Source organism: Vibrio sp. sp1 (genome assembly GCF_016920955.1).
Lineage (GTDB): Bacteria > Pseudomonadota > Gammaproteobacteria > Enterobacterales > Vibrionaceae > Vibrio > Vibrio alginolyticus.
This window is the reverse complement of sequence record NZ_CP060590.1, coordinates 1,324,524-1,382,194: the sequence shown is the minus strand read 5'-3', so window position 1 is coordinate 1,382,194 and position 57,671 is coordinate 1,324,524. Positions and strand designations below refer to the sequence as shown.

Annotated in this window: 50 protein-coding genes and 2 pseudogenes (1 of these 52 only partly in view); 25 read left to right on the top strand and 27 right to left on the bottom strand. The window is 43.9% G+C overall.

The window, feature by feature from the left end; genetic code table 11:
* Positions 1-46 precede the first annotated feature (46 nt).
* Positions 47-511, top strand: coding sequence for an ABZJ_00895 family protein (locus H9L11_RS21610; RefSeq protein ID WP_042520755.1), 465 nt, complete (start codon positions 47-49; stop codon positions 509-511).
* A 234-nt stretch (positions 512-745) separates the two neighbouring features.
* Positions 746-1,252, top strand: a complete 507-nt coding sequence (gene def / locus H9L11_RS21605; RefSeq protein WP_017635324.1) for a peptide deformylase — start codon at positions 746-748, stop codon at positions 1,250-1,252.
* 72 nt (positions 1,253-1,324) lie between these two features.
* Here def and H9L11_RS21600 read toward each other — a convergent pair whose 3' ends face one another.
* Positions 1,325-1,732: a helix-turn-helix domain-containing protein gene (locus H9L11_RS21600; protein WP_165439075.1), complete on the bottom strand. Its 408-nt coding sequence runs from the start codon at positions 1,730-1,732 to the stop codon at positions 1,325-1,327.
* An 84-nt stretch (positions 1,733-1,816) separates the two neighbouring features.
* On the opposite strand from H9L11_RS21600, the gene H9L11_RS21595 reads away from it, so the two are divergent.
* The 4 genes from H9L11_RS21595 (at position 1,817) to H9L11_RS21580 (ending at position 5,460) form a co-directional block, all read left to right on the top strand.
* Complete coding sequence (locus H9L11_RS21595) at positions 1,817-2,320, top strand: DUF2938 domain-containing protein (protein ID WP_033906514.1); 504 nt, start codon at positions 1,817-1,819, stop codon at positions 2,318-2,320.
* Positions 2,321-2,546: 226 nt separating this feature from the next.
* A complete protein-coding gene (locus H9L11_RS21590; protein ID WP_005376466.1) occupies positions 2,547-3,575 on the top strand; it encodes a phospholipase A in 1,029 nt (342 codons plus the stop codon).
* Between the two features lie 93 nt (positions 3,576-3,668).
* The gene (locus H9L11_RS21585) at positions 3,669-4,127 is read left to right on the top strand and encodes a hypothetical protein (protein ID WP_033906515.1); all 459 of its coding nucleotides are present in this window, start codon (positions 3,669-3,671) and stop codon (positions 4,125-4,127) included.
* Between the two features lie 328 nt (positions 4,128-4,455).
* Positions 4,456-5,460, top strand: coding sequence for a metal-dependent hydrolase (locus H9L11_RS21580; protein WP_033906516.1), 1,005 nt, complete (start codon positions 4,456-4,458; stop codon positions 5,458-5,460).
* 40 nt (positions 5,461-5,500) lie between these two features.
* On the opposite strand, the gene H9L11_RS21575 is transcribed toward H9L11_RS21580, so the two are convergent.
* The 4 genes from H9L11_RS21575 to H9L11_RS21560 form a co-directional block, all read right to left on the bottom strand.
* On the bottom strand, positions 5,501-5,893 hold the full coding sequence (locus tag H9L11_RS21575) for a hypothetical protein (protein WP_005376463.1): 393 nt from the start codon (positions 5,891-5,893) through the stop codon (positions 5,501-5,503).
* Positions 5,894-6,382: 489 nt separating this feature from the next.
* Entirely contained in the window at positions 6,383-8,143 is a 1,761-nt protein-coding gene (locus H9L11_RS21570) for an ABC transporter ATP-binding protein/permease (protein WP_033906517.1), read from the bottom strand.
* 117 nt (positions 8,144-8,260) lie between these two features.
* Positions 8,261-8,788 (bottom strand): carboxypeptidase-like regulatory domain-containing protein, encoded by a 528-nt coding sequence (locus H9L11_RS21565; RefSeq protein ID WP_033906518.1) that lies wholly within the window; start codon positions 8,786-8,788, stop codon positions 8,261-8,263.
* A 252-nt stretch (positions 8,789-9,040) separates the two neighbouring features.
* On the bottom strand, positions 9,041-9,655 hold the full coding sequence (locus H9L11_RS21560; RefSeq protein WP_005376459.1) for a 3'-5' exonuclease: 615 nt from the start codon (positions 9,653-9,655) through the stop codon (positions 9,041-9,043).
* 356 nt (positions 9,656-10,011) lie between these two features.
* Here H9L11_RS21560 and H9L11_RS21555 point away from each other — a divergent pair, with 356 nt between their 5' ends.
* The 5 genes from H9L11_RS21555 to H9L11_RS21535 all read left to right on the top strand — a co-directional run bounded on the left by H9L11_RS21555 (position 10,012) and on the right by H9L11_RS21535 (position 13,662).
* The gene (locus tag H9L11_RS21555) at positions 10,012-10,872 is read left to right on the top strand and encodes an immunity 49 family protein (RefSeq protein ID WP_033906519.1); all 861 of its coding nucleotides are present in this window, start codon (positions 10,012-10,014) and stop codon (positions 10,870-10,872) included.
* 137 nt (positions 10,873-11,009) lie between these two features.
* Positions 11,010-12,086: a beta-eliminating lyase-related protein gene (locus tag H9L11_RS21550; RefSeq protein ID WP_033906520.1), complete on the top strand. Its 1,077-nt coding sequence runs from the start codon at positions 11,010-11,012 to the stop codon at positions 12,084-12,086.
* Between the two features lie 82 nt (positions 12,087-12,168).
* Entirely contained in the window at positions 12,169-12,429 is a 261-nt protein-coding gene (locus tag H9L11_RS21545; protein WP_005376453.1) for a DUF5062 family protein, read from the top strand.
* Positions 12,430-12,652: 223 nt separating this feature from the next.
* Positions 12,653-13,147, top strand: coding sequence for a YcxB family protein (locus tag H9L11_RS21540; protein WP_033906521.1), 495 nt, complete (start codon positions 12,653-12,655; stop codon positions 13,145-13,147).
* Positions 13,148-13,491: 344 nt separating this feature from the next.
* Positions 13,492-13,662: a hypothetical protein gene (locus H9L11_RS21535; protein ID WP_162564176.1), complete on the top strand. Its 171-nt coding sequence runs from the start codon at positions 13,492-13,494 to the stop codon at positions 13,660-13,662.
* A gap of 310 nt (positions 13,663-13,972) precedes the next feature.
* On the opposite strand, the gene H9L11_RS21530 is transcribed toward H9L11_RS21535, so the two are convergent.
* Both H9L11_RS21530 and H9L11_RS21525 read right to left on the bottom strand, forming a co-directional pair.
* Positions 13,973-15,169 carry a lipase family protein gene (locus H9L11_RS21530; RefSeq protein WP_033906522.1) on the bottom strand — a complete coding sequence of 399 codons (1,197 nt, stop codon included), beginning with the start codon at positions 15,167-15,169 and terminating at the stop codon, positions 13,973-13,975.
* Positions 15,169-15,717: a DUF6795 domain-containing protein gene (locus H9L11_RS21525; protein WP_033906564.1), complete on the bottom strand. Its 549-nt coding sequence runs from the start codon at positions 15,715-15,717 to the stop codon at positions 15,169-15,171. Before H9L11_RS21525 ends, H9L11_RS21530 begins: the two co-directional genes overlap by 1 nt.
* 784 nt (positions 15,718-16,501) lie before the next feature.
* On the opposite strand from H9L11_RS21525, the pseudogene H9L11_RS21515 reads away from it, so the two are divergent.
* Positions 16,502-16,654, top strand: a pseudogene (locus H9L11_RS21515) (YcxB family protein); the annotation flags it as partial.
* A gap of 119 nt (positions 16,655-16,773) precedes the next feature.
* Here the strand turns inward: H9L11_RS21515 and H9L11_RS21510 are convergent.
* The 3 genes from H9L11_RS21510 to H9L11_RS21500 all read right to left on the bottom strand — a co-directional run bounded on the left by H9L11_RS21510 (position 16,774) and on the right by H9L11_RS21500 (position 19,189).
* Positions 16,774-17,514 carry a helix-turn-helix domain-containing protein gene (locus H9L11_RS21510; RefSeq protein WP_172563782.1) on the bottom strand — a complete coding sequence of 247 codons (741 nt, stop codon included), beginning with the start codon at positions 17,512-17,514 and terminating at the stop codon, positions 16,774-16,776.
* A gap of 104 nt (positions 17,515-17,618) precedes the next feature.
* Entirely contained in the window at positions 17,619-18,080 is a 462-nt protein-coding gene (locus H9L11_RS21505) for a carboxymuconolactone decarboxylase family protein (RefSeq protein ID WP_205391189.1), read from the bottom strand.
* Between the two features lie 197 nt (positions 18,081-18,277).
* Positions 18,278-19,189 carry an EamA family transporter gene (locus H9L11_RS21500; RefSeq protein WP_205391188.1) on the bottom strand — a complete coding sequence of 304 codons (912 nt, stop codon included), beginning with the start codon at positions 19,187-19,189 and terminating at the stop codon, positions 18,278-18,280.
* A 93-nt stretch (positions 19,190-19,282) separates the two neighbouring features.
* On the opposite strand from H9L11_RS21500, the gene H9L11_RS21495 reads away from it, so the two are divergent.
* The 3 genes from H9L11_RS21495 to H9L11_RS21485 all read left to right on the top strand — a co-directional run bounded on the left by H9L11_RS21495 (position 19,283) and on the right by H9L11_RS21485 (position 21,934).
* Positions 19,283-20,188: a LysR family transcriptional regulator gene (locus tag H9L11_RS21495; protein ID WP_054730378.1), complete on the top strand. Its 906-nt coding sequence runs from the start codon at positions 19,283-19,285 to the stop codon at positions 20,186-20,188.
* 266 nt (positions 20,189-20,454) lie between these two features.
* Positions 20,455-21,282 (top strand): MBL fold metallo-hydrolase, encoded by an 828-nt coding sequence (locus tag H9L11_RS21490; protein WP_225455282.1) that lies wholly within the window; start codon positions 20,455-20,457, stop codon positions 21,280-21,282.
* Between the two features lie 250 nt (positions 21,283-21,532).
* Positions 21,533-21,934, top strand: a complete 402-nt coding sequence (locus tag H9L11_RS21485) for a VOC family protein (RefSeq protein WP_005388788.1) — start codon at positions 21,533-21,535, stop codon at positions 21,932-21,934.
* 241 nt (positions 21,935-22,175) lie between these two features.
* Here the strand turns inward: H9L11_RS21485 and gcvP are convergent, their stop codons facing one another.
* The 3 genes from gcvP to H9L11_RS21470 all read right to left on the bottom strand — a co-directional run bounded on the left by gcvP (position 22,176) and on the right by H9L11_RS21470 (position 26,896).
* Positions 22,176-25,040 carry an aminomethyl-transferring glycine dehydrogenase gene (gcvP, locus tag H9L11_RS21480; protein ID WP_205391187.1) on the bottom strand — a complete coding sequence of 955 codons (2,865 nt, stop codon included), beginning with the start codon at positions 25,038-25,040 and terminating at the stop codon, positions 22,176-22,178.
* Between the two features lie 126 nt (positions 25,041-25,166).
* A complete protein-coding gene (gene gcvH, locus H9L11_RS21475) occupies positions 25,167-25,547 on the bottom strand; it encodes a glycine cleavage system protein GcvH (RefSeq protein ID WP_005376432.1) in 381 nt (126 codons plus the stop codon).
* A gap of 53 nt (positions 25,548-25,600) precedes the next feature.
* Complete coding sequence (locus H9L11_RS21470) at positions 25,601-26,896, bottom strand: serine hydroxymethyltransferase (RefSeq protein WP_005376430.1); 1,296 nt, start codon at positions 26,894-26,896, stop codon at positions 25,601-25,603.
* 379 nt (positions 26,897-27,275) lie between these two features.
* On the opposite strand from H9L11_RS21470, the gene H9L11_RS21465 reads away from it, so the two are divergent.
* Positions 27,276-27,899: an XRE family transcriptional regulator gene (locus H9L11_RS21465; RefSeq protein ID WP_005376429.1), complete on the top strand. Its 624-nt coding sequence runs from the start codon at positions 27,276-27,278 to the stop codon at positions 27,897-27,899.
* A 260-nt stretch (positions 27,900-28,159) separates the two neighbouring features.
* Positions 28,160-29,278 (top strand): glycine cleavage system aminomethyltransferase GcvT, encoded by a 1,119-nt coding sequence (gene gcvT / locus H9L11_RS21460; protein ID WP_064377089.1) that lies wholly within the window; start codon positions 28,160-28,162, stop codon positions 29,276-29,278.
* Positions 29,279-29,349: 71 nt separating this feature from the next.
* On the opposite strand, the gene vdeR is transcribed toward gcvT, so the two are convergent.
* Positions 29,350-30,078, bottom strand: coding sequence for an efflux transporter transcriptional repressor VdeR (vdeR, locus tag H9L11_RS21455; RefSeq protein WP_005376423.1), 729 nt, complete (start codon positions 30,076-30,078; stop codon positions 29,350-29,352).
* Positions 30,079-30,238: 160 nt separating this feature from the next.
* Between vdeR and vmeT the strand changes: the two genes are divergently transcribed.
* The 4 genes from vmeT to H9L11_RS21435 all read left to right on the top strand — a co-directional run bounded on the left by vmeT (position 30,239) and on the right by H9L11_RS21435 (position 36,318).
* On the top strand, positions 30,239-31,312 hold the full coding sequence (gene vmeT, locus H9L11_RS21450) for a multidrug efflux RND transporter periplasmic adaptor subunit VmeT (protein WP_205391186.1): 1,074 nt from the start codon (positions 30,239-30,241) through the stop codon (positions 31,310-31,312).
* A complete protein-coding gene (locus H9L11_RS21445; protein ID WP_062730998.1) occupies positions 31,312-32,373 on the top strand; it encodes an efflux RND transporter periplasmic adaptor subunit in 1,062 nt (353 codons plus the stop codon). The genes vmeT and H9L11_RS21445 overlap by 1 nt, the downstream gene beginning before the upstream one ends.
* The gene (locus tag H9L11_RS21440) at positions 32,373-35,432 is read left to right on the top strand and encodes an efflux RND transporter permease subunit (RefSeq protein WP_053349132.1); all 3,060 of its coding nucleotides are present in this window, start codon (positions 32,373-32,375) and stop codon (positions 35,430-35,432) included. Before H9L11_RS21445 ends, H9L11_RS21440 begins: the two co-directional genes overlap by 1 nt.
* A gap of 175 nt (positions 35,433-35,607) precedes the next feature.
* Positions 35,608-36,318, top strand: a complete 711-nt coding sequence (locus H9L11_RS21435; RefSeq protein ID WP_064377087.1) for a hypothetical protein — start codon at positions 35,608-35,610, stop codon at positions 36,316-36,318.
* An 82-nt stretch (positions 36,319-36,400) separates the two neighbouring features.
* Here H9L11_RS21435 and fruA read toward each other — a convergent pair whose 3' ends face one another.
* From fruA to fruB, 3 genes are read right to left on the bottom strand one after another with little or no spacing between them, the layout of a single operon-like run.
* Positions 36,401-38,140 carry a PTS fructose transporter subunit IIBC gene (gene fruA, locus H9L11_RS21430; RefSeq protein ID WP_064377086.1) on the bottom strand — a complete coding sequence of 580 codons (1,740 nt, stop codon included), beginning with the start codon at positions 38,138-38,140 and terminating at the stop codon, positions 36,401-36,403.
* A gap of 18 nt (positions 38,141-38,158) precedes the next feature.
* Positions 38,159-39,130, bottom strand: coding sequence for a 1-phosphofructokinase (gene pfkB, locus H9L11_RS21425; protein WP_064377085.1), 972 nt, complete (start codon positions 39,128-39,130; stop codon positions 38,159-38,161).
* A gap of 9 nt (positions 39,131-39,139) precedes the next feature.
* Positions 39,140-40,273: a fused PTS fructose transporter subunit IIA/HPr protein gene (fruB, locus tag H9L11_RS21420; RefSeq protein WP_205391185.1), complete on the bottom strand. Its 1,134-nt coding sequence runs from the start codon at positions 40,271-40,273 to the stop codon at positions 39,140-39,142.
* Positions 40,274-40,646: 373 nt separating this feature from the next.
* Here fruB and cra point away from each other — a divergent pair, with 373 nt between their 5' ends.
* On the top strand, positions 40,647-41,627 hold the full coding sequence (cra, locus tag H9L11_RS21415) for a catabolite repressor/activator (protein ID WP_062730994.1): 981 nt from the start codon (positions 40,647-40,649) through the stop codon (positions 41,625-41,627).
* Between the two features lie 17 nt (positions 41,628-41,644).
* On the opposite strand, the gene H9L11_RS21410 is transcribed toward cra, so the two are convergent.
* Positions 41,645-42,598, bottom strand: a complete 954-nt coding sequence (locus H9L11_RS21410) for an endonuclease/exonuclease/phosphatase family protein (protein ID WP_033906531.1) — start codon at positions 42,596-42,598, stop codon at positions 41,645-41,647.
* Between the two features lie 226 nt (positions 42,599-42,824).
* On the opposite strand from H9L11_RS21410, the gene H9L11_RS21405 reads away from it, so the two are divergent.
* On the top strand, positions 42,825-43,358 hold the full coding sequence (locus tag H9L11_RS21405; RefSeq protein ID WP_005376400.1) for an RNA-binding S4 domain-containing protein: 534 nt from the start codon (positions 42,825-42,827) through the stop codon (positions 43,356-43,358).
* Positions 43,359-43,471: 113 nt separating this feature from the next.
* On the opposite strand, the pseudogene H9L11_RS21400 reads toward H9L11_RS21405, so the two are convergent.
* From H9L11_RS21400 to H9L11_RS21370, 7 genes and pseudogenes are all read right to left on the bottom strand, one after another.
* Positions 43,472-44,290 (bottom strand): annotated as a pseudogene (locus H9L11_RS21400) (EAL domain-containing protein).
* A gap of 92 nt (positions 44,291-44,382) precedes the next feature.
* Complete coding sequence (locus H9L11_RS21395) at positions 44,383-45,303, bottom strand: amino acid ABC transporter permease (protein WP_033906533.1); 921 nt, start codon at positions 45,301-45,303, stop codon at positions 44,383-44,385.
* Positions 45,304-45,384: 81 nt separating this feature from the next.
* Positions 45,385-46,203 carry a transporter substrate-binding domain-containing protein gene (locus H9L11_RS21390; RefSeq protein ID WP_033906534.1) on the bottom strand — a complete coding sequence of 273 codons (819 nt, stop codon included), beginning with the start codon at positions 46,201-46,203 and terminating at the stop codon, positions 45,385-45,387.
* Between the two features lie 9 nt (positions 46,204-46,212).
* Positions 46,213-47,010, bottom strand: a complete 798-nt coding sequence (locus tag H9L11_RS21385) for an amino acid ABC transporter permease (RefSeq protein ID WP_033906535.1) — start codon at positions 47,008-47,010, stop codon at positions 46,213-46,215.
* Positions 47,010-47,744, bottom strand: a complete 735-nt coding sequence (locus H9L11_RS21380) for an amino acid ABC transporter ATP-binding protein (RefSeq protein ID WP_033906536.1) — start codon at positions 47,742-47,744, stop codon at positions 47,010-47,012. Before H9L11_RS21380 ends, H9L11_RS21385 begins: the two co-directional genes overlap by 1 nt.
* 162 nt (positions 47,745-47,906) lie before the next feature.
* Complete coding sequence (locus H9L11_RS21375) at positions 47,907-48,563, bottom strand: lysoplasmalogenase (protein WP_005376394.1); 657 nt, start codon at positions 48,561-48,563, stop codon at positions 47,907-47,909.
* Positions 48,564-48,857: 294 nt separating this feature from the next.
* Positions 48,858-50,006 (bottom strand): iron-containing alcohol dehydrogenase, encoded by a 1,149-nt coding sequence (locus H9L11_RS21370; protein WP_033906537.1) that lies wholly within the window; start codon positions 50,004-50,006, stop codon positions 48,858-48,860.
* 206 nt (positions 50,007-50,212) lie between these two features.
* On the opposite strand from H9L11_RS21370, the gene H9L11_RS21365 reads away from it, so the two are divergent.
* Positions 50,213-51,094: an AraC family transcriptional regulator gene (locus H9L11_RS21365; protein ID WP_033906538.1), complete on the top strand. Its 882-nt coding sequence runs from the start codon at positions 50,213-50,215 to the stop codon at positions 51,092-51,094.
* A gap of 277 nt (positions 51,095-51,371) precedes the next feature.
* The gene (locus tag H9L11_RS21360; protein ID WP_033906539.1) at positions 51,372-54,533 is read left to right on the top strand and encodes a glycosyl hydrolase family 18 protein; all 3,162 of its coding nucleotides are present in this window, start codon (positions 51,372-51,374) and stop codon (positions 54,531-54,533) included.
* A gap of 97 nt (positions 54,534-54,630) precedes the next feature.
* Here the strand turns inward: H9L11_RS21360 and glgC are convergent, their stop codons facing one another.
* Together glgC and H9L11_RS21350 are read right to left on the bottom strand one after the other, a co-directional pair.
* Positions 54,631-55,848 (bottom strand): glucose-1-phosphate adenylyltransferase, encoded by a 1,218-nt coding sequence (gene glgC / locus H9L11_RS21355; protein ID WP_033906540.1) that lies wholly within the window; start codon positions 55,846-55,848, stop codon positions 54,631-54,633.
* Between the two features lie 537 nt (positions 55,849-56,385).
* Positions 56,386-57,671, bottom strand: the 3' portion of a protein-coding gene (locus H9L11_RS21350) for a formate--tetrahydrofolate ligase (RefSeq protein ID WP_033906542.1). 463 nt of this gene lie beyond the right edge of the window; only the last 1,286 of its 1,749 coding nucleotides appear in the window; its start codon lies beyond the right edge, outside the window; it ends in the stop codon at positions 56,386-56,388.

Here is a 57,671-nt window from a genome sequence, read left to right as displayed (position 1 = left end):
GAAGCATGATCTAAAACGCTTATTTTATTCAAATAAATGGAAGGAAATGAAAGTGGAATTAAAAAATAACTATTCAGAATCAGAAATAAACCAGCCACCATCGGTACTTCTTGTTGCGTCTCTGTTGTGTCTGGCGTCCGTTTGTTGGGCTGCATTGCTGTTGGCCATTGAATATATTGTTGGGATAGAAATGAGTGGTACAGGCTTTCTTAGCACGTTAATCCCAGCCATGAGTGTTGGTTATTACTTCGGCTACAAGACTGGAGATGTAATGCCATCAAAAACAAGATGGTATGCTGTTTTACTGTGGACTTTAGCAAGTTTGGTAGTGTTCTCTCTTATCTTAATGTCGTTAGATATTTCTCCGTTTTATTTATTATCTGAGCTCGGTGGGGTAAGTATTTTTATTGCTATCATAATGCTAATAACGATTGGCATCGCCTACTTAATTTTAAAAAGTGGTGAGAAAATGGCGATTAGAGTATTACTCAAAGCCAAGGAAAGTCAGTAGATAAAATACAACAAACGATTCAATTAGGATCATGACAAGACGTCAGCCATAATGTGCTGGCGTTTTAGTTTCCTGTTTGTAGGATTTTTTGTCTAAAAGGCAAACCCATTTATTGTGTTGTCGTTTGAGTTAATGGTTTATGCCTTGTGCGCAAGATAGCTTAGCAGGTTTATGTATCGAGAAACGTGTGTATAATTCGCCACGAATTACGATTTATAGATATGAAAGGTAAGTATGGCAGTCCTCGAAATTCTCTCCATTCCAGACCCAAGGCTTAAAGTAAAAGCAGAAAAAGTCACTGATGTATCGACAGTACAAACGCTGATAGACGATATGCTAGAAACACTTTACGCAACGGGCAATGGTATCGGTTTAGCTTCAACCCAAGTAGGCAGAAAAGAGGCGGTTGTTGTCATCGATATCTCTGACGAACGCAATGATCCTTTAATCTTGGTTAACCCAGAAGTGGTGAGCGGAGAAAACAAAGCACTTGGTCAAGAGGGATGTCTCTCTGTTCCTGAGTACTACGCAGATGTAGAGCGTTACACGTCAGTTGTTGTGTCTGCACTAGACCGTGATGGCAACCCGATTACAATCGAGAGCGATGAGTTCTTGGCGATTGTGATGCAGCACGAAATTGACCACCTATCGGGTAACTTGTTCATTGATTACCTCTCACCGTTAAAGCAAAAAATGGCGATGAAAAAAGTGAAGAAGTACGTAAAAGCGAAAGCTAAGTAATATGAGAGGAAGTAACCCTCCATGTCGAGTTACTTCCTTTTAAATCAAGAATAGGAAGGTAGGGAGAGCGGTTCATCTCTGCTTTTGGGGGACATAACGCTTTACGACTTTCATAAGCCTTTGAAATGAAGAGCAGTCCATATGCGATTCATGAGGGCAGGAGGCGACATGGTTTAGGCTGTCTCGCACCGCTTTCAAACGTTTTATTTGCTCATCAATCTCAAGTGCCTTTTTCGTTAGTAAGTCACGATCGATATATGGCTTTGAAACTTCTGATTGATTCAACATTTCTGCCATTTCGTTAAGCGATATTCCAGCGATACGCCCCAAACTAATTAAATTGAGTGTATTGAGTACCTCTGGTGAATATTGGCGTCTCAATCCATTCCTTCCTATCGAGCGAATTAACCCCAGCTGTTCGTAATACCTGAGCGTTGAAGTCGGCAATCCTGATTTTCTAACCACTTCTGCAATATCCATATTATTCCCCATTGACTTCAAGTTGGCTTTAAGTTGTAGCATGCAACTAAGACCTTAACAAATCAAAAACTTGAGGAGAGAAAAATGCTGCTTTTAATGGGATTGCAAGCGGTGCTAATAGGGATTGGTGCCACTTTGATAATGGATTTATGGGCATGGTTACAAAGGAGAGTGTTTGGTATTCCTTCATTAAACTATGCGTTGGTTGCGCGCTGGGTTTTGTACATGCCCCAAGGAAAGTTTATGCATGCGCCAATTATGGCGTCAGAGGCGATGCCGGGAGAAAAGTCACTTGGCTGGTTTTTGCATTATGCCATCGGCGTTACTTTCGCTTTGGCTCACGTTACTGTTTTTGGTCATCATTGGTTGGTAGAGCCCAGTCTAATGCCCAGCTTAATTACAGGCGTGGTAACGTTGATCTTCCCATTTTTGGTCATTCAACCTTGTCTAGGATTTGGTTTTGCTGCGAGTAAAACCCCAACACCTTGGAAAGCCCGTTTTCTTAGCACATTGGCGCATTTGGGTTTTGGTTTGGGTTTATTCATAGCCGGGTTTGCAATCAAAGTTACGAGCCAGTATTTTGCATAGAGAACATGAGCATCATGCAAACGAGTGGTTTTTATCTATGATGCTCAACTCTTGGTTGTTTTTTGCGCTTTGATCATAGTTGACCGATATGTCTAAAGTCTGTTGCATTTATCCAAGACGTAAAGTCGGCGGACATTTAACATTGCCTTAACGTCAGAATGGCAAGCGGTTTACCAAGAAAAACTAAAATTATCTGGTTTGACATAAAGAATATTAAGGGTTTCAGATGGCTTCAAAAGTGGCAGGGATATCAATACTGAGTTTATTGGCAGCGCCAGTTGCGATGGGAGAAACAGCCAGTGCTTATGATTTATGTTTGCTAGACAAAATAAAGCAAAGCAAAGGTGAAGAAACCATAAAGAGCATTCGCGCGCAGTGTGAGCTTGACACAGTAACCAGCACAGTGCCCGCTGATCCAGAAATTGAAGAGCCTGAAGAACTTCAGGAAAGTTTGGTCGACAAGCGTTTGGAATCAGAACGAGAAAACGCGTTCGAACCGTTTAGTCTGGTCGCGCATCGCGTTAACTATATTCTTCCGTTTACATACAGTGATCGTGTAAATAAACGCGCGTATGCCGACACCAAATACGGCGATGAACTGCGTAAGGAAGAGGCGGAGTTCCAAATCAGTTTTAAAGTACCAATGAACTATGATGACTTGTTGTTTGATGGCGATGGTCTGTTTTTTGGAATGACTCTTAAATCATTTTGGCAGGTATATACGGGTGCAGCATCTCGTCCATTCCGTGAAACCAATTATCGTCCAGAGCTTTTTTACTACACCCCAACTGACTGGAAACCACTTGATGGTTCGACTTGGTTAGGTTTTGGTATTGAACATGAGTCTAACGGTCAGAGACAGGAGCTATCGCGCAGTTGGAACCGTGTCTATGCCAACGTAACCTTTGCAAAAGACAATTTTGCGGTTTCTATCCAGCCTTGGTGGCGTATACCTGAAGATGAAAAGACATCGCCTAATGATCCCAAAGGTGATGATAACCCGGATATCGAAGACTATATGGGACACTTTGAGCTATCGAGTGCTTACAAGTGGAATGGTTACGAGTTTACCTTTTTAGGTCGCCAGAACTTTCAAACACATAAGGGTTTTGCAGAACTGGGAGTGTCATTTCCGATTTGGGGCAAAGTTCAGGGGTACGCACAATACTCAGCGGGTTATGGTAAGAGCTTGATCGACTATGATCATAATCAGCAGCGGATTGGTGTTGGTATTGCAATCAACGGTGTTTTGTAGTTTTTCGTAGATGGATAGAAATTAACACTGGCAATTGAAATTTCAATATTTAGAATGCGAGGCTGAAATTGATTTCTAACCTAGAGTGATTTTATGCTTCGTGATTACACCTTCGATTGTCTTGTAACTATGCCTCGCCATGAGCTGGAAGAGTTTAGTGCTCGTATGATCAGTAAAATGGTGCCAGAAGACGTGATGAATGATCTGTTCACCTTTGATCAAGAAGAAGTGGATAGTGAAGACCGCATGTTGTCTGCACGTCTTGATGCAATGCTACGCATGACAGCAATCGCACTGAGTGAAATTCAACAAGCGTTTGATGACTCAGACAACGCAAAGCAAAATAGCGAGCGAATGACGCGATTGGTGCTTTGGCATTTCTACGCGATCTCATTCCGTTTGGAAGAGGCCATCACGCTAGAAACACACTGTGCTCTAGTGGAAAAACTAATCGAAAATGCACCTTCGGATGTTTTTGCGTGGGTAAAAACATTGACGGATCTGCTGCACACTTACGCTGAAATCAACGCGAAAGAGAATCCTCAAGACTAAACACCTGTCGTTTATCGTTCAGTAAATTAGAAACAAGGCGAGCCATTTGGATCGCCTTGTTTTTTCGCGTCAGATAAACATTCGGGTTTGAAATACCAAACAAGCCTAGACTCAGATTTGTTCGTTCACTAGCGAACGGCGTGATTCCTTCTTACACTAAATCAAGGTGTTTGTTGCTAAACAAGCAAATGCATGACTAAGTCGTGTATTGTTTTCCACTTAAATGCGGATAATTTATGTCGAAGAACCTTCTGGTTTTTAAATTGGAACCGACTATTGAGCGTGTACGCTTTCCAGCTGAGCTTCATCTATCTAAAGGAAGTGAACGATGGATCCGTTAACGCAAGGTTTATTGGGTGCAGCTTTGCCACTGGCCGTGAGCAACAAGCGAAACCTTGCAGTTGTTGGCGTGTTGGGCGTGGTCTCTGGGATGGCTCCGGATTTAGATGTGCTCATCCGTTCTTCAACTGATCCTTTGCTGTATTTGGAATACCATCGCCAATTTACTCACTCGCTCTTGTTTATCCCGTTTGGTAGTTTCATTTGTGCTTTGTTGTTGTATCCGTTGTTCGTAAAGAAGCGAGGACTATGCTTCCGGCAGAGTTGGTTTTACTGCGCGCTTGGTTATAGTACCCATGCGTTATTAGACGCATGCACCAGTTATGGAACACAGCTTCTATGGCCGATAAGCAACACGCGTTATGCTTGGAACACTATTTCGGTAATCGACCCCGCGTTCACACTCCCTATTTTAATATTGCTTTTGTTTGTTGCACTGAAGCGAAGCCCAAACTATGCCCGCATTGCATTTTTATGGTGCCTGGCTTACCTAAGTCTTGGAACGATACAACGAGATAGAGCAGAAGTAGCTGGTTGGGAAATCGTCAAAGAGCGACAACACAACGCTATACAATTAAAAGCCAAACCAAGTTTCAGCAATCTTTTGGTTTGGAAACTAATTTATGAAACGGAAGAGAGCTACTATGTAGATGCCGTAAGGGTGGGGCGTTCAATAAAAATTTACCCTGGCGAATCAACTCCAAAGTTAAATATAAAAGAGCAATTTCCGTGGCTAAACCCGCAATCGCAACAAGCAAAAGACATCGAACGTTTCCGTTGGTTTTCAAACGGTTTTGTAGCGACGGATCCGAATAATGAAATGCGAATTGTTGATATGCGTTATTCCATCGTACCAAACCAAATTAATGCGTTATGGGGCATCAATCTATCCCCAAAAGCCAGTGCAGACGCGCACGTTGAATACACTGCTCATCGAGGAAGTACTGCAGAAGATCGCCAAGTTTTTTTCAACATGCTTACGGATTTTGAGTGATGGTTTTACTTTGGATGTCGATGCGGTTTCGTAATAACTATTACGCAGACTGAAAGTCCTTTACTAGGGTCGGCTTGCTAGCGAAGAAAATCTTGCCAAACAGGGACTTGTACTTCCAGCCAAGAGACAAAAGCCGTTTAGCTAAGTTCTTGTTTTCAATGATTGCAACCTCAACACCTTGGTAGTGGTAAGGATTGCTTTTGATGTAGTCGATAAATGCAGTAAGCACGCCTTGCCCGCGAACGGAGGGTGCAAAGTTGACTGCTACAATAGAAAAGCGTTGGCTACCTGCTGGGCAACGGACTAAACAGTGCCCAAGAGGATGAGTAATAGTCTCAGAAAATTCAGGAAAAGGGCGAGACTCAAGCTCTTGAGAAAGCGCATCGTATCGCTGACATAGATAAGAAAATAGTTGTTTCGCTTCGCTGTTCATATCGGTGCCGCTTTTGTGTTGCTTGGTTTAAAGGCATTGATGTCTCGAATATTGTAACCATAGATAGCAACACAAAACGCGGTAAACTTTTTCAGTAATGATTTCCTATTTTTGAAACCTGAATTGTTACAAATGAAGTTGATTGGGTTTTATATGGTGGTTGTGAACGAGTGTTTCTAGTTGAAGGGAGAATACGCTGGTTACTGGAATTCCTTTGTTAAAAGGCGAGCTGCTTGGTTTAATGCCGCTCGTTTAACTGCGAGTGGCATCTTTTGTATTTCGTCACCTTGTACAGCGACGATGGGACATGATGTGGGATCTTCTATCCTAGCTCTTCATGGTCTAAAATATCTCATTAACCACTCAGAGCGCAGCTATTAGATTCCTAGTCTCGCAAGGGCTCGCTGGACTGACACAAAAACATCGTTAAACTCCTGTTATTAAATTATTTGGTCCGCCTTTGCTTATTTTTGAGCGCTTAACTAGGCGTTACTCCAAGTGCTTAAATTGCAATGCCACAAGTCGCTGATACAACTCACAGCTTTGCATTAATGATTGGTGGTTACCAGCATCGACTAATTCGCCATTGTCGAGCACCGCAATTTTATCCGCATGTTGGATAGTCGAAAGACGATGAGCAATAATCAGCGTTGTGCGTCCTTTCATTAGAGCTTCAAGTGCTTGCTGAACGTGATGTTCACTTTCACTATCAAGGGCGCTGGTAGCTTCGTCTAGCAGTAAGATTTTTGGATCTTTTAGAATCGCGCGAGCAATCGCAATGCGCTGCTTTTGTCCGCCCGATAGCCTAACGCCGCGCTCCCCTAAAAAGCTGTGATAGCCTTCGGGAAGCTTCTCAATAAACTCATGGGCATGGGCTTTTTTCGCGGCTTCGATAACTTGTTCATCCGTCGCTTCAGGATTACCGTAGCGAATATTATGGAAAACATCATGGCTAAACAGCGCTGGTTGTTGTGGTACGAGCGCCATTTGACGTCGAAGCTCGTTTGGATCGAACTGTCGAATATCTTCACCACCAAACAACACTTGCCCTTTTTGCGGATCATAAAAGCGTTGCAGCAGTTCGAATAGTGTTGTTTTACCGGCACCAGAAGGGCCGACCAACGCCAACACTTTTCCTTGTTCAGCAGTTAGATTTAACTCTTTGATAGCTGGTTGATTTGGGCGAGAAGGGTAGTTGAAACTCACCGAATTAAAGTTAACCTCAGCAGGCATGTCGGCACGGACAGGCAAATGGTTGCTTGGCGCTTTAATATCACTGGCTACTTGAAGGATCTCAATCAGCCGTTCGGTAGCACCTGCGGCTCTTTGCAATTCACCCATGACTTCGGAAATGGTTGCAGTCGATGAGGCAACCATAATGGCATAAAACACAAATGCGGCTAGGTCACCCGCAGACATTTTTCCGTGAATCACATCGCTGCCGCCTATCCAAAGCATGCCTGAAATCGCGCTGAACACAATCACAATAACGCCTGATATCAGGATCGCTCGCTGCTTTACTCTCTGTCTGCCTACTTCATAAGCTTTTTCCACCTCGACAGCGAAAGCCGCTCGTTCATGCGACTCTGAGCTAAAACTTTGCACGGTTTTAATATGTTCTATCGCTTCTCCAGCGTAGCTTCCGACATCGGCCATTGAGTCCTGACTTTGGCGAGAGAGAGCACGCACGCGTCGTCCATAAAACAAAATTGGCACCAAAACCAAAGGCACAGAAGCAAGCACAATCAGCGTGAGCTTAACGTTGGTAGCGAATAACATAATGATGGCACCAAAACACATCAAAGCGCTACGCATCGCCATCGAGAACGATGAACCAATAATGCTTTGCAGCAATGTGGTATCGGTAGTCAGGCGCGACATTATGTCGCCGCTACTGTTGGTCTCAAAATAGCTCGGATGCAGCGTAATCACATGATTAAACACCGCAAGGCGAATATCCGCACTAACGCGCTCACCTACGGCAGAGACAAGGTAAAAGCGAAAGAAAGTCCCAATGGCAATACACAATGTGACACCGACAATAAACTGAATCGCATTGGTGAGCTCTTGCAATGATTGCTGAGCAAAGCCTTGGTCGATAAGAATGCGCACTCCATAGCCAACGGATAACGTCAAACTTGCTGTCGCGACAAGGGCAACCAAGGCTGCCGCAACCCGCCATTTATAAGGTGCAATAAAGGTGCTGAGTTTAAGAAGAATGCTGAGATTTTTGTTATTTTTTCTGCTCATGAGTGACTCACAAAGCGTTTTAGGTACCTGGCATAGTAAGCCAGTTTGGTTGGTGAGACCAGCGAACTACCGCTTTCGGATTAGGAAGTTGAGGAGTTTGATAGAGTAAACATTACTCTATCTGTTTACTTTTAAGTAATCACTTAAGTCACATTGACTACTTACGGAATCCCCATGGGATTGAAATTCAAACTTTCTGATGGGGTTGGTGGCTTCGCAGTTTAAATTAGACATATTTACTCTTTCCTTCATACCGATGACATGATGCCTGAAAACTCCTTTCCAAATAACAACCTTTTGATTGGCAACGGTTGTGGTCACTTCTACACTGCATATTGTTTGAAATAGACCGTCGAAAATACTTAGAACTTTATTCCTTTTTCTGAAAACAGGATCAAACTTGAATTCCCCATTTGTATTCGTGGTGAAGCTACGTTCGAAAGAACGATTTTCTGACCGAATGGTAAGTACTACATTTGCATTCTTTATGGGGGTATCGTTCTTCGTAATACGTCCTTTTATGCTTGGTGTAAACTCTTGAGCTTCCTTACCAAAAAATAAAAAGCCAACAGCAAAAACAGAAATCAGTACGAGTATGAGTAAAGCTGCAAACTGTTCTAAGAACAGAAAAACATTGTTGATCATCGCTTACAAATCAGTAGTCAGTGAATACACCTCGAATTGTTGCGTATTGTCTCGAGTGACTATAGCGAGTATCTAAATCGGTGAGACATAATTCACGATTTTTTTAGAAGTTTTGGAGGATAGAGTGACCCAGGCGATCTTTGTTTTGAATAAGAAGCACTGCGATATTGACAGATATAGCCAATATCGCATGTATATCGAAAATCACTTAAACGTCGAAGAGACTAGAATCAGCTTTTAGTTCGGAGGGGGTTACGCACGGCTTTTGGCGAGTAGCAGGTCGACTTTTCCTTTGGCTGTTTTACTGACCGTTTGCATCAACTGAAAACTTGGTTTTTCGACGCCTGAGTTTTCTATCCCTTCGACCATTAAGAGCCAAAGCTTGGCTGTCATTTGCGCATCGGCTAGTGCTCGGTGGAAAACACCGTCGTTGTCGATATTTTTATAGCGAACAAGTTCACCTAGCTTATGTGATGGGGCTTCTTGAATGAGCCGTCTTGCCACTAGTAAGGAGCAAGCAAACTCACCCGAATAACCACAGTTGATTCGTTCAAGCTCCGCATCTAAAAATCGTTTATCGAAGGACGCGTTGTGAGCGATAAGGTTTTCGCCTGCAATGAACTCACTAAATGACGCCATTACCTCTTCGCAGCTTGGTGCCGATCGCAACATATTGTTGGTAATGCCGGTGTAGTTCTCAATGAAAGAACTCACTCTGAAACCGGGATTCATGAGTTGCTGAAAACTATCGACAACCTCGCCATTGACTAACTTTACTGCACCAATTTCTATTGCGCGATCACCTAAAGTAGGAGAGAGACCTGTGGTTTCAAAGTCGAGTACGACCACAGAGTTTGCTTGAGGCATAAAATTTTCCAGCTGAGTAATATTGCGCAAGAGTATTATCGAAAGCGACAGAAAAAGAAAGGCGAACACAATGGTGAATATCTGTCTATCTTTACTCCACAAAGTCAGTGTTCGTCGTCCACTGTTTATGGACAGGTACGTTCTGGCTTACCCATCGCGGCTTGTGCGGTAGCCTTATATTTCAAATGTTTTTCGGCTTTTCGATTCATTTCAATTAAGCATTAACTTTCGATACAACATACTGATTATAAATTGATTTTATAAATCAACTTCGGCATCATTCACGGCTTGATTTTGAGTATGAATATCATCACGGCAAAAAATTAGAACAACTTATAATGAGAGGCTAGGGAACGATGGAACCAATGAAGAATCATTATTTAGAGATACCTGAAGAAAGAAAATTGCGTATTTTTCGTGAAGAAGATGAAGATTTCTACAGCTTCTGGGAAAGAATGCTTGATGAAAAACAATCTTTTTATAAGCAACCTCTTAAAAGAATGAAAGGCGATGCTTGGGATTCGCTTGAGGCATTCTTCACCGCTTCCGAATTCGGACAACATCAGGCCTCGCCAGCTTACATAAAAAGGGCGCTTGAGTTACTGAATAACGTGTACTTGCTGGCCAATCATTCAGACCAAGTGGTTGAATTTTCCGTTGGGCACCGACACTTTTCGGAAGTGGGTAACCGTTCTGTTGCAGAAGGAACAATGGATGCTTGGTTGGATGAAATCTGTTTAGCAATGGCAGCGAGAGATTGGCGCTGCGTAGAGCTGATGACCATCATGGATGAGTCGTTAGTTTCTATAAAGACGCCGTTTAATGTTGCGCTAGTCGAGTTCGTTAACGGTGTATTTAGCAATTCATCAGCGTTACCTGAGTTATTGCAAACTGTGATGGAGAAATCTTCTCCGCAATACTTAGAATCAACCAGAGTGCCATATGTACACTCTTTGTTTATTCCATTTGTGAATGTGTTTGTTGCCATTATCGATGGCGATGAGGCACATTATCAAGAGGCACTGAGGGATGCGTTAGAGGCGCATTACCAGTTCTACATGAATGAAGATGTTCGCTATTCGCCAAAAGGAAATGTTTCTCTGAAACTGACTGGTCTTGCTGCATTAGCATACGATAAGTATGGCTGGACGATTCCAGAAGCCGCATATTTACCTAAATGGCTTGTTTACGGTGAGCATGATCTTTGTTCTGCGTAAATCACTCTTAAGTTAAATCTATGTCCAACCGGAGGTTCAGCACGGAGGCATACGCAGAAAATACATCGCGAAAATGCAGTTTACGCCTCCGTTTTAACAAGTTACATTGTTGAAGCTTTGATTCAAAGGACAGAACAATGAGTGCCCACCTAAAACAGCTTTGTCATATCCATCTCTCTGGTAATAAAGAAGATTCTCCAGCCGAACACTTTGCGAAAATGACAAAGTGGTGCGAAGAGAACAACGTAAATCACGATGTCTACGGTGAGGGAGAAACGATTCAAGCGTTCGAGCAAAAGGTTGCCGATCTGCTGGGTTACGAGGCAGGGCTTTTTGTTGTAACAGGGACGATGACGCAGCCAACGGTGCTTGAAATTGTCACAAGACAAAAGCGTAATCCTATTGTCGCCATGCACGCATCTAGCCATATTCCGGTGCATGAAAAACAAGGCTATCAGCTTCAACATCGCTTTAGTATTTTGCCAGTAGGGAACCCTTATCAAACATGGAAGCTTGAGGATCTCACTGCTTGGCCGGATGAAATCGCAGCCGTTCTTTATGAACTCCCGATGCGAGAAATTGGTGGTCAGCTACCTTCATGGCAAGAACTGGAAGAAATCAAAGCGTACTGCGCCGAAAACAAAATTCATCTCCATATGGATGGCGCAAGACTTTGGGAAACCGCAGCTTACTATCAGAAAGAATACCGCGAGATCGCCGCTGGTTTTGATACGACCTATGTTTCACTTTACAAAGGCATCAACGGCATGGGCGGATCTATGTTGCTTGGCTCAAAGTCGTTCATTGAACTGGCTTCAATGTGGATGAAGCGGCAAGGTGGCAACCTCTATCACAGAACACCTTATGTGGTGTCTGCGGCAATGCAGTTTGATGAAAGGTTGTCACAAATGCCGGCTCTGTTTGAGCGAACAAAACAGATCTACAAGATCATTGAAGAGTTCCCATCTTTGGCGGTGAGACCAACCCAGCCTCAAGCAAACATGTTGCACCTTATCCTGCCATTTAGCTGCGAAGAGTTGAAAGAACTCCAACACACGTTTGCCACGGAAAAGGGCATTTGGTTTGGTAACCCGCAAGTCACGGCACATCCAAATCAATCGATTGTTGAATGGTATATTGGTGACTACCTGCTCAATCTTGGTGATGACGAATTAAGGTCGTTTTTCAATCAGTTACTCGGTAAGAAGGCATAAACTTATCAATATGCGAGCTTACTAACACGCCATACGCGACACTTCATGTATTCTTAATTGAAGCGAAGAAGAGGATTTATCAATGTCAAAAAGCTCCAAACTTCACAATGAAGACAAACTGGTTAAGAAGGCACTAGAGATTGGTGGGAAGATGGCGAAGCTACAAGGCTTTGACCTTCCTCAGTCACCACAACCTCTAAGAGTAAAAGCGATTTACCTATTCTTGGTTGATGCCAAACAGATCACCCCATTACCGGAAAGCAAGCTAGACGGCGCAAGCATCAAACACCGACTGGCAGTCTGGATACACAGTGCATTGCCAGACAACGACCCTCTAAAGTAGAAAACCTCATAAGTCATATAGGTCATTAATTAACAAGGCGAGCCAAATGGTTCGCCTTGTTTGATCTTGGCGAGTGCACCGAGGTCTTCTAATGTTTCGTTATCATTGATTTACAAAACAGTATCAAAAGGGCTAAAGATAAAGCCAGAGAAGCGCTACAATGCTCGCGTTGCAAGAGTGCAACCAAGAATACTCATTTACAGAAGCCTTGAAGTAACCATACATGTCTAAAGATTTCGAATTCACTACAGAATACACACTCGACAAGCCATTTTTTGCTGAGTGTTATGATCAAACTAGCCAGCCAGTTAAGTTCCCGCAAGCGTATTTGAAAGGGATCCTCTTTCTAATTTTTGGTGTGGTTTTATTGGAGTTTGAACTGCTACCTAACGGTTACGTCGGTTGGTTCTTTATCGTATTGAGTGTGATTGAAGCGTGCAGCGTTTACTTCAAAAGAACTTGGTGGCTGTGGCGTCAAACCATCAGCTCAAGTCGCGGCAGTAAAGTGGTGTTTGAAGTGAATGCAGATGGCGTACGCTACAAAAGCGGTAAAGTTGACCGCAGCCTCGCTTGGAATGATATCGACCAACTCGAACAAACTGATTTGGGCTTTATCCTTCACCTTGGTAAACAACGCCAATACATCAGCAAATCTTGCTTAAACGAAGAAGTGATCGCGTTTATGGTAGAGCAGCACGCGGCATCAAAAGCGAGCTAACAAAAAAGCGAGTCCGTGGGTTTGCTTTTTTGATCTTAGAGTTTGATGCTTATGGGGTAGCTCTGATTCAGGCTCAAAATCTGAACCACTACACTCGGTGTTTCTGGTTGCGTCTTTCCAGTATATGGACTCCTTAAGTGTGCTGCGGAGTTAGTGTGTAAACTGAACCAAAAAAGTGACAATGAGATAGTTTATTGTGAGCCTACAGTGATGACGCCAACTTCTAGAGCATTTTTGCTCGATTACTATGTTCGGCAAAGGTTTGACATTCGTTAGTTTGTTGGGTTTTCCCTAATAAAGTTCATGTGGCCAGTGTTGGACTTATGCGTCTAAAGGTAACTTCTATGCGGAAGAAACTTATTCGATTTGAGGGGGCTATCCATGGAATTGCGATTCGAGCCCCATGGGAGGCGTTCGAAGCTTTAGGTAAAGTAGCCTATGAGAATGGAGTGTACAGCGAGAATCGAACCTACATCATCATCAGCTTGGAAGGGGGCGCAGTTCGGGTTTTGTAAGAGCCATTTCCCATTAAATCTATTTAATGTCAATTGTTTAAGTTACTTTTCCAACAGAAATCCAAAAACAGTTGAAACTGTAAACCTACATTTTGGCTCCTAATCACGAATTTGAAAATAGTGAAAAATTCATTATTTTCAAATTCGTTTTGATAAATCGCGACCCGATTTGGTTAGAAAGTTTCATCTAAAAAGTGCTTAATAAGAATCCCATTTAGCGGCGTTATGTCAATGTCACCAGTTAACTTATGAGGTGACGAGTTCACCTCTAACTAAGCATTCACGTTACTATGCCATTGCAATGGTTAGGTTAACTTAGCAACGATATCGCTTGTTTAGATACTCTGACTAGTCGTCCAATGGTTCTTTCGAAAACCCATCTAATGAATCGGGCGGATAGATCCTCAACGATGGTCCCATAGTGACCGGCAAAAACAAGCATATGGCCTAATAAGCCTTTTAGTTGCTCTTCATTGCGCTTAGATGATTTAGCAACGGCTTCTAGCTTTCTTGAAAGCCAATCATAAAAGGTCAAGCCAGCAATCACGCCTGCTTGAATCGTTACCGTTGACAAAAGAGCCACATCTTTCAAATAGGTGATAAGTGCGCCCTGTATTCTATCGGCCCAATACTCCGAAAAAGAAGCTTGATTTCGTTGCTCATACTTTAGACGGATAGGGGTAAATAAGTGGTCATTCGATTTCCTCTTCAACGCTCCCCAAGAATCCGAGGAAGCAGTGTTTAAGTAACCCGGATTTTTGTTTCTTGCCATCAAATGGGCTGATATGCTTAACCCAGTGCCAGAGTCCAAGCGGTACTCGCCTGTTGAGATTGGAGCATGAATAAATGGCCAAAGCGGTATTTTGGGTACAGGATCAGCACCATGCGTACATCGATAAACACCATCGTTTAGCTTTTCCGATGAGCGTGCGTATGCTTCCAGACCAACTCTAGGAGCGCCAAAGGTGTATAAGGTGGTTCTGACCTTCATCTCATTACGCACCCAATCAGCGCAAAGTGATGCGAGTGCTCCACCTAAGCTGTGCCCAACGCAATGTATACGTTTTGGTTTAGGATTCATCTGCATAATATACTGCTTCAACTTGGGGCTAAGACTTTGAAAACAATTGTTGAAACCAGCATGAGCGGGCGAACCGTTTGGTGATCCTTTCACCCCTATATTCGCATTTGTGATCCAGTCATTAGCATTTTGTGTTCCTCGAATTGAAATGACAATTTCATTCTCAAATGTAGAACCTTTACCAGTGCCAACCACTGCAAACGCCTCTGAAGTTCTCATCAAGCCAGGGATAACTTTACGCAATACCGGTACATTGGATAAACCCGCTACACCGCCTGTAAAACCATCAAATACATCATCTTCAGAAAAAGAAAAGTGATTTGAAAAACTGTTTTTGCCCGGCATGATAAAACGGCCATTATTTTCATAAGCTTTGTAAGGAATATCCGCTATTTCTGAAGCCATTTTTGGTGTTAACTTTGCCATTACGTGTCCTTATTTAGTAATATTTTTTCAGAAAATCCTTTCAAATCACACCTACTAATAATTTCAAGATCGAGGCCATTCTCAACAAATTTATTTTTAAAAAAGTAACGATATTCGTCCGAATTAATCTCACAACTTAAATCAAGAAGATTATCTGAAATAAATTCATAGGGTTTCACGTCAGAAAAGCGAGCCTCTAGTAAGTAGTATTTTTTGCCATCTACAAAAATGTAAATACCAATGTAGCTAGAGGATTCATGAAGGGCAGGTTCTTTAAACGTCTGATAGTGATATGTAGGTTGGAAATGAAAATAACCATTTTCTGACGTAATTGTCTCGGTGATATAACGGTTTTTAGAAAAAGCCGTGTGTAGATAAACTACCTCGCTAGTAAACGCTTTCCCGTCTAAGTATAAGCGACCAGTGATCTCTGAGCTAAGTATGTATTGAAACTTTTTTAATTTGAAGAAATTAAACATATCTGCGTTACAACCTGTTGAGAGCAATAATATTGTGGCACTCATAAGGGAAACCAGTATTTTAGTCATTTGTTTACCAATATTGTACATAGGTCAACCCATATCCACGCGTGAGACGATACTATGTCCTAATGCTCTCAAGTGCTAGCCTAGGACCGCCCCAATTCTCAAAAATAAGTCATGTCAAAGCTTATATCTAGGCATACTTTAAAAAATAATGTAAATGACATGTCTATTACTTTCATGGGGTAAACATAAGTAGACTCCCTCTGGCAAAAAAATACCGAGCTATTCGTTAAAGTACCTATCCACGTCCATTTCGTAAGCTTGCATACTCATTGTCTCATTCTGAATTCTTATCATGAAGACCAGTTAACAATAGCTACCGCGAAAATGGTTGTTTTTTTATAACCGATAAAACATGGCGCCATCTCAACTTTTTCAGCACCATTGCTATATCACAGCGAAAATACCTCGAGTTCACTATAAAGCTCATCGATGTGCCTGGGCAGGTTGGAGTGGTGTCAAAGATGAGCTTCCGAAAGCGAATGTTACTCTCGACTGGTTCCATATTGTGCAGTTATTACACTGGCTGTTGATGACGCTCGAAAAACAATGACATGCAAAAAGCTCTTCGTTGGGCGGTGTTAAAGGATGCTGAGAGTCCGATGACAGATAGGCAAGTACAAGCTTTAGTTGACTAGAGCCAGTAAGAAAAGTCCTAACAACCTTAGAAAAGCACCCAGAGAGAATACTTCAACGTTGGAGCTCGACCTATGCTAATACCGAGAATTTGACTGACCGAGGCACTGAATACTGTGGCCGTGTTGAACAGCATGATTACCAACTCTACCTAGCTATCAATGATATCGACCAATTCGAACAAACTGATTTGGGCTTTATCCTTCACCTTGGTAAACAACGCCAATACATCAGCAAATCTTGCTTAAATGAAGAAGCGATCGCGTTTATGGTAGAGCGGCACGCGGCATCAAAAGCGAGCTAACCAACTCACATCAAGCTGGAATGAGCGATCGAAAAAGTAGGTGATATATGATCGAACATTGTAACAAGTATATGGTCGATTCTGAATCAATTGGGTTTGATGTAGAAAGCTAATAAGGTTTAGAGGTTTCTCTTTCGGACATACTGCTTCGGTGTCATGCGCGCAATCTGCTTACACTCTCTAGTCATGTGTGCTTGATCGGAAAAACCTTGCTCTAGCGCCAACTCCGATAAAGTAAGATCGGGTTGCGCTCGGAGTTGCTCTAAAGTGTGCTTAACTCGTTTAATGCGTTGGTAATGTTTAGGAGTAATCCCCAACCATTTCTGAAAATTGCGCTCTCTCTGGCGCTGACTGATGGTCCCTGTAGGTTGGTCAATAATGTGGCCGACATACCGCGGTTCATATTCGTCAATCAGTGTTTGAACCCAGCGATATAACGTAGAAATCCTTGCATATGGCGAACGCGCTGTTTGCAGAGACTCAAATGTTGCTAGCGCAGAAGAAGCCAAAGGGTGGTCGTCTTGAATCCGCAATAGCTGTTCTAGACGTTTACCAAATAGTTGATAACTAACAGCAGGATGAAAGCGTACGCCAGTCATCACCGCACCTGGCGGTAGGCAGACCTGATGTGCCAGAATGCTTATAGGTAGTAGGACAACCCCTGGCGTTTGCCACTCACCATCCATTTGTACTTCATTCTGTAAAATGAATACCACACCTGTACCAGCATCACTGAGTAATTGTTTACGTACGGTTTGCGTCGTATCAGGTTTGACGGATGCTGACCAAATGGCTTGAACATAGCCAGCTAAAGCCTTTTGAGGTTTTAAAATATCAAATTCTAAGTTCAAATGAATCATCCTATTTAACCTCAACTTAAATGAGAAAGTGATACACATGTACTTTTCATCCTATTAAGTTGAGGTATAAGCAGTGGCTTACAAGTAAGAACCGTCAAATAGAATTATCGAGGTTTATAGACTCCAACCTTTGGCTTAAATGCCTTAACTATTCGGTTCCAACTATTGATCGCGTTGATTGCAATTGTTAGGTTGACCATAGCTTCTTCTCCGAAGGTATTCAAGGTCAGCTGATAGGTATCATCATCTACTGGTAGGCCAGCAGTTAGTAATTCAGCCCAACCTAGTGCAACGTGTTCTGCATCGCTGTAGAATGGCATATCTTTCCATGCACTAAGCCCCCATATGCGTTCCGGCTTTTCACCTAACTTAAGCGCATCTTTACTATGCATGTCGATACAAAATGCACATTGATTGATTTGCGATATGCGTAACTTAACCAGTTCCCATATGATCATGTTCATAGTTTCTGATTGGCTAAATTGTTCATGGAAGTAAGCTTCCTGAGCGTATAGGATTTCTATTGCTTTTGGCGCTACTTCAATATATATGAGTCGTTTTTTCATGGTCATTCTCCTTTGTTTTTTACATAGTAAAAAACGCTCTTAGCAAAAGATTGAAGATTTTCGACATGCACTCAATAAAGTTAGATAAAAGAGTGAACGACGAAAGCGAAAAAATGTACCTATTGGAAACCAAGAAAACTTATGCCAATTAACAAAGTATTGCTCTAAATAATGCGACTTAAGGTTGGCGTCTATTTTTACTCCACCACCTTCCGTAAACGAGCAAAAGGTGCTGAGTTACCTATATACACACCAGCCGCAACGATAAAGACGCCTAAAACATTTTCCCATTGAGCCTGATCACCAGAAATGGACGAAATCAGTAGAGTGAATACCGGCATAATATTAAATAATGGAGACATTTTATCTGGACCAAGAACGATAGCGCCTTTCATCCAAAAGTAATAAGCAATCAAAGTTCCAAACAGGCTCATGTAAGCTATTAATGCTAGGTCTTTAAATGTTATGGCATTTAAGCTACGGCTAAAGTCGCCGTGGTACATCGCTATAGCGACCATTTGAATGGCACCAATACTTAACACCCAACGTAACTGCTGAGTTACTTGGATATGAGATGTTAAACGCTTCGCTAGAATTGTGTATAAACACCCACTAATTAAAGCAAATAACATGTATAGATCACCAATATTACTATTGCTGCTAATAGAATGAATATTTCCCCCTGTAATGACGATTACCACTCCACAAAAACTGATTAGTGCACCTAAAATAGTTTTAACCGAAATGGAAGTTTTGAGAATAAAGCCCGACAACAAGATAGTGACAAGTGGTAGATTTGCCTGAACAACCGCTGCGTTCACTGGGGTAGTAAAGCTCATTGCAGAGAAAATAGAGAAGTTTTGGATAGTTACACCCACGGTTGCTATAACAAACAACGACAACATACTTTTTCGTGTGAGCTTGGCTCCATATGGAGAGCGTTTAGTACCTCTTATCAACAAGAGTATTAAAGCTGCAACGGAAAACCGTAACGTCGCTGAATCCAAAGGAGAGACATCGCTATTAATAGCCTTTATTACGTTAAAATTACTAGACCAAAAAAAGATAGCGACAACAACACCGCACCAAATTGATAAATGCTTAGACATAGATCTTCCTGATAAAAATTAACTTGACGCGATAATGCTATATATTTCATATTTGATTTTTAATAGCCAAATTTAAGAGGGTTAATCCCAAATATGGAACGTCACTCTTTGGATGACCTTTTGTTATTCGTTTCTGTTGCTCGTTATCAAAGCCTAACACAAGCATCTGAGCGTCTTAATGTCCCGTTAGCCACGCTAAGCCGGAAGTTAAAAAGGCTGGAAACAAACTTAAATTGCAGACTATTTAACCGCAGTGCACACCACTTTGCGTTAACAACTGATGGCGAAAAATATTATCAACTCTGTGAGCCATTACTTCTTAGCTTAAATAATGTGACATCGAGAATTGCGACTGAGCGTCAGTCTTTAAGCGGAACGATAAAACTATCAGCGCCAATTAACATGACACAGATGTGGTTAAAGCGGTGCGTTTATGAATTTGCAGAGCAACATCCGAAGATATGTATCGATTTAGATGTACAGAATGAAAAAATCAATCTTGTATCTAACCGTGTCGATGTTAGTTTTCGTCTTGGTGATCTTATTGAACAAGACTGGATTGCTCAGAAATTATGGTCGATTCCATTTGCGCTTTGTGCATCACGAAGCTATTTAGAACAACACCAACCGATTACCCATCCAGAACAACTTGTTCATCATCGCCTAATTACGGTAAACAACGACAGCCAATGGAAATTAGTTAATCAAATCACCAATGAAACATTTGATCATCCGCTAAAGTTTCAATTCACTTCAAATGATGTACTACTAGTTAGAGACGCCGTCATCCATGGTTTAGGAATTGCGTGGATTCCAACCTATTACTTTCATGAGCTAAATCATGATCAACATAACCTGCTGCCTTTGTTGCCGGAATGGCAATGCTCGGGTAAAGAAGTATTCATTATGTATCGAGACCGCGATAAAAGGCCTGCAAGAGTTGATGCATTTATTGAACATGTCTTAAATTGGAAAAATCGCATTCAAATGTTTGCTTGAAAGAGGTTTATCACATTGTGCTGTGCCGGTAACCTCAAGTGAAGCTTCATGACTCTGCTTCAATTGAGTTCATTTATTTAACCTCTAAAAGAATCATGAATACATAGGCAGTTAATGGGATTCGAGTTTACAAGTGATTCGGTCAGCTAAAACTCAAGCTAAGTAGAAAGTATTTGCAGTTGTATTTGCCTCTGAAAATCGTTTAGAGCTTTCTCATCCGCGAAGTTCTATAAGAAATTATTAAGGATATATTTGTGTGCGATTTCGTGAAAAAAATTATTGTAGGTTTACTTTTCAGTGCTTCGTCTTTTGCTTCCTTAAGTCAATATGTTCCAGCAATGAATGATAAGAACGGTTATGTAGAACCATTTCAGATGTTTGATAATGTCTATTATGTAGGAGACAAGTGGGTCTCATCATATGCCATTGCTACAGAAGACGGACTTGTTATCATTGATACGCTTGACTTCCCTTACTCTGAGTGGATACCTATCAACCTAGAGAAGCTAGGGCTAAAAGATAAGCCAATAACGCACATATTGGTAACTCATGGGCATTCTGACCACGTTGGGGGCGCCCAGTTACTTCAAGAGAAGTATGGTTCCAAAGTCGTGATGACCAAAAGCGCTCATGAACTATCTATACAGCAATCAAACAAAAGCGAAGGTGAGAACAAGTTCCTTCCTCCAAATTTAGACATAGAGATAAAAAGCGATAGCTCCATGGTTATTGGTGGACATGAGTTTAAGTTCTATCTCACACCTGGCCACACGGAAGGTGATTATTCCTTAGACTTCGCTGTTGAAGATAATGGCGAACAATATCGTGCTTTTATCGTTGGTGGGCATAGCGTAAGTAGCAATGATCCAGAAGTTATTGGCCAGTTCCTGACTAGCATGGAGAAAATTAGAAAAATTTCACTACAGGCACCTATTGTGAACGTTAACCTTTCGAACCATCCACATAAAAATTTCCTTTTTGAAAATAGGAAGAAGCTCGGCACAAGCGGTAACCCGTTTATCAGTGAGGCAAACTTCTTCATGTTCCTTAAGCAACAAGAAGATTTAGCTAAGGGAAAACTAGAAGAACTATAATACCATGGTATACGAGCAGCCTTCGTTATTAGGTTAGAGGTTTACTCTTGAGTTATAGCTAAGGCTTTAATAAGTTGCTCAATCAAGATTCGACACTGGTGGCAGCTATATTGTTTGTCGGTTCTAGTGACAAAGGCGCTGTGCGTAAACATTCGTATTGTGTGCCTTAAACCTTTGCAAGGCGTTACGTGCTTTCTGGAAAAGTCTCAAAATAGCGTACAATTAGCGTTTTGACACAGCGGAAATCATCATGGCCAAAACTGTTCAGCAGCAAATCGGAAACATTGCTCTAGTCGTTGAAAATTACGACGATGCTATCGAGTTCTATACTCAAAAACTTCAATTCACTCTGGTTGAAGATACCAACCTAGGTGGTGGTAAACGCTGGGTTCAAGTTTCTCCTCCAAACTCCAATGGTACAAACCTACTTTTAGCTCAAGCGAGTACACCGGAGCAAACGCATGCAGTAGGAAATCAAACAGGTGGTCGTGTTTTCCTGTTTCTGCAAACTAATGATTTTTGGCGTGACTACGAGTTGATGAAGAAAAATGGTGTTGTATTTAATGAAGAGCCTCGTGTGGAAGAATACGGGACAGTGGTGGTGTTCCAAGATCTCTATGGTAATAAATGGGACTTACTGCAACTGAACTAGAAACTACATAGCACCTGCATAGCATAGTGTTCATGAGGAGTTTCCAACAAGCCTTTAAGGCTCTGAGATATTAGTGCTAATTCATAGGTTCTCAGAAGTTACTGTATTTCTAAATCACTTTTGTGCAAACAATAACTAGCCATCATTCCTTCTCGATGTATCAACAAGTGTTAGGGCGGCACACCAAAAACAAAAAGGCGAACCAAACGGTTCGCCTTTGTCGATTTAGAGACTACAAAAATTAATCTTCGTAGTTATCGATGCCTGGGCATGAACAGATTAGGTTACGGTCGCCGTATACGTTATCTACGCGGTTTACCGTTGGCCAGTACTTCCAAGATTTGGTCGCTTTAGACGGGAAGCAGCCAATCTCGCGAGAGTAAGGGCGGTCCCAATCTTCAGCTGAAAGATCAACTTGTGTGTGTGGCGCGTTAACAAGTGGGTTGTTATCCAGTGGCCATTCACCGTTTTTCACTTTCTCCATTTCTTCGCGGATAGCGATCATCGCATCACAGAAGCGGTCCAGCTCTTCTAGATCTTCCGATTCCGTTGGCTCAACCATTAGCGTGCCCGCTACAGGGAACGACATAGTTGGTGCGTGGAAACCGTAGTCCATTAGACGCTTCGCGATGTCTTCTTCGCTGATACCTGTTTCTTCTTTCAGCGGACGAATGTCGATAATACATTCGTGCGCTACGCGGCCATTTTTGCCACGGTAAAGAACAGGGTAGTGTTGGCGAAGTGTTTCCATCACGTAGTTTGCGTTCAGAATTGCTACTTTTGTAGCATCTGTTAGGCCAGCTTCGCCCATCATTGCGATGTAAGCCCAAGAGATAGGCAGGATAGAAGCGCTACCCATATCTGCTGCTGATACTGCGAAATCTGCGCCTTCTACACCGTCTTCAATATGCCCTGGTAAGAAAGGAGCTAGGTGAGATTTCACACCGATAGGACCCATACCCGGACCGCCACCACCGTGCGGGATGCAGAAGGTTTTGTGTAGGTTTAGGTGAGAAACGTCTGAACCGATGAAGCCTGGTGATGTTAGACCAACCTGCGCGTTCATGTTAGCGCCGTCTAGGTAAACCTGACCACCAGCGGCATGAACCATTTCACACACTTCTTTCACTTTCTCTTCGTAAACGCCGTGCGTAGAAGGGTAAGTGATCATAATGCTTGATAGGTTGTCTTTGTGTTTCTCGATTTTCGCTGCTAGGTCGTCGATGTCGATGTTGCCTTCTTCATCACACTTAACCACAACCACTTTCATTGACACCATAGATGCTGTCGCAGGGTTAGTACCGTGCGCAGAGCTTGGGATCAAACATACGTTGCGGTGACCTTCGCCACGGCTTTCGTGGTAGCGTTGAATCGCGATAAGACCTGCGTACTCACCCGATGCACCAGAGTTTGGTTGTAGTGAGAATGCGTCATAGCCAGTGATTTCACATAGCTTTTCTTTAAGGTCTTTTGCGAGTGCAGCGTAACCAGCTGCTTGTTCTGCTGGTGCGAACGGGTGGATCGAACCAAACTCAGGCCAAGTTACTGGAATCATCTCTGCTGCTGCGTTCAGCTTCATCGTACAGCTGCCCAGTGGGATCATGCCGTGCGTGAGTGAGAAGTCTTTGTTCTCTAGCTGTTTTAGGTAACGCATCATCTGTGTTTCGCTGTGGTGCGTGTTAAACACAGGGTGTGTTAGATATTCTGTTGTGCGGCGCAATGCTTCTGGAATGGCTGCAAACTCGTTGCCTGCGATTTCAGTTGATAGTACTGCGACTTCTTCTTTCACACCGAATACTGCGAATAGGGCTTCTACATCTGCCACGGTTGTGGTTTCGTCGAAGCTCACACCTAGCTGAGTACCCAACTTACGTAGGTTGATGTCTGCGGCTAGTGCTTTCGCGTATAGGTCTTCAGTTTGTGCACCTGTGTTGATAGTGATGGTGTCGAAGAAGCTGTTGTGAGCAAGCTCGAAGCCGCCTTTAGTTAGGCCAGCGGCTAGGATGGCTGTCATGTGGTGCGTACGACGAGCAATCGTGCGTAGACCTTCTGCGCCGTGGTAAACCGCGTAGAAAGACGCCATGTTCGCTAGCAGTGCTTGAGCAGTACAGATGTTTGAAGTCGCTTTTTCACGACGGATGTGCTGTTCACGCGTTTGCATTGCCATACGCAGTGCTTGGTTACCGTTGGTATCGATAGAAACACCGATAACGCGACCAGGCATTGTACGCTTGTGCTTATCACGCGTTGCCATGAAAGCAGCGTGTGGACCGCCGTAACCCATCGGCACGCCAAAACGTTGTGCTGAACCGATTGCTACGTCTGCGCCCATTTCACCTGCAGGTTTAAGTAGGGTAGAAGCAAGAAGGTCCGTTGCTACAGTCACTAGTGTTTTGTTTGCTTGCGCTTTAGCGATGATGTCCGTTAGGTCACGAACTTCACCTGTTGTACTTGGGTATTGAACTAGTGCGCCGAACACGTCTTGCTCTGGTAGTGATTCTAAAGAACCAACCAAGACTTCAAAGCCGATGAATTTCGCACGAGTTTTTACCACTTCGATGGTTTGTGGGTGAACGTCGTCAGCAACGAAGAATACGTTGCTCTTGCTTTTACCCGCACGCTTACAAAGTGTCATCGCTTCTGCGGCTGCCGTTGCTTCATCAAGCAATGACGCGTTCGCGATTTCCATACCAGTAAGATCCATCACCATTTGTTGGTAGTTTAGAAGTGCTTCTAAACGACCTTGTGAGATCTCTGGTTGGTAAGGGGTGTAAGCGGTGTACCAGCCCGGGTTTTCCATCACGTTGCGTAGAATCACGTTCGGCGTGAAGGTGTTGTAGTAACCCTGACCAATGAATGTACGTTTAACTTGGTTCTGATCGGCGAACTTACGCATTGCTGCCAGCATGTCTGCTTCGCTTTTCGCTTCTGCCAAGCTCATTGGTTGCTCTAGGCGAATTTGTGCTGGTACGGTTTCGTCGATAAGCGAATCTAGGCTAACTGCGTTGATCGCTTCCAACATTTTCTGTTGGTCAGATTTGTTTGGTCCATTGTGGCGAGCAACGAACTCGTTTTGTGTGCTGAGGCTTTGAAGTAATTCAGTCATTGTCCTTTACCTACTCCTTGGTTCGGGTAACGGATTTGCGTTACTAATAAATTAAATTATACGTCCGAACCTAGAAAAAAAGCTGTTCTCTAAACAGGCTAGGGAACAGCTTTCGTCACATCCTAATTACTCTTCTTCGATAGAGTTTAGGTATTCGTCTGCGTCTTTCAGGTTATCTAGTTCAGATACATCAGACATCTTCACTTTTACGATCCAGCCACCTTCGTACGGCTCTTCGTTAATTAGCTCTGGGCTGTCTTCTAGTTCTTCATTGATTTCTACGATTTCACCAGTGATTGGTGCGTAGATGTCTGACGCTGCTTTTACAGATTCAACGAGAGAGAAGCTTTCACCTGCTTCAACTTCGTCTTCTACGTCTGGTAGGTCAACGAATACCACGTCACCTAGCATTTCTTGTGCATGCTCAGAAATACCAATTGTTACTGTGCCGTCACCGTTGTCACGTACCCACTCGTGGCTATCTGCAAACTTCAGTGTTTTGTCCATTGCTTAATCTCCGAATAACTTGTCAGGAATTATTATGATTTCAAAAAAATCGTTTACTGGTATAGAGGAAAGCGACTGCAAAGTTCTTTTACTTCTTTGCGAACGCGTTTTTCAACTTCTGCGTCACCTTCAGGGTTGTTCACTAAACCGTCCAGTACGTCACCAATCCAATTACCGATGAGTTTGAATTCTTCAGCGCCAAAGCCGCGGCTTGTACCCGCAGGCGTTCCTAAACGGATGCCCGATGTAATCATAGGCTTCTCTGTATCGAATGGGATGCCATTTTTGTTACATGTGATCCCAGCACGCTCTAGAGCTTCTTCTGCTTTATTGCCTTTCAACCCTTTCGGACGAAGGTCAACCAGCATTAGGTGCGTGTCTGTGCCACCAGTTACGATGTCGCAACCGCGAGTTTGCAATACTTCCGCTAGGACTTTTGCGTTATTGATCACCGAATCAATATAAGTTTTAAATTCAGGGCCAAGCGCTTCACCAAATGCGACCGCTTTGGCTGCGATAACGTGCATCAGTGGGCCACCTTGTAGGCCAGGGAATACGGCTGAGTTGATTTTCTTAATGATGTCTTCGTGGTTAGTAAGAATCATACCGCCGCGAGGGCCACGCAATGTTTTGTGTGTTGTAGTCGTAACAACGTGTGCGTGTGGCAGTGGGCTAGGGTGCGCGCCTGTTGCGATAAGACCGGCGATGTGTGCCATGTCGACCATAAGAATTGCATTTACTTCGTCTGCGATTTCACGGAATTTTGCAAAGTCGATAGTACGTGGAATAGCGCTACCACCTGCGATGATCATTTTAGGTTGGTGCTCAAGTGCTAGCTCACGAACATCTTCGTAGTTGATTTCCAGTGTTTCGCGATCAACACCGTATTGAACTGCATTAAACCATTTACCAGAAAGTGCAGGGCGTGCACCGTGCGTCAGGTGACCACCTGCGTCTAAAGACATACCAAGAATGGTGTCACCAGGTTGAAGCAGTGCTAGTTTTACTGCGCCGTTTGCTTGTGCGCCTGAGTGTGGTTGAACGTTTGCGTATTCACAATTGAAAAGTTTTTTTGCGCGTTCGATAGCAATGGCTTCCACTGTATCTACGTGCTCACAACCACCATAGTAACGACGACCTGGGTAGCCTTCAGCGTATTTGTTTGTTAGGCATGTGCCTTGAGCTTGCATTACCGCTTTAGAAACAATGTTCTCAGAAGCGATAAGTTCGATTTGTTCGTTTTGGCGAGCGGATTCCGCTTGAATTCCAGCAAAGACAGCATCATCTGTCGCAGAGAGGTTGGTAGAGAAAAAGTTTTCCAAGCTGTGGTTAGGGTAACTCTTATTCATGGTAGTTGACCTTCCAAATCTGAAAATGAACCCGCAATAGATGAGTTATGATTTGCGGTTGTGGTTCATTTGTCCTCAAAAACAGCTGAACTGCGTAGCAGAACAGAGTGAACATCCGGCCCTAAATTCGGGCAAAAACTCCGTTGGATTGCGTGTTTCCTTTACCAATCTCTTACGGAAATATGCATCTCTACATCTAACAAGTTGGTAACATAGCGCCTGTGACGGGAACAATCAACCAAAAATTTCCTATAGGAAACAAGATTTCAAAATTTGTTAACAAGAGCACGGTTTAATTCACTTGGTGGACTTCTATCCACTATGTGCTTCATGCACAATGCGAGTAAGACAAAAAATATGGATATCTATAGAGGGATTTATGGCAGAAAGTATTTACGATGAATACCCATCGATGACGTTGGCAAAAGAGCAACATGACCAAAATATCGAGCCGTTAAAACTGGGCCAGCGTATTAAGGATATCCGCTCGAAACTCGGTATCACATTAGAAGAGGCCAGTCAGCGAACCGGGCTTGCTCGATCTACACTGAGCAAAATAGAAAATGAGCAGATCTCCCCGACGTTTCAAGCGATGCAAAAATTGGCACTTGGCTTACAAATTGACATGCCACAACTATTTGAGCCACCTAGAAAAAAGGTAGCGACAGGGCGTAGGGATGTTACCAAGAAGAATGAAGGTAAACCACACCCAACACAAACTTATGAACATGAACTGCTCGCGACACAACTTTCCAATAAGAAAATGATGCCGTTTAAGAGCCAAATTCGAGCTCGTAGTTTTGATGAATATAAAGACTGGGTTCGTCATGATGGCGAAGAATTTCTGCTTATCTTATCTGGTGAGGTCATGTTCTATTCTGAGTTTTACGAACCTGTTGTTTTAAGCGAGGGAGACAGCGTTTATTACGATGCAAATATGGGACATATGTTGACCAGTGTTAGCGAGGAAGATGCGCTCATTTTGTGGGTGACAGCCAAATAGTGATAAATACTTGTAAATTTCCTATAGTGAAAGCAAACGATTGCTGTTGGTGGTCGTTATGATGAAAAGGCGCTTTTTTGATGAGAACTTGCTCATTAAAGCGCTTTTTTTGTACGATTTGTTGTGATTAAAATGTTAAGAGTCACACTTTTGCAAGTCGATCTACGTCTTGTTCGTGCAAAATAGAATGAGCCATGTTTATTATTGGAAACACATCGAATGCCGATAGCATTCTCGGGTCTATCTAAATGGAGACGAAAATGACTCAAGAACTACTGAAAACACCACTACACGCACTTCACGTTGAAGTTGGTGCCAAAATGGTCCCGTTCGCGGGTTACGATATGCCTGTTCAGTATCCTCTAGGCGTAAAGAAGGAACACTTACATACTCGTGATGCGGCAGGTCTGTTTGACGTTTCTCACATGGCACAGCTTCGCCTAATTGGTGACGGTGCAGCTGCGTTCCTAGAAACATTAGTTCCAGTGGATATTGTGGATCTTGAGTCTGGTAAACAGCGTTACGCTTTTTTCACTAATGAAGAGGGCGGCATCATGGACGACTTGATGGTGGCTAACCTAGGCGATCATCTGTTTGTGGTTGTGAACGCAGCATGTAAAGCGCAAGATATCGCACACCTACAAGCGCATTTACCATCTGGTGTTGAGCTAGAAATTATCGAAGACCGAGCTCTACTTGCAATCCAAGGCCCTAAAGCGGCGGCTGTATTGGCGCGTTTTGCACCAGAAGTTTCTGAAATGCTGTTCATGGATATTCGTAAAGTCGATATTTTAGGCGCCGAGTGCATTGTTTCTCGTAGTGGTTATACAGGCGAAGACGGTTACGAAATCTCGGTTCCTGCTGACAAAGCGGAAGAGCTAGCACGTAAACTGACTGCTGAAGATGAAGTTGAATGGATTGGCCTTGGTGCTCGTGATTCGCTTCGTCTTGAGTGTGGCCTTTGTCTATACGGTCATGACCTAGACACAACAACAACACCTGTTGAAGCGAGCTTGCTATGGGGTATCCAAAAAGTTCGTCGTATTGGTGGTGAACGTGAAGGTGGTTTCCCTGGCGCAGACATTATTCTTAAGCAGATTGAGACTAAAGATGTGGCGCGTAAGCGTGTGGGTCTAGTAGGTCAAACCAAAGCGCCAGTGCGTGAAGGTGTTGAACTGTTTGATGCTGACGGCGTTAAAATTGGCGTTGTAACCAGCGGTACGGCGGGTCCGAATGCAGGTAAGCCAGTCTCAATGGGTTATGTTCGTGCGGATTTGGCGGCGATTGGTACTGAAGTGTTCGCTGAAGTGCGTGGTAAAATGCTACCAATGACAGTTGAAAAAATGCCGTTCGTACCACAACGCTACTACCGTGGTTAAAACGAATTGAAACAAAAATGCCGAGCTTTGCAGCTCGGCATTTTTTATGTCTTCTTTTCGCTTGTTTACTTTTAGTTTACTGCTTCATCAATAGTACAGCACATATCAATAACGATATCTTCAAGCTTTTCCGGATGAATCATCTCTTCTTTTGGGATCCCAAATTGAGAGGCCATAATGGTATTAAACAACTCCCAATGCTTGATCAGCAGTTTTTCGCGATTATCTGCAATATCCGGCCATGTTTCTTGCATCATTGGCGCGAGACTGACAGCACCATGTGCGAAGATCAACATTTGCCACTTTGATTCCCACTGATCAAATTGTGCATTAGGGTTTTCGCTGTTGTACTGCTCGAAAATTCCGGTAAATATCGCAGCGAACTCATCTTTTGACTTTAAGAAATACTGCAGCAGAGCACCGTCATCGCCTTGTCGAATGGCATCGGCGATCATCTGTACTGGATGAGGATTGACGAGAGCAAATGCTAGCATGCGAACCATAAACAGATAAATTTTTCTATTCGAAGGTGTGTTCTCCGGCATTTCATTGATGAGTTCAGCCATATAGCACTGCATGAACTCGTCCATTGCATCGCTAACCGCTTGCCAGATTTTCTCTTTGCTGCCGAAGTGGTGACGGATCAAACTATGTGAAACACCAGCCTTTTCACTGATATTGCGCAGCGAGACACGCTCGTAACCAAGTTCACAAAACATATCTGCTGCCACTTTAAGGATCAGACACTTAGTTTGTTCTGCTGCTTCAGCACTTCTACGCCCCTGCTTTCTTTCATTCATAGTTCGAATTTTCCCGAATATTAATCACGCGCTTACTTTTACCAGAAACCGAACGCTTTGACTAATTAATTTGCTATCCACCTGGAAAATATGTTGATCAATTTCAAATTCCGCTTATACTGCACGGCTGTGTAATATATAAAACCTACGGAGAAAGCGGGTGCGAAAACAATATTTAAGGCGCACTTTAGTTGGCGCAGTGGTGACATTAAGTCTTTCTGGGATGCTAACTGGGTGTAATAAAGCCATTTCTGAGCCGTCTGAACCTTTAATCAAGCCTGTAAAATTACTGGCGGTGAAAGACCTAGAACTTGAAGACTCGCACGCCTTTTTAGCGCGTATTGATGCAACGTATCGAGCGCAGTTGTCTTTTCAAGTTGGTGGGGAAGTTGAAAAGCTACTGGTAAGAATGGGACAAGGGGTAGAAAAGGGTGAAGTGCTCGCCACACTAGACCCGAAAGATCTGCAATTAGCTTTAGACGCGGCGCAAGCCCAATATGCACTGGCGAAAACTCAGTGGGAAAGAGCAAAAAGTCTGTACAGCAAAAAACTCATCAGCACCGATAGCTACGATCAAAAAGAAACGCAATACAAAGCAGCGTTGGCAAGTTTTGAACAAGCGAAAACCGATTTGAGTTACACCAAAATTCAAGCGCCATTTGACGGTGTGGTGTCGTACACCTACGTGAAGCCTTATCAAGTGGTAGGTGAAAAGCAAGAAATCCTCAATTTGATTGATAACACCACACTGGATGTTTCTTTCACTTTGCCCGTTAGTTACGCGGAGTCTGTCTCTCTGTCTGCACTAAAAAACGCAGAGATGTGGGTAACGATGGACAGCGAACCAAGCAAACGTATTCCGGGTAAGTTCAAAGAAATCTCAACGCAGCCAAACATCGATACCAACAGCTATGAAGCGATTGTGACGATCACTCGGCCAACCGATCGCAACTTGCTCACTGGGATGACAGGACAAGTACACATTGCTAAGCAAAACAAGTCTAACGCTATGACGTTGCCGACATCGGCTTGGGTAAACAAGCAAGAGAACCAAGGTGAAGTTTGGGTGATGGATAGCTCAACGCAACAAGTGAATAAGGTGACATTGTCACTAAATGAAAGTGGTGCGATTGAGTCAGGTTTGGATAACAACGACTACGTGGTTATTGCTGGCGTAGAACGATTAGTCGAAGGGCAAGTGGTGAAAGCTTGGGTTCGTGAGGGAGGCATTTAATGAAACGTTCTCTACTTACGATCTCTGCGATTGCACTTGCAGTTTTAACAGGGTGCAAAAATGAAAACCAAGCTATCGTCGAGCAGTCACTTTTTGTGTCGACTATCTCGGTGGATGCACCAGTACAAAGTCAACATCGCGCGTTCAAAGGCATAGTAGTGCCTGCAGAGCAAACGCCAATGGCATTTCGCCGCGCTGGGGAAGTTCAGCACGTATTGGTTAAAGCGGGTGACGTTGTGAAGCAGGGGCAAATGATCGCAAAGCTAGATGATAGCAAAGAGAAGCAAGCCGTGAATGACGCAGAAGCACAATACACACTCGCAATTCGTCAGCTTAAACGCGGTGAAGACTTGCATGCACGTCAAATGATTTCAAAAGCGGAACTTGATGAGCTAACCGCCAATAAAGAGCTAGCTGAGGCTACTTTCTATAACGCGACCAATCAATTGAATTACACCCGTTTATTCGCCCCGTTCGCCGGTAAAGTATCCGATGTTTTCAAAGAACGTTTTGAGCGTGTGGCAATTGGTGAACCCGTGTTAAACCTATACCAAAACGATTTGGTTTACGTGCGTATTGAGCTTTCCGACAATGTTTTAGCGATGGTAGACCCAAACTCAGACAGCATGAGCTACAAGCCTAGAGCAACCTTCTCCGGCATCGATGGCAGATTTGCTTTGGACTATTTAGAGCACACAAGTGAACCCAACGCTGAAACTCAAACCTACGAAATGTACTTGACGATGCCACAGCCAAAAACAGAGATATTGCCGGGAACCAGCGTAAGCGTTTTGGTCGATATGGTGAAGGCGGGCATTACCTCTATTGATGGTTACAGTGTTCCTGTCACGGCGCTTCAAGCAGGCAGTGAAGGGAATGAGTTCTTTGTGTGGAAAAAAGAAGGTGACATTGTCACACGAGTGCCTGTCATGATTTCTCAAGTGAATGGCAATGGAGCCATTGTGTCGTCAGGTGTTAGCCAGGGCGATATTCTGATTAATTCAAATCTGCGTAAATTACGCGAAGGTAAACATGTGGATGTTGTGGAGAATAACCAATAATGAACATTGCTGAGTATTCAATAAAAAACAAAGTCATCAGCTGGTTGTTCATTATTATCCTTGCTGTTGGTGGTTTAACGTCATTTTTGGAGCTTGGACGATTAGAAGACCCGGCATTTACGATCAAAGATGCCATGATCATCTCAACATACCCTGGCGCGACGTCAAAAGAAGTTGAAGAAGAGCTGACGTATCCTCTAGAAAAAGAGATTCGAAAACTCCCTTATATCGACAAAATTACCTCTACGTCTTCTAATGGTATGTCTCAAATAACGGTGAGCATGGAAATGGACTATGGTCCTGATGAACTGCCGCAAATTTGGGATGAAATGCGCCGTAAAATTAATGATTTACGACCATCATTGCCTCAAGGTGTTCAGTCTTTACAGATCATTGATGATTTCGGTGACGTTTATGGCGTGATGTTAATGCTCACTGGTGACGATTACGACTATGTAGAGCTGAAACGTTATGCGGATTACCTGACCCGTGAAATCGAGCTTGTTGATGGTGTTGGTAAGGTAGACATCACGGGCGATCAGCAAGAAATGCTATTCGTTGAGATCTCACTTGATCGCCTTGCTGCACTGAACTTAGACATGAATGTGGTTTCGAGCTTGTTGAACCAGCAAAACAATGTGGTTTCAGCAGGTGAAGTGATGGTCAATGGCGAAAGCCTTGTTATTCGCCCAAGCGGCACTTTAAACACTGTAGAAGCACTAGAAAATCTGATCATTCATGGCCGTGACACAGGAAATCTAATTCGTCTAAAAGACGTAGCAACGATTTCTCGCGGTATTCAAGAGAAGCCAAGCAACGTCGTACTCTTTAACGGTCAAAAAGCGATTAATATCGGTATCTCGTTTGCGTCGGGTGTGAACGTGGTTGAGGTTGGTGAACGTTTGGATGCGGAGCTCGCGAGCCTAGAGTCTATCAAGCCTGCTGGCATCGATATGAACTACTTTTACAACCAAGCCAATGAGGTGGATGAATCTGTTAAAGCGTTTGTAATTAGTCTAGCGGAGGCAGTGGCGATCGTAATCATTGTGTTGCTGTTTACTATGGGTTTACGCAGTGGTGTCATCATTGGAGTTGTGTTGTTATTGACGGTATTTGGTACCTTCATTTTGATGAATTACAACAACATCGAACTGCATCGTATTTCTCTTGGCGCGTTAATTATTGCCTTGGGTATGCTGGTTGATAACGCGATTGTTGTCGTGGAAGGCATATTGGTTGGCCTAAAGAAAGGGCGTACCAAAGTTCAAGCGGCTGTCGATATTGTAAAGCAAACACAATGGCCTTTGCTGGGCGCAACTGTTATTGCAATTACGGCTTTTGCACCTATCGGTTTGTCGCAAGATGCGACAGGTGAGTTCATGGGCTCTCTATTCTGGGTGCTGTGTTTCTCACTATTTTTAAGCTGGATTACCGCTATTACACTGACGCCTTTCCTTGCCGATCTTTTGTTGAAAGAGGAAAACAAAGAGCAGGGTACTAGCGAAGATGATCCTTATAAAGGCTGGTTGTTTGTCGTATTTGGGGCATCACTGAAATTTGCATTGCGATTCCGCTGGCTTACCGTTGCTGGGATGGTGGCGCTATTAGTGGGTGCTGTCGTGGCATTTGGTAATGTAAAACAGCAGTTCTTCCCACCATCGAATACGCCGATGTTCTACGTGGATATGTGGATGCCAGAGGGTACTGACATCCGAGAAACGATTAAAAAAGCTGAAGAGGTCGAAAGCTACATTCGTCAGCAAGATGATATTGACTTTGTTTCTGCTTCGATTGGGCAGGGCCTACAGCGTTTTGCTTTAACCTATCAACCAGAAAAAAGTTACGAAGCGTACGCGCAGTTCCAAGTTCGCGCGACTGATCGTGAGAAAATGTTTGGTTTACTGCATAAGTTAGATGAGAATCTGGCGAAAACATTTGATGCGCCTACGTTCCAGTTTAAATTGATGGAATTTGGTCCATCACCAGCGTCTAAGATCGAAGCGCGTATTACTGGCCCTGATCCACAAGTTTTACGTGACTTGGCGGTGCAAGTTGAAGACATCCTTCATACCGATCCTGGTGCCCGAAACATTCGTCACGATTGGCGAGAGCGCACCAAGGAACTTGTACCCGTTTTCAATGAGTCTAAAGCTCGTCGCTTAGGTATTTCGAAAGAAGATCTTTCAAGCACACTGCAAATGGCGTTTGGTGGTAGCACCTTAGGTTACTTGCGTGATGGTACACATACGTTGCCAATTATGACACGTCTTCCTGAAGAAGAACGCGTAGATTTTGAATCACTACAAAACGTGACCATTTGGAGTCCTTCGTTGCAAACTTATATTCCGGTTGATCAAGTGATTGATGGCGTTCAACTGGATTGGAGTGAGCCGCTAATTCAGCGTCGTGACCGTAAGCGTACGTTAACCGTTCTCGCGGACCATGATGTGTTGAGTGACGACACGGCAGCAAGCTTATTTGCTCGTGTACAGCCTAAAGTGATGGCATTGCATGTTCCAGAAGGGTACGAAATCACATGGGGTGGTGAGTACGAATCATCCAAAGATGCACAAGAAGGCCTATTCGGTTCATTGCCGATGGGTTACTTGTTGATGTTCATCATTACTATTTTACTGTTTAACTCAATCAAAAAGCCGTTGGTCATTTGGTTCACCGTTCCGTTAGCGATCATTGGCGTTGCTTTTGGTTTGCTTACCACGAACATGCCGTTCAGTTTTACAGCATTCCTTGGTTTGTTAAGCCTAAGTGGCATGATTTTGAAAAACGGTATTGTGTTGCTTGACCAAATTAACCTTGAGTTGGAGTCAGGTAAAGATCCTTACCTCGCGATTGTCGATAGTGCGATAAGCCGCGTTCGTCCGGTAAGTATGGCTGCCCTAACAACTATCTTGGGGATGATACCACTGGTCTTCGACGCCTTCTTTGGCTCGATGGCAATAACGATTATGGCAGGTCTTGGTTTTGCTACTGTACTGACACTGATAGTGGTGCCAGTGATGTTTGCAATTCTGTTTAGGGTAAAACCGACCACTGCATAGGGACTCCTGGCTATTTGCCAGCTTCCTGCCTAGCCCTGAAGGTTTTCTTCGGGGCTTTTTTGATCTTACTAATACATACCAAACCATTCATTTGCTTGATTTTAATGATTTTCTTACGATTACAATGCAAATCATGCGTATACTGATGTAACGACACATCAAAGATTGAGATTACATGAATAAGCGCATATTAAACGGACTCTTCTTCGTTGGTTCTTTCACCTTGGTTGGCTGCACCGCGACGGATAGCATGCCGACAGAAACCAAACAACCTGCCCCTAAAATTAACAGTGTTAGTGCCGAAGTCATTTCCAGTTGGATTGATAGTAAGGTTTTAGCCCCTGAAGGGCTGTCGCTCGAGCAAGACAACCTACGTTATCTATCGGGTAGCGCCGACCTAAACAGCGACGGAAAGGCAGAACACATAGTGTTGCTTCAAGATCGCTATTTCTGTGGTAGTGGTGGCTGCTCTGCATATATGTTTGATAATGAGGGAAACGTTATTAATCGAATGTCGGTAACTCGCACGCCTATTGTACTAGCCGACAGTTACAGTAATGGTTGGCAGGACTTTATCGTTTGGAGTAATGGCTCATATCGACTCATGAGTTACAACGGTGAATCTTATCCAAGTAACCCGTCATTAGAGCCAAAGGTTGATCGAGACGCTAACCAGCAGGCGGCAATCGCAAATGTAATGGCGACAGAGCTTTATCAGCAAGACGGCTATGACATTCTGCCCGCAGAGTCAAAAACCTTGTGGACGCCAGCTAACGTTTACCACTTTACCTTCAAGCACTACGGTGACCCGCATAGCGCTTATCAAGCAACGGTGGATATGAGCAGTGGGGAAGTAGACATTGTAGCCGTTCCGGCTGCGGAATAAAAAACACCTCCCTTAACCGGAATTAAAGGGAGGTGCTAAATGCCAAATTCGAGGGTGGCATTGTTAACCGGAGTCGCTCTAATTAAGCTGCGACTTCTTGCTTCGCTTCTGCTTTGCTTTTTAAGAATGCGTAAGTAAAGCCAGTTACCGCTGTACCCGCTGCAATAGCCACTAAATACATTAATACTGGTGAAATTGCGTTAGGAATTAGCAGCACGAATAGACCGCCGTGTGGTGCCATTAATTTCGCACCGAATAGCATCGATAGGGCACCAGTAAGCGCGCCACCTGCCATACAAGATGGAATCACGCGCATTGGATCTTTCGCAGCAAATGGAATTGCGCCTTCAGAGATGAAACACAGGCCCAAGACAAATGATGCTTTACCAGCCTCACGTTCATTTTGTTCAAATTTGTTCTTCGCAATGAAGGTCGCTAAACCCATACCTAGCGCAGGAACCATACCTGCGGCCATGATTGCCGCCATTGGTGCGTAAGTTTGTGAAGCCAGAAGGCCAACACCAAATGCGTAAGCGGCTTTGTTTACCGGGCCTCCTAGGTCGAAACACATCATTGCGCCAAGGATAATACCCAGTAGTACTGCACTGTCAGAACCCATGTTGTTTAGGAAGTCAGTCAGGCCGTTCATGATGCCTGAAACTGGGCCGCCTACGATGTAGATCATGACAAGGCCAGTGAACAATGTTGCTACAAATGGAATGATCAGGATTGGTTTAAGCGCTTCCATCGATTGTGGGAGTTTTACTTTGTCCGCAAGGAGCTTCGCTGCATAACCGGCAATGAAGCCAGCTGCGATACCACCTAAGAAACCAGCACCCGTTGAACTCGCTAGCATACCGCCAACAAGACCAGGAGCCAGACCCGGACGGTCAGCAATTGAGAACGCGATGTAACCAGCAAGTACAGGAATCATCAATGCGAATGCAGAGCCACCACCAATGTTCATCAAGGCTGCTGCTAGTGTGCCTTCTTCTTTAAATGCTTCAATACCGAACACGAAAGATAGTGCGATGATCAAACCACCTGCAACGACAACAGGAAGCATGTGCGAAACACCCGTCATTAGGTGTTTGTAAGCGCCTTTTTTCTCTTCGGTGGTAGATGAAGAGTTAGCTGAACCAGAATGCTGATACACAGTGGCTTGCTCGAATGCTTTGTCCATCTCTTCGGCTGTTTTTTTCAGAGCTGGGCCTGTTTTCGTGCGGTACATCTTTTTGCCGTTAAAGCGATCAAGTGGCACTTCAATATCCGCAGCAATGATCACCAGATCGGCATCTGCAATTTCTTGCTCAGTCAGTTGGTTTTTAGCGCCAACTGAACCACGAGTTTCCACCTTGATTTGATGACCACGACGCTTGCCTTCTTCTTCTAAAGCTTCTGCCGCCATAAAGGTATGCGCAACGCCAGTAGGGCAAGCGGTGATTGCAACAATTTTCTTCGCTGCTGATGTTGTATCTGCAGTGATAGGGGCTGCAAGTGTGGTTGCTTTTTCAAGTAAAGTGGCGTTTTCAACCGCTTGCTGGAGAAACGCAGTTGCGTCTTTTGCTACTTCGCTAATTTCCGCTTGGTAAACCTTTTTTCCTACAAAACGGGAAGTGTCGACGCTAGTATTTGCCGCAATGACAATGACTTCTGCTTGTTCAACGTCAGCTTCCGTCAATAGTGTTGGTTCAACCACACTTGATTGACATTCTATTTTGGCATTCCAGTTTAATTTTGCGGCGGCTTGTTCTAGTAATCCTGCCGCAAGGATGCTATTTGCTACACCGCTCGGACAGGCAGTAATAATGGCAATATTCATACGATAACCTTCTGTTCCTTAGTTTTGTTCTAAGTTTGTAATAGGGTAAAGCGCGCTAACTTCAGTTTGTCGCTTGATATTTTCCAGTTCTTCCTGACTGGTTAGCCCTACGCCAACTTGACTAACTGCCAAAGCAGAAAGTGCCGTAGCGAAGCGCAATAAATCGTTTTTAGGCATCAGTTGCATGTGGCCCCAACACAAGCCAGCGACCAGCGTATCTCCTGCGCCAACGGTGCTCACTACATTCATTCGAGGCGGTTTTGCACTAAGCCATTCGCCTTGGTTGAGCCACATAACACCGTCAGGTCCCATAGAAACCACGATGTTTTCTATGCCCTTGTCGCTCAGTGTTTGCGCAGCAGCTTGGCATTGTTCAGGCGTTTCTAGGTGTTCGCCAACAAAATCACCAAGTTCTTCATCGTTAGGTTTAATCAACCATGGGTGAGCATCAATACCTGACTTCAATGCGGCTTTGCTACTGTCGAACAACACCTTTTTGCCTTGTTGATGCAGTGCTTCTATCCATGCAGCGCATTGTTCAGCGGTTACGCCTCCAGGTAAGCTACCTGCAAGTACAAAGTAATCATGCGTCTCCGCTAGACGAAATAGTGTCTCCTCAAAGCGAGTAATTTCGTCGGCCGCTACTTGAACGCCAGGGAAGTTGATATCACTGACGTTGCCATTGGCCTCAACCAGCTTAACGTTGATACGAGTGGCACCCTCTACTTCCACAAATTCATTCTTAACGTTGATGTCATTAAAAAGCTGATGAAATAGCTCAGGGTTATCTTTACCGAGAAAGCCGGTAACCGTGACGTCTGCGCCTAAATCGCTCAATACTTTTGCTACGTTGACACCTTTACCAGCAGCGTGGAGATTGCTTTGCTGTACTAAGCTCACGGAACCAACGTTTAGTTCATTTACTGAACCTGTTAAATCCAATGCTGGGTTGAGCGTAATAGTGACAACCTTATTTGTTTTGTTTGTCATATCGGATCCTTAACCTTCACCAAGGCCAGAAGCGATTGCATTTCCGATAGACTCCAAGGCTTGCGGCGCATCAGGGCCTTCTGCTGTAAATTGAAGTTGGTGACCGTGCTTAACGCCCAGCGCGATGACTTTCATTAGGCTCTTCGCGTTTACTGCTTTTCCATCTCCGTCTAGGTTGGAAACACGTATAGTGGATTCAAACTTTTTCGCTTCTGCGACTAACATTGCCCCCGGACGAGCATGTAGGCCGTGAGAGTTTTTGATTTTAAATACAGCGGTATTGCCTTCTTCTGAAGATGCAGCTGTGACTTCTTCACCTTTGAACAAAGCAAGAATCTGTTCTACTGATGCATCTAAAAGCTTGCCGTGTTCATTGTTAAACACAATATTAGAAAGCGTTTTTAGGATAGGTTGGTGAGCATTGTTACATGCCGCGAACGCGACAAGTGCACGCACTTTTTGACCTTCATAATCGCAGTCGTTTGCCGTCGAGACAAATGACACACCTGTGCGAGTGACATGTTTGTCACTGCCAATTAACCACAGGCCATTACCTAAGTGAGTTGGTTGTTTGGTAACGAGATCTGCAACGAATTCGTTATCAGCACATCCCGTATTTTTTAACAGACCACCAGCAACAGCACTCATCTGTAGCATGTCGCTTGCAGGGAACATGAGTTGAATTAAAGAAGCGTCAAAGTCTGCTTCAAGCTGAACATCACCGTGCAGTAGGGCGATGATCTCGTCTTCGTTTTTTGCATTACGCAGACGCTCTTCTACGCCATCTGCGCCTAGCACTTTGGTGAGCTGTTTAAGAATGCCAAGGTGTTCATCAGATTTAGCTGCGATACCGATAGCGACGAACACAGTATTGCCATCACCCCAGTCGACACCTTGTGGGAAGTGATGCACAGCAACACCCGTTGTTTTCACCATTGCACGAGTGTCGGTTGTACCGTGCGGGATGGCGATACCGTTCCCCAAAAACGTAGAGTTTTGGTTTTCACGGTTTAGCATGCCTTCAACGTAACCGCGTTCAACTAGGCCTTTATCAGTCAGGCTATGAGCAATACTCTTTATTGCTTCAAACTTATCGGTCGCTGATTGCGAGAGGGTAATGTCGTTCTTATTTAGCTTAAGCATGGTGCTTCTCCAGCCTTAAGGTATCAATTTAAAAATGTATTCTGTGTGAGAAGTTGAACGCCGCTTCTTCTGAGCGCTTATCACTCCTCAAACCTTTTATCTTTCAAGCTAAATCGATTCAGCTTGTTGGTAAATTTTTTAAAAGACTCAGAAAAACTGTTTTAAAAACTGATGTTAACAAACGAGCCTTTGCCGCTGTCCTATAGCCTAGCCTACAAATTGGTTTGTTGTGTATTCAGGTGATTTACGTCAATTTTTAAGTTTTGCTGAATCCTTTCAGCTTTTATACTGAATCGGTTCAGCTTATAATTCAACTTATCGAAAGATCGTTGATGTATTAATATGATCGCGCGCACAGAATAAGGTTTAGAATATGACACTGGATGAAATAGCCAAATTAGCGGGTGTTTCTAAGACAACTGCAAGCTATGTGATTAACGGAAAAGCGCAGAAATACCGCATCAGCGAGAAGACTCAGAAAAAGGTGATGGCCGTTGTAGAAGAGTACAATTATAAGCCAGATCATGCGGCGTCTTCCTTGCGGGCAGGTAATTCACGCTCATTTGGGCTTATCATCCCAGACTTAGAGAACACCAGTTATGCGCGTCTTGCAAAGCTGATAGAGCAAAACTCTCGGAAAGCGGGGTACCAAATTTTGATTGGCTGCTCTGATGATGATCCTGATACAGAGCAAAAGGTGGCGGAAGCATTAGTCAGTCGTCGTATTGATGCGTTGTTTGTGGCAAGTGGTATGCCCACTGCAAACGAGTATTATCTTAAGTTGCAAAATTCAGGTACGCCAGTTATCGCGCTAGACCGTCCAATGGATGATGAGCACTTTTGTTGTGTCATCAGCGAAGATTTTGACGCCGCACTTGAACTCACTCAGTCAGTACTGTCCGAAGATATTAAGTCCATTGGCTTAATCGGTGCATTGCAAGATCTTCAAGTCTCAAAAGAGCGTGAGCTCGGTTTTCTATCTGCTTCTCAACAAGGTGGCAAAACGGCAACAGTGGGTTATGGACAACACTTCTCTCGGGAAGAAGGCAAGAAAGTCTTAGAGAGATGGTTAACAGAGAACGCATTGCCAGATGCCATTGTTACAACGTCATACACACTGTTAGAAGGTGTGTTGGATGTAATGCTAGAAAAACCAGAACTGATGGGAAAGGTGCGTTTAGCGACATTTGGTGATAATCGACTGCTGGACTTCTTGCCTGTGAAAATCAACTCTTTGCCTCAACAGTTTGAGTTGATCGCGGACAGCGCAATGGAGTTAGCACTCAACGCTTCCGCCAAGCGTTACAAGCCTGGCGTAGAACTTATCCCGCGTAAAATTGTGAAACGTCACTAAGTAACTAAATAGGTTGCTCAAAGCTTTACTTCAACCGTCAGCGCCACAAATGCGTGGTCGCTGGCGTTTTTATCTCTGTTATAAATCGGGTTGATCAGATGTTGGTTAGACACCTGATAGTCAACAACCTCGGCAACCGATATATCTGATAAGGTATCAAACTCTTGTGAGAGCAAGATATAGTCGAGTACATTCCCAGTGGAAAAATGATAGTGCGTGGCTGGGCGTTCATCCTTCAGGGTGTCACTTTGCAATAACCAACCATCTTTGAGTTGTAATTCAGTGACGCTGTCACCAGTGTTGGATACCAATGAGCTGTTAACGCTGATAGGAGTGATAGGTTCATTCATATCGCCCATTAACACTGTCGGCATTGGTTCTTTTCGATACCTCTTTTGCATCGCGTCTCTTAACATCGCTGCTTCCCAGCCTCTTTGCTGGGTGGATAACCAGCGCCCAATAATCGTGCTAGACGTTTCTGGTTGTTCTGAGTCGGCTGGGCGTTGAGATTTCAGGTGCGTTACGTAAACGGCGATATGACCAAGTACAGGATGTATTACTTGGGCATAGATAGGTTTGCGACTGAACTCTGGAACAACACTTACTCCAAAAGGCTCAAGCGTTGCTAAGTCAAACTCTACCGCTTGTACTTTTTCTATTGGAAACCGAGATGCGATTGCCACAACAGGGCTTGAGTAAATGTACTCATCTTCAACATGTGGGGTGTCAACGGTCGCAAAGTAGGGGTAGCCGATGGTTGAAAAGAATGCCTGGGTCTTCTCGATACTGAATACTTCTTGTAAGCCAATCACGTCGCCTTCCAGTTTTTCAACTTGACGTTGTGTCCACGAAAGTTTGTCTCGCCATTGCTCTAACGAGTATATGTTCTCGAAATCATAGTAGGCGTTAGGCGGTGCGACAAAATTAAACAAGTTCGCAGTGACAAAGGTAATTCTACTTGGTTGAGACAAAGTATTCGCTCTTTTCAACAATAACTTAGAGAGTATATACCTTCAGGTTGCGTAATTGCAGCTTCGTTTGAGCTACGCATCGGTATACAAGTTAACAAGCGACAAGTTAAATGGGTTAAGAGGTGCTCAAATGCCAAGGCGAATCGGTGATTGAACATCGGCAGAGGTTTCTATTTTTAAGCATTGCGTTTAAACTTCAGGGCATCAAATAGTAAGAGTAAGTAACATGACCCAAGATTACGACCACGAAGAGTATTTAGAAGGCGAAGAGATTGAGATCGAAGCGATTGGCATCGATGTTGATGCGCATCCAATCGAACTGTACAAGCTTTTTAAAATCGCAAACTTGGTCAGCGGTGGCGGCGAAGCAAAACATATCATCGAGGAAGGCTACGTCGCGGTGAATGGTGAACTAGAAACACGTAAGCGCCGCAAGATGTATGATGGTGACTTTTTCGAGTTTAACCAGGAATATTATGTTGTGGTTTGCGATGCGCCAGTAACCGAACCTGAAACGGCAGAGCAAAAAGCAGAAAAGAAAGCGAAAAAAGAAGCGCAGTCTTCTCGTAAAGATAAGTCTCGTCAAAGTAAGTCACCTAAAGCCTCTGGGCCTAAATCAACAGGCCGCAAAGCGGCACATAAAGAGCGTAAAGCGCAGAAAGAAGCGTTGTCTCAGTCTGCTAAGAAAGGCAAAAAAGAAGACAAACCACAAGCCACTCGTGATCCGAAGAGCGGTCGTAATTCTATTGATTTTTTCTAGGGAAATGAACGCTTAACTAAATAAGTGACATCTGAGTAAAACTAAAAAGCGCCGAGCATATTATATATTATATCGGCGCTTTTTTGGTTTCACTGTGCTGTAAGTGGGCAGTGTTAATGCACTGTCGTCTCGATGTTTAGGCGATCTGTCCAGTGATGAATGGCGCAAGGCTTTCCTAAGTAAAAGCCTTGGTAATAATCCAAATTAAGTTGATACATAGCTTGTAGCTGCACGTCTTCTTCAACCCCTTCTATAATGACTTTTGCTCCCATATGATCCGCTAGATCAACGGCGCTATGTATGGAAAAGGTTTCTCCGGCGCAGTAGTCTAGCAAATAGGAACGATCGATTTTGATGATGTCAGGGCAGAGCTGCTGAACACGTGCGATATCAGAATGTTGGGCGCCAAAATCATCGATAGCAAAGATAAAACCATTTGCTTTCATTAACTGTACGGCTTTGATTAATAAATCCGTATCTCCGCATGACTCTTCGACTACTTCAAAAACTACGTCTGATGGGCTCATACCAAGTTCGGAAAGGCGTTTGTAAAGCAGGCCGTTATCTTTAAAGCCCATGTCTTTGGTTAGTGTGAGTAGCGTTTGAGGCATGACGTTAAGAAACAGTTTGATCGGCGTCCCTGCGAAATAGCGTGCGAAATTTCGAATGTGCATTGCTCTAGATAAAAACTCTACACATAAGCGAAAGTAGGGATCAAGACCATTATTGGCCAGAAACACGTCAGGACGAATTAGGGAACCATCAATGCCACGAATACGCAGTAAGGCTTCCATACCAATAATACGTTGGCGTCTATCAAAAATTGGCTGATAAACACTGTGAAAAGTGAATTGATTGAGAACTACGTAATATTCACCAAGATTATCTTATTTTATGTATCGCTCGTAGTCGGATTGATTCTTTAACTCCATGAAAAACGCCGAAAATTTAGCATCTTGCCAATGTAACAGGGTGCAATTCTGATTTGAAGAATCAAATGTGCCTAATTACATATGCGGTTGAGTTAATTTGAAATGGCTTCCGATTTTGCTTCAATATGGCGAAAAATAAGTGACAGACCAAAACAAATTAAGAAGTAAGCGAGGCCGACAATCAACCAAATTTCAAATATATACCCTGATGAATTTGCCATCTCTGTCCCAACAAACGTCATTTCTTGTATCGAAATCAGTGAAACAATAGAGGTGTCTTTCACCAAAGAGATGGTTTGACCGGCAAGTGCAGGTGTTATTGATTTAAGCACCTGTGGCGCGATAACAAATCGGTATTTCACCCATCGAGACAAGCCCAATGAGTCAGCCGCTTCCCACTGACCTTGGTCGATACTTAGTAAGCCACCGCGCACAACTTCTGCAATGTAGGCAGAAGAAAGTAAGCCGACACATAACACGCCAGAGGCAAGGTTTTCCCAAAGGTTCGAAGGCCCAAACAGAAAGTGCTGTAGCGTATTTGGTTCGCCGTTGTAGTTTCGTAGAAGATCTTCCAAACCGAGTAACGGGATCAATTGGTTAGATATGAAAAAGTAGAAAATAAAAACAAACACCAACGGAGGGATGTTTCTCACTAACTGGATAAACGCATTGGCAGGTGTGCGCAACCAAACGGAACGAGAGAAGCGTGCTAAGCCTAACAAAGTGCCAAACACTAATGCGAAGCTGATGCCCCAAATACTGAGCCTTAACGTCGAAATCAAACCTTGGAAGAAGTAGGGCAAACCACCATCTGCTCTAGGCGTGAAAAGTAATTCAAGCGCCTCTTTCCACTGCCACAAATAATGCACACCAATAGTGGACCGATGGTACAGCCAAACACCACCGATACCGCACATAACAAGTAGTACCCAGTCTAGTGTGTTTAATTGCGGTAAAAGGTAGCCTGTGCTGGATTTCGCGGGTGCAGTGCGAGTGGTAGTGTGTTCGCCCAAAAATTTAACTCCGATAGATGATGGAAAAGTAAAATAGATGATTCAAAAGTATAGGCTCGCGGCGTCCACGAGCCATTTAGATTACTGGCCTTGCGCGACTTGATCTTGCCAATCTAATGTCGAGAACCAGTATTCATAACGTTGTTTTAACCATCCATCTTGGGTTCTTGCTTCAATCCATTTATTGAAAAAGGCTTTTTTATCTTCTTCCCCCAAGCGAACAGCAAAGGCTTCGTTACCTTTTGATAGTCGCTCAGAGAATGGAAGGAATAGTTTGTCGCTGTGTTTCACTGTCTCATGTTCAGGTTTTGGGCTAGAAGCAATGACCGCGTGGGCGTTACCATTCAGCACCTCTTGGAACGCTTGCGCGTCGTCATCAAATTGCAGGATCTTCGCTTTCGGGAAGGTTTCTCTGGCTACTTGAACGGTGAATGCGCCGCGACGAGCCGCAATTTTTACGCGTCGTGAGTCAAAATCCGAAAATTCGCTAAAACCAGAGGCGAGTTCTTTGTTTGCTGCTACTTGAACGCCTGAGTGCGAGTAGGGCGCAGTAAACAAGACGCTTTTGGAACGTTCAGGCGTAACAGACATGCCACCAATGATCACGTCGAACTTTTTCGCCAGTAGTGCGGGAATAATGCCATCCCACGCAGTCGGTACGAATTCCACTTTCAAACCTGAATCTTGTGCTAAGCGTTTGGCAACATCGATTTCAAAACCGATTAACTCACCTTGCTTGTTACGCATTGCCCAAGGTACAAATGTTGACATACCAACGCGCAAAGTTCCTCGTTCTTTGATTTGATCTACATTGGGTGTGGCGACATCTTCTTTCGCGATTGTAGGCATAGCGATGGCTAGCCCTAATAATGCAGTAATGGTCGCTTTGAATAACTTCATGTTATCTCCTTATAATTTGCGCCAACTGGCTCCGAGTTTGTGTTCTAGCCATGCAGACAAGCCAGAAAGTGACAGAGTGAGAGCAAGATAAATTGCTGCCACGGTAAACCAAATTTCGAACGGCATCGCCGTCTCTGAGACGATGTTGCGTGCCTGTGTTGTTAAATCAAAAATCGCCATCACGCTTACAATGGAAGAGTTTTTGATCAAAGAAACCACTTCATTGGTCAATGGCGGTAATGTGCGCTGTAAAACCTGGGGCAAAATTACGTCTTTGTAAGTGTAAAACGGTGATAACCCGAGTGTTTGTGCTGCTTCGAATTGCCCTTTAGGAATACTGTTTAAACCTGCGCGGAATATTTCTGCAGTGTAAGCACCTTGGAAAAGGGACAATGCCAAAACGGCGGTACTGAATCGGTCCAAACCAATCACGGGGCCAAACACGAAGTAGAGCAAATAGATTTGCACCAACAACGGCGTGTTGCGTATTACCTCGACATAAGTGGTGCCAATAACATTGCCGACTTTCGAATCGCTAAGCCTTAGTAACGCGGTGACCAACCCCAACACTAAGGTGAAGAATAGACTAATACCCGAGATGTTTAGCGTGACCAATAACCCATCGATAAGTTCTGCTGGCCACCATTCCCCATCTTCATAAAAAGCGATGTAATCAGGTACGCGTTCCCATTGCCATTGATAGCCCATAGCAGCGGCACCAGAGTCCAACACCCACACAATCGCGATGAAGAGGAGCATCATTTGCAGCAAAGCTTGAAGGACGGGTTTGATTACGCGAACTATCATCAGTAACTTAAAATTTGGTTCAAAAATGCTTGGGTTCGTGGATGCTGTGGTGTTTCAAATAAGGCGATCGGTGAGTTCATTTCCACGATTTGGCCTTCATCCATAAATACCACGCGGTTCGCTACTTTTTTGGCAAATCCCATTTCGTGCGTGACGCAAATCATCGTCATTCCACTTTGAGCCAGTTCAACCATGACATCCAACACTTCGTTGATCATTTCCGGGTCAAGCGCCGAAGTCGGTTCGTCAAACAGGAGTAAATCCGGTTCCATACACAAGGAGCGGGCAATCGCGACGCGTTGCTGCTGACCGCCAGAAAGCTGGATAGGATACTTACTCGCTTGCTCTTCAATATTGACTCGCTTTAGGTAATGTCTTGCGCGTTTTTCAGCTTCTTGTTTTGATAATTTGTGTGTGCGAATCGGCGCTAAGGTGAGGTTTTCCAGTACAGTCAAATGAGGAAAAAGGTGAAAGTGTTGGAACACCATGCCGATTTTACCGGGCTTGAGAGATTTTGCGTGAGAAGGCTGGCCGAACACATGAAGCTGGCCTTCTTGAATCGATTCAAGATGATTGATGCAACGAATGAGCGTTGATTTTCCGGAACCTGAAGGGCCACACACCACGACGATCTCGCCAGAATGCACGGAGAAGTTGATGTCTTTTAGAGCGTGGTAATCGCCATACCACTTATTTACGTCGCTAAACTCAACGACGGGAGTATTCTCTTTCAAAGGGGCACGCTATAACGGAAAAATATCCTTTTACAATAGCAAGTTGTGCGCGTAATTTCATTAAGAATAAGCTAATGTTTAGGCGATGATTTTAAGACTCTATTCAGATCGCTTACAAGATACATCCATGTTTCTTTAATGTTGGTGCAGTCTAGAGTATGACTAACTCAGTTCAACGAGATACGGATAACGAACAACAATCGCAACAACAGACATAACCATTAGTGTCTGTGCAGAATAGTAGGTCACCATGACAACTTGTCGTGAAAATATTGACCGTCCTCCAAAGCGTTCGAAAGCCAATACGATGCCAGAGATAATAAAGATAAAGCTTCCGAGCACTGCAAAAGAGGAGGATTGTGTTTTCCCACTCAAATAATACTCGATCGAAGCCCAGCACATAGTCATCAGTACCAATATATAACTAGCAACTGGCCGTTTTTCTTTACCGAGATCCGGTCGGAACAACCAGTAGACGCATATACCGAGTCCGAACAAGGCAATTGGGAGCCAAGGTGTAAAATGCCACGCTGACATGATGGCAAAACCATAACTATAGGAGAGATGGGCAGAGCAAAAGAGCACTAATCCTGTAATGAACTTGTCTCTAGGGAGCATTAATAACACGTCACCAAGCAACGAGAGCGATAAGCCAATCAAAATCCAATGCGCATATGGCATTGGGTAAGCCGGGGACTGAATTAAAATACCAAGCATACAGAGCACTGGTAATGGTTTAGAAACGTAAAAGAGCCATTTAGAGCCTTTACGGATACTGATGATATGTATGAATGCTAATACGACAACAACTAGCCACATAAAGTGTTTTCTCGAACAGACAAAATTATGTAGTACATCACTACAACAAATCAAAACTTAATTAACGAGTTAACTCGTTCTTTGATCTCAATTATTTTTATTTGTGTAAAGCTGGACAGTTGTCTCTTTACTAACCAACACGGCCGATTTTTTGTCTGGAGGGAATCGTTGTTTTTAGAAGCCTCCTCGTTTTGAACGTGATGTGGCTTACAAAATAGCATAAAAAAACGGTATTGTGACTGTTAAGTCACAATACCGTTAAACCCTAGGAAGGGCAGTGAAGAATTGTTGCAGTTATGAGACAGCTAACTCTAAGATTTCTCGGCTACGTTCAAGTGTGATCGCCTGGTTTTCACCTAAAACAGTCATGCCGTGTTTGTTTAGTTGATCAATGATGGCATCGATAGCTTGTTCACGGCTCTCACCATAGTTTTCGAGCTTAGTTGCGACATCAAGTTGATGATAAAACGCTTCGATAGCTTCGATTGTGCGCTCTGCTAAATCCTCACCTGCTTCAAGACCAAATACGTTGCGACCCATTTGTTCTAACTTAGGGCGCTTAAACTGCATTTGGTTACGAAGTAACGACGGTTGGACAATTGCAAGAGAACGCGCATGATCAACGCCCCATAGAGCCGTTAATTCATGGCCGATCATATGTGTTGCCCAGTCTTGTGGAACGCCACTACCAATTAACCCATTCAATGCTTGGTTAGCAGACCACATTAAGTTTGCGCGCCACATATCGTCGTCTCGTTCCGTAAACTGTTCTCCGAGTGTTTTTAAAGTTTTCAGCAGTGTTTCTGCGTAACCATCTTGAACCATTGCACCGGTAGGAAGCGTCAAGTATTGCTCACATACGTGCACCCATGCGTCAACAATGCCGTTGATAAGTTGGCGTTCTGGCAGTGTTTTCATTACATCTGGGTCTAACACGGCAAATTTTGGCTGCACTGCTGGAGACATGAACGGAAGTTTGTCTTGAGTTTCTTTTTTAGTGATAACTGCGCCCATGTTTGACTCTGAGCCTGTTGCTGGCAATGTCAAAATTGCAGCTAGAGGCGTCGCTTCAGTGACTTGGTGCTTACCAATCATGATATCCCAACCATCACCATCATACTTTGATGCCGCTGCTACGTATTTGGAGCCATCGATGACTGAACCACCACCTACCGCTAAAATAAAGTCAACGCCATGCTCTTTTACCATTGCGACTGCTTTATCGAGTGTTTCTTTGGTTGGGTTTGGTTCAACACCTGAAAACTCTAGCCATTCATGTCCCTCAAGAGCTTCTGCTACTTGGTCGTACACGCCATTTTTTTTGATGGAGCCACCACCGTATACCACTAAAACTTTTTGGTCGGATGGGATAGCTTCTTTGATTGCTGCGATTTGTTTTTGACCAAAGAAAATCTTGGTTGGGTTTACATAAGAAAAGTTCATTATTAGCCCTCTTGCTTCCAGTGAAGGAGATTGAATACATGCATATTAGTCCTGATTAACGATGGTTAACAGGTCGATTTCTGCAAATAATTTGCCTATTTCTACAAAATTGATGCTCTTGAGCTAGAAAGTTAAAGTCGAGAGGAAGTATAGTGCTCGAAACGATAATAGAGACCAAACTCGTTGGTCATTGATGGAGCGCTCTAATGCACACTCTCGCAGATATCATGCAGCAATATGTTGAAAAGCAGGGGCTGCATGACCTAGAAGGTATGAAGAAAACAGCGATAGATGGCGTATGGTTTTATCGCAGTAGCAAAGGGAATCATCGCCAGCCGTTTGTCTATCAGTCCGGCATCATCGTCTTGGGTCAAGGGCATAAGAACATTCATATTGGTGATACACCAGTGCAATATGGGCCCGATGATTACCTTGTTGTCGGGGTTCCCATGCCACTAGAGTGCGAAGCGTTTGCGACAAACAATGAGCCTTTACTTGGCATTTCGATAGATATTTCGCCAACGCTTCTTCATAAACTCGTTAAAAAATTAGAGGCTGAGAAATTCAGTAATAAGTGTCTGGATGCTACCCGTTGCGGCCTTAAGTCGGTACGTATGAATGAAGGTATGTTGGATGCGTGCAAGCGGTTAATGAAAGCAATGTGTGACGAGCTTGATGTTATCATGCTTGGCGAGCTGCTTCTTGAGGAAATTGTGTATCGTACTTTGGTGAGCAAAGAGGGGTATGTTTTATTTGACCTAGCACATCAAGAAGGTTCTTACGCGAGGGTCGCTAAAGCACTAAATCGTGTACATCAAGCGTATCATGAACAGTTGAACGTACAAGCATTGGCTGAAGAAGCCAACATGAGTGTGTCTGCTTTCCATCAAGCATTTCGCAATGTCACGCTTGAATCTCCGTTGCAATATATTAAGAAAGTTCGACTTAACAAAGCGCGCGAATTGATCCAGTTAGAGGGGCGACGTGTTAATGATGCAGCGAGAATGGTCGGGTACACGAGCCCATCACAGTTTAGTCGCGAGTACAAGCGGCATTTTAATGAAACGCCAAGGTCAACAAAGGCTTAGTGATCTTTATTTCAAAATGGCGACTTTTTTTACCTTTTTTATTAATTTGCGAGTGACATATTTATTTGAGTTATAAAATTAGTTACTGGTGCCAAATAATAGGTACGTTGTTGCAATCATTTAGTGGATTGTTGCGAGGCGGTGTGGAAAACTCGTAAATAGATAGTGTGAAATCACCAACTTGTACTTAAGTTATTTTACGTCGAAATAAAAGTATAGATGCGTTTCGTTTAGCGCATTTAGTATTGTTTTAACAATAACTTAAGGAAGAGCGATTATGCACCTTAACAACGGCAACGCAGTGAAAAACGTGTTCACACTAAGCACACTCACCGCTTCTTGTCTTATGGCCTTCAATAGCTACGCAGCAGTTGACTGTGCCCCTCTAGAAACTTGGCAATCATCAAAAGTTTATAACGGTGGCGACCAAGTTCAGCATGAAGGTAATGCTTATAAAGCGCGTTACTGGACGCAAAACAACAATCCAGCGCAATCTGGTGAGTGGGGCGAGTGGGAAACACTTGGCGCTTGTGATGGCACTGGACCGGTTGATCCACCTCAGAATGAAGTCCCGACGGTTACTCTGACATCGCCTTCTGCGTCGGCTTCTGTGACTGCGGGTGATGTTGTTAACCTAGCTGCAGATGCGGCAGATACTGATGGGACTGTTAGCAAAGTAGAGTTCTTTGTTGATGGTGTATTAGTTGGTCAGGCAACGTCTGCGCCGTATGCTGCATCGTGGACAGCAACTGAAGGACAGCACGAGTTCTCTACCAAGGCCTATGACGATGCAGGTGCCGTTAGTACGGCAAGTGTTGTGACGTTAACTGTGGCATCAGCGCAACCTGGTAATGAAGCGCCGACAGTGGATGTCGTGCTTTCTGCGAACTCTATTGACCTGGGTGGTTCCGTAACACTGACTGCAAATGCTACGGATGCGGATGGTACCGTTGCTAAAGTTGATTTTTATGTTGCAGGTGTGCTTGCTGGCACTGCTACAACAGCGCCATACACGCTGGATGTAACCCCTTCACAAGCTGGCTCATTAAGTGTTTATGCGAAAGCAACCGATGATGCTGGAGCAACAGCAGATTCTGCACTTGCAACGTTAACGGTAAACGGCGGCGCAGTGACATCTAATTGTCGTCCTGATGGTCTTTATCAAACAACGGGTGTAGATGTTCCTTACTGTTCTATTTATGACGAAGAAGGCCGTGAGAAAATGGGGGCTGATCACCCACGTCGTGTAATCGGCTACTTCACCAGTTGGCGAGCAGGTGACGACCCACAATCGACTTACCTTGTTAAAGACATTCCTTGGGAACAACTTACTCACATTAACTACGCGTTTGTGAGCATTGGTTCTGACGGCAAAGTAAACGTTGGCGACGTTAATGATCCAAACAACCCTGCTACAGGCAAAACTTGGCCAGGCGTTGAGGTAGATCCTGCTCTTGGTTTTAAAGGTCATTTTGGTGCACTAGCAACTTACAAGCAAAAACATGATGTTAAAACGCTAATCTCGATTGGTGGTTGGGCTGAAACGGGCGGTCACTTCGATACGAACGGCGATCGTGTAGCTGATGGTGGCTTCTACACCATGACGACGAATGCGGACGGTTCTATTAATCATGCTGGTATTGAGAAATTCGCAACTTCAGCCGTTGAAATGATGCGTCAGTACAAGTTCGATGGCCTGGATATCGACTATGAATACCCGACGTCAATGGCTGGTGCTGGTAACCCTTACGACAAAGACTTCATGGAACCACGTCGTCAGTATTTATGGGCGTCTTACCAAGAGCTGATGAAAGTATTGCGTGAGAAACTTGATGTGGCATCCGCGCAAGATGGTATTCATTATATGCTGACTATCGCAGCACCATCTTCAGGTTACTTGCTACGTGGGATGGAAACCTTCGATGTAACTAAGTACCTAGACTACGTAAACATCATGTCTTACGACTTGCATGGGGCTTGGAATGATCACGTTGGTCATAACGCGGCTTTATTCGATACAGGTAAAGACTCTGAGCTAGCGCAGTGGAACGTATACGGCACTGCTGCATACGGTGGTATCGGTTACTTGAACACAGACTGGGCTTACCATTACTTCCGTGGTTCTATGCCAGCAGGTCGTATCAACATTGGTGTTCCTTACTACACCCGTGGTTGGCAAGGTGTTACTGGTGGCGAAAATGGCCTTTGGGGCCGAGCGGCACTACCAAACCAAGCAGAGTGCCAACCGGGCACAGGTGAAGGTGAGAAGAACAACTGTGGTCACGGTGCTATTGGTATCGACAACATGTGGCATGATACCGACCCTAAAGGAAACGAAATGGGCGCTGGTTCTAACCCAATGTGGCATGCTAAGAACCTAGAAAACGGTATTTGGGGCTCTTACGCAGCTGCTTACGGTCTCGACCCTGTCAACGATCCTTCAGATAAGTTTGTTGGTACTTATACCCGTCATTACGATAGCGTTGCTGTGGCACCTTGGTTGTGGAACGCAGAGAAGAGCGTATTCCTATCTACGGAAGATAAAGCTTCTATCGAGGTGAAAGCCGATTACGTTATCGATAAAGAGATCGGCGGTATCATGTTCTGGGAACTAGCCGGTGACTACAACTGTTACGTACTGGATGCAAATGGTAATCGTACGGCAGTAGATGCCACTGAACAAGCTTGTGCGGCGGGTAATGGTGAATACCACATGGGTAACACTATGACCAAAGCTATCTACGACAAGTTTAAGTCTGCGACGCCTTACGGTAACAAAGTAGCTACTGGTCCAACACCAACTGAAGCAGTAGACATTACTGTTAGTGTTGGCGGCTTCAAAGTTGGCGACCAAAACTACCCAATTAACCCGAAAATCACGTTTACAAATAACACTGGTCAAGCGATCCCTGGCGGTACTGAATTCCAATTCGATATCCCAGTATCTGCGCCGGACAATGCGAAAGACCAATCAGGTGGTGGTTTGAAAGTGATTGCTTCTGGACATACTCGAGCAAACAACATTGGTGGCTTAGATGGCGTAATGCACCGTGTGTCGTTCTCTCTACCAGCATGGAAAGACTTGCCAGCGGGCGGCACTTACGAGCTTGATATGGTTTACTATCTACCAATCTCTGGTCCTGCTAACTACTCAGTGATTTCTGGTGGTAAAGAGTTTGCGTTTAAGTTTGAACAGCCAGATCTACCAATTGGTGATCTCAATGCGGGCACGGGTGGTGGTACCACTGAACCAGGTACGTGTGATACGACAGGTTTAGTGACATACCCAGCTCTGCCACAAACGGATTGGGCAGGTAATCCAAGCCACGCTAACCAAGGTGATAAGATCATCCACAACGGTGTGGTTTACCAAGCGAACTGGTGGACAGCGGCTGAACCGGGTACAGATGGTAGCTGGTCAACGGTATGTAACATCTAATTATTATGGATTACTTGTTATAGCCTAATGTTTACAGGCACTTAAACAAAAGCGCACGATGATTATCGTGCGCTTTTTTGTTGTGATAGTTTGTCGTTTAATCGAATTGGTAACTTTCAGGTATGACGACAATACCTTTGTCTGAGATTTTAAATCGCTTCGCATCTTCAAGTTTGTTGATGCCAATTTGAGTATGTGGCGGAATACGAACATGTTTATCAACTATGCAGTTGACCAACTGACTTCCTTCACCGACTTCTACGTCATCAAAAATGATGGAATCGACTACCGTTGCACTATCTTGAATGCGTACATTAGAGGAAATAATGGAGTGCTGTACTGAGCCTCCGGAATTGATGACACCGGTAGCAATGATGGAGTTAATAAAAATGCCTTCATTACCCGTAGCCGACGATACAGTACGAGCTGGTGGAAACTGCGGCTCGTAAGTACGAATCGCCCAATTAGACTGATAAAGGTTCATTGGCGGCACAGGTTCTAGTAGATCCATATTCGCTTCATAGAAGGAATCAATGGTACCCACGTCGCGCCAATAGCAATCTTTATCGACGCGCCCTTTACTGCCACAGAATTGATAAGCGTAAACGGATTCGGTATCAATCAGCTTAGGTATGATGTCTTTTCCGAAGTCATGGCTTGATGAATCGAGTTTTGAGTCTTCTTCAAGCGCTTCTTTCAAAACATCCATATCAAAGATATATATTCCCATAGAAACAAGGCTTCTGGTCGCGCTTCCAGGAAGAGTAGGTGGGGTTTCAGGTTTCTCTATAAACGAAGTAACGAGCCCGTTTTCTGCGGTGCCCATTACACCGAATGCTGAAGCATCCTCTACGGGAACATCCATACAGGCAACGGTGAGCTTAGCACCTTTCTCTTTATGCTCTTCAAGCATTGCGGCGTAGTCCATTCGATAGATATGATCGCCAGATAACACAACCACATACTTTGCATCATTTCGCGATAGCAACCACATGTTGTGATAAATCGCATCGGCGGTTCCTTCATACCATGCACCACCTTTGCGCATTTGTGGTGGAACAGCAGTGATGTACTCGCCTAGCTCTGGATTGAATATCGACCAGCCGTCTCGTAAGTGTTTTTGAAGTGAATGAGATTTATATTGGGTTAAAACAAGGATCTTGCGTAAACCCGAATGTAAACAATTGGTTAGTGTGAAATCTATAATTCTATATTTTCCGCCAAAAGGTACGGCTGGCTTGGTTCTGTCATCGGTGAGTGGGCTGAGTCTAGACCCCATCCCTCCTGCTAAAATTACGGCGAGTGCGTCTTCCATAGTATTCCCTTTCCCTTTTCTGACATGCATCAAAACGGTGCTAACCTGAAGGAGGTGGTATGCAACGCAGAGGTTTTGAAAAGCATGTGCTAATGTGCTTATTAGTGAAAAGTCTACTACAAGAATCGAGCCATAGAATATCTCCTTAAAAATCAAGGAGGTTAAAATTTCACTGTAAGACAACTGCACCATATTAGTGAAGTGCTAAATAACCCGTGCATCAAATTGGCGCAAAATTGTAGAAAGGAGAAGTCAACAAGTATGGATTTACAATGTAAAGTGGCGACAAAACAAGAAGATAAATAGGGTTTTCTAGCTTAATAACTATGGCTAAACAAGGCTTAGGGTTAGCGTCTTAACTCTAAAGGTGTAAAACAGGCGCGTTGATGTAAGGCAGGAGAGCTTTGTATCAACGATTCAAGAGTAGAAGGCCTGAGATAACTCTTTTCACAGTTGTTGAGAGTGAGTGGATAGGTAAGTAGACCACTCACTCAATGAATATGCTCACTTCACTGATAGCGATACGTTATCACTGCACTAAGAGAGACCGACGATATTTCCTTCATCATCAAGATCTAAATTCATAAATGCGGGTTTATCAGGTAAGCCTGGCATCGTCATCACGGTACCAGATAATGCATAAACGAATCCTGCGCCCGCACACAAGCGCAGCTCGCGGATTGGGACGGTAAAACCAGTTGGTGCGCCTTTGACTGCGGAGTCTGTGGTTATCGATAGTGGTGTCTTCGCGATGCAAACCGCTAAGTTGTTAAAGCCTAATTGCTCAAAATGTTTGAGCTGTTCAGTCGCGATAGGAGTCATTTCTATATTGGTTGCTCCATAGCCCGCTTCACATACTGCCATGAGCTTTTCGAGTAATGATTGCTCTTTGTTGTATAACGGACAAAACTCTACAGGCGTGTTACACGCATCAATAACATGTTGAGCTAGTTCCGTTGCGCCTTGTCCGCCTTGCGAAAAAGCGGTGCTGATGGCTACTTTAACTTCGGGATTAAATTGGTGAATTAGATCTTCAAGAGCTTTAAGCTCTTTCACACAATCTTGTGGAAACTGGTTAATGGCAACGACAGCAGGTAAACCGTATTTATGAACGTTATTTATGTGCCATTTTAAATTTTCAAACCCAGCCTCCAATGCTGCTTGGTCCGGATTAAAAATGGAATCTGGAATAGCCATACCTGGCCGTAAATCGTAGTGTCCAGAATTCGCTTTGAGGCCGCGTAATGTTGCTACGATCACTACACAGTCTGGAGCTTTGTTGGCGGCAGCAGCTTTAATGTTACACGCTTTCTCAAATCCCATATCCGAACCAAAACCGGCTTCAGTTACCGTGTAACCTGATAGTTTTAGCGCAATATCGTCCGCGATAATGGATGAATTTCCATGGGCGATGTTTGCAAATGGACCTGCATGGATCAACGTAGGAACACCTTCTAGAGTTTGCATCAGTGTTGGTGCAATCGCCTCTTTTAGTGTTACTGCCATTGCTCCTGCAACTTGTAGATCTTCCGTAGTGACGGGATTTCCGTTCAAATCGTACGCTACGACAATTTTCCCGATACGTTGGCGTAAATCTTTTAAATCTTTGGCTAGTGCAATGATAGCCATTAACTCGGAAGCGGCTGAAATATCGAACCCTTCATCACGCTCGAAACCATTGATGGTTTTTCCCGCATCATTGAGGCCAATTTTGACTTTACGTAGTGTACGATCATTATGGTCCATCACTCGTTTCCAAGTAATATTGGCCGTGTCGATTTTAAGTGCTCTTAACCCGGTGCGTGATTCAAAGGCATCATAAC

Coding starts and splice junctions, on each gene's coding strand:
- H9L11_RS21610 (WP_042520755.1), top strand. CDS start 47: ATGAAAGTGGAATTAAAAAATAACTATTCAGAATCAGAAATAAACCAG.
- def (WP_017635324.1), top strand. CDS start 746: ATGGCAGTCCTCGAAATTCTCTCCATTCCAGACCCAAGGCTTAAAGTA.
- H9L11_RS21600 (WP_165439075.1), bottom strand. CDS start 1,732: ATGGATATTGCAGAAGTGGTTAGAAAATCAGGATTGCCGACTTCAACG.
- H9L11_RS21595 (WP_033906514.1), top strand. CDS start 1,817: ATGCTGCTTTTAATGGGATTGCAAGCGGTGCTAATAGGGATTGGTGCC.
- H9L11_RS21590 (WP_005376466.1), top strand. CDS start 2,547: ATGGCTTCAAAAGTGGCAGGGATATCAATACTGAGTTTATTGGCAGCG.
- H9L11_RS21585 (WP_033906515.1), top strand. CDS start 3,669: ATGCTTCGTGATTACACCTTCGATTGTCTTGTAACTATGCCTCGCCAT.
- H9L11_RS21580 (WP_033906516.1), top strand. CDS start 4,456: ATGGATCCGTTAACGCAAGGTTTATTGGGTGCAGCTTTGCCACTGGCC.
- H9L11_RS21575 (WP_005376463.1), bottom strand. CDS start 5,893: ATGAACAGCGAAGCGAAACAACTATTTTCTTATCTATGTCAGCGATAC.
- H9L11_RS21570 (WP_033906517.1), bottom strand. CDS start 8,143: ATGAGCAGAAAAAATAACAAAAATCTCAGCATTCTTCTTAAACTCAGC.
- H9L11_RS21565 (WP_033906518.1), bottom strand. CDS start 8,788: ATGATCAACAATGTTTTTCTGTTCTTAGAACAGTTTGCAGCTTTACTC.
- H9L11_RS21560 (WP_005376459.1), bottom strand. CDS start 9,655: ATGCCTCAAGCAAACTCTGTGGTCGTACTCGACTTTGAAACCACAGGT.
- H9L11_RS21555 (WP_033906519.1), top strand. CDS start 10,012: ATGGAACCAATGAAGAATCATTATTTAGAGATACCTGAAGAAAGAAAA.
- H9L11_RS21550 (WP_033906520.1), top strand. CDS start 11,010: ATGAGTGCCCACCTAAAACAGCTTTGTCATATCCATCTCTCTGGTAAT.
- H9L11_RS21545 (WP_005376453.1), top strand. CDS start 12,169: ATGTCAAAAAGCTCCAAACTTCACAATGAAGACAAACTGGTTAAGAAG.
- H9L11_RS21540 (WP_033906521.1), top strand. CDS start 12,653: ATGTCTAAAGATTTCGAATTCACTACAGAATACACACTCGACAAGCCA.
- H9L11_RS21535 (WP_162564176.1), top strand. CDS start 13,492: ATGCGGAAGAAACTTATTCGATTTGAGGGGGCTATCCATGGAATTGCG.
- H9L11_RS21530 (WP_033906522.1), bottom strand. CDS start 15,169: ATGGCAAAGTTAACACCAAAAATGGCTTCAGAAATAGCGGATATTCCT.
- H9L11_RS21525 (WP_033906564.1), bottom strand. CDS start 15,717: ATGACTAAAATACTGGTTTCCCTTATGAGTGCCACAATATTATTGCTC.
- H9L11_RS21510 (WP_172563782.1), bottom strand. CDS start 17,514: ATGATTCATTTGAACTTAGAATTTGATATTTTAAAACCTCAAAAGGCT.
- H9L11_RS21505 (WP_205391189.1), bottom strand. CDS start 18,080: ATGAAAAAACGACTCATATATATTGAAGTAGCGCCAAAAGCAATAGAA.
- H9L11_RS21500 (WP_205391188.1), bottom strand. CDS start 19,189: ATGTCTAAGCATTTATCAATTTGGTGCGGTGTTGTTGTCGCTATCTTT.
- H9L11_RS21495 (WP_054730378.1), top strand. CDS start 19,283: ATGGAACGTCACTCTTTGGATGACCTTTTGTTATTCGTTTCTGTTGCT.
- H9L11_RS21485 (WP_005388788.1), top strand. CDS start 21,533: ATGGCCAAAACTGTTCAGCAGCAAATCGGAAACATTGCTCTAGTCGTT.
- gcvP (WP_205391187.1), bottom strand. CDS start 25,040: ATGACTGAATTACTTCAAAGCCTCAGCACACAAAACGAGTTCGTTGCT.
- gcvH (WP_005376432.1), bottom strand. CDS start 25,547: ATGGACAAAACACTGAAGTTTGCAGATAGCCACGAGTGGGTACGTGAC.
- H9L11_RS21470 (WP_005376430.1), bottom strand. CDS start 26,896: ATGAATAAGAGTTACCCTAACCACAGCTTGGAAAACTTTTTCTCTACC.
- H9L11_RS21465 (WP_005376429.1), top strand. CDS start 27,276: ATGGCAGAAAGTATTTACGATGAATACCCATCGATGACGTTGGCAAAA.
- gcvT (WP_064377089.1), top strand. CDS start 28,160: ATGACTCAAGAACTACTGAAAACACCACTACACGCACTTCACGTTGAA.
- vdeR (WP_005376423.1), bottom strand. CDS start 30,078: ATGAATGAAAGAAAGCAGGGGCGTAGAAGTGCTGAAGCAGCAGAACAA.
- H9L11_RS21445 (WP_062730998.1), top strand. CDS start 31,312: ATGAAACGTTCTCTACTTACGATCTCTGCGATTGCACTTGCAGTTTTA.
- H9L11_RS21440 (WP_053349132.1), top strand. CDS start 32,373: ATGAACATTGCTGAGTATTCAATAAAAAACAAAGTCATCAGCTGGTTG.
- H9L11_RS21435 (WP_064377087.1), top strand. CDS start 35,608: ATGAATAAGCGCATATTAAACGGACTCTTCTTCGTTGGTTCTTTCACC.
- fruA (WP_064377086.1), bottom strand. CDS start 38,140: ATGAATATTGCCATTATTACTGCCTGTCCGAGCGGTGTAGCAAATAGC.
- pfkB (WP_064377085.1), bottom strand. CDS start 39,130: ATGACAAACAAAACAAATAAGGTTGTCACTATTACGCTCAACCCAGCA.
- fruB (WP_205391185.1), bottom strand. CDS start 40,273: ATGCTTAAGCTAAATAAGAACGACATTACCCTCTCGCAATCAGCGACC.
- cra (WP_062730994.1), top strand. CDS start 40,647: ATGACACTGGATGAAATAGCCAAATTAGCGGGTGTTTCTAAGACAACT.
- H9L11_RS21405 (WP_005376400.1), top strand. CDS start 42,825: ATGACCCAAGATTACGACCACGAAGAGTATTTAGAAGGCGAAGAGATT.
- H9L11_RS21390 (WP_033906534.1), bottom strand. CDS start 46,203: ATGAAGTTATTCAAAGCGACCATTACTGCATTATTAGGGCTAGCCATC.
- H9L11_RS21385 (WP_033906535.1), bottom strand. CDS start 47,010: ATGATAGTTCGCGTAATCAAACCCGTCCTTCAAGCTTTGCTGCAAATG.
- H9L11_RS21375 (WP_005376394.1), bottom strand. CDS start 48,563: ATGTGGCTAGTTGTTGTCGTATTAGCATTCATACATATCATCAGTATC.
- H9L11_RS21370 (WP_033906537.1), bottom strand. CDS start 50,006: ATGAACTTTTCTTATGTAAACCCAACCAAGATTTTCTTTGGTCAAAAA.
- H9L11_RS21365 (WP_033906538.1), top strand. CDS start 50,213: ATGCACACTCTCGCAGATATCATGCAGCAATATGTTGAAAAGCAGGGG.
- H9L11_RS21360 (WP_033906539.1), top strand. CDS start 51,372: ATGCACCTTAACAACGGCAACGCAGTGAAAAACGTGTTCACACTAAGC.
- glgC (WP_033906540.1), bottom strand. CDS start 55,848: ATGGAAGACGCACTCGCCGTAATTTTAGCAGGAGGGATGGGGTCTAGA.